Here is a 57,671-nt window from a genome sequence, read left to right as displayed (position 1 = left end):
GACGGCGGGCATCAGACCGCGCGCCGCCGAGGCGAACGCGGCCACCGTCAGCCGCCCCGCCGGCATCCCCCGGCGCTCTTCCAGCTCGGTCTCCGCCCGCTCCACGATCGCCAGCAACTCCTGTGCCGTGATGGCGAGTTGTTCGGCCTGCTCGGTGAGCCGGACACCGCGTCCGCGCCGTTCCAGCAGGACGGTCCTGGTCTCCCGCTCCAGTTTCGCGATCTGCTGGGACACGGCGGACGGGGTGTAGCCGAGCGCGGCCGCGGCGGCGCCGACCGTGCCGTGCACCGAGACGGCGTGCAGGGCGCGCAGGCGCTGGAGATCGAGCATGGGGCCTCCCTGGTCGCGGCATCGCTCACCTCCCAGCTTACGTAAGCGTTGCTTCATCCATCCATGCAGATTTTCGCGCTGGTGCTACATGGTGGGGGCGTCGGATGCTCGACGCATGCGACCCGCCCACATCAGCCTCGCCGTCCTCGTCGCCGCCGTCTGGGGCGTGAACTTCACCGTCATCGAGGTCGGACTCGACCACTTCCCGCCCCTGCTCTTCTCGGCCCTGCGCTTCCTGGTGGCGGCCCTGCCCGCCGTGTTCTTCGTCGGCCGCCCCAAGGTCGCGTGGAAGTGGATCGTGGCGGTCGGACTCGCCCTCGGCGTCGCGAAGTTCGGGCTGCTGTTCATCGGCATGGACGCGGGGATGCCCGCCGGACTGTCGTCCCTCGTGCTCCAGATCCAGGCCGTCTTCACCGCGATCGTCGCCTTCGCCTTCCTCGGCGAACGCCCCACCCGCGTCAAGCTGTGCGGCATGGCGGTGGCCCTGTGCGGAGTGGGCCTGGCCGCCGTCGACGAGGGCACGGCCGGCCCCCTCGGCGCCTTCGCCCTGGTCATCGCGGCGGCGGCCTGCTGGGGCCTGTCCAACGTCCTCACCCGCAAGGCGTCCCCGCCCGACCCGCTGAACTTCATGGTGTGGGTGAGCACCGTCCCCGTCCTCCCGCTGCTCGGCCTGTCCCTGCTCACCGAGGGCCCCTCCCGCGGCCTCGACGCCCTGCGCGCCCTGGACTGGCAGGGCGCCGGAGTCGTCGTCTACGTCGCCTGGATCACCACCGTCTTCGGATTCGGCGCCTGGGGCTGGCTGCTGCACCGGCACCCCGCGTCCACGGTCGCGCCCTTCTCGCTCCTCGTCCCGGTCTTCGGGATGTCGGCGGCGGCGCTGTTCCTGGGCGAGCCGATCGGCCCGCTGCGGTGGGGAGCGGCGGCCCTGCTGGTGGGCGGGGTGGCACTCACCTCGCGGGCGCCACGGAAGGTCCAGTCGGCGGACGCTCCAGCGCGGGAGCGGGTCGGGACGTCAGCATGACCGCATGGCCGTTGTCGACATTCCCGGTTCCAAGTCCATCACCGCCCGCGCGCTCTTCCTGGCGGCGGCGGCCGACGGGGTCACCCGCCTCGTCCGCCCGCTCCGCTCGGACGACACCGAGGGCTTCGCGGAGGGCCTGACCCGGCTCGGCTACCGCGTCGGCCGGACCCCGGACACCTGGCACATCGACGGCCGCCCGCAGGGTCCGGCGGTGGCCCGGGCGGACGTGTACTGCCGGGACGGCGCGACCACGGCCCGCTTCCTGCCGACGCTCGCCGCCGCCGGCCACGGCACCTACCGCTTCGACGCCTCCGCACAGATGCGCCGCCGCCCGCTGGGACCCCTGTCGCAGGCGCTGCGCGACCTCGGCGTGGAGCTGCGGCACGAGGAGGCGGAGGGCCACCACCCGCTGAGCATCGCGGCGTCCGGGGTGGAGGGCGGCACGGTCACCCTCGACGCCGGTCAGTCGTCCCAGTACCTCACCGCCCTCCTCCTGCTCGGCCCGCTGACCCGCAAGGGCCTGCGCATCGAGGTCACCGACCTGGTCTCCGCGCCGTACGTCGGCATCACCCTCGCGATGATGCGGGCGTTCGGGGCGGACGTACGGGTGGAGGGCGACGTCTTCGAGGTGGCACCCGGCGGCTACCGGGCCACCACCTACCCCGTCGAGCCCGACGCCTCCACCGCGAGCTACTTCTTCGCGGCGGCCGCCCTGACCGGCCGCGAGGTCACCGTCCACGGCCTCGGCGCGCGGGCGCTCCAGGGCGACCTCGGCTTCGTGGACGTCCTGCGCCGGATGGGCGCGCACGTGGAGAGCGGGCCCGACCGCACGACGGTGCGCGGCACCGGTGAACTGCGCGGTCTCACTGTCAACATGCGGGACATCTCCGACACCATGCCGACGCTCGCCGCCATCGCGCCCTTCGCCTCGGGCCCGGTCCGGATCGAGGACGTCGCCAACACGCGGGTCAAGGAGTGCGACCGGCTGGAGGCCTGCGCGCAGAACCTCCGGCGGCTCGGCGTCCGCGTGGAGACCGGTCCCGACTGGATCGAGATCCACCCGGGCACCCCGGCCGCCGCCGAGATCACGACGCACGGCGACCACCGCGTCGTCATGGCCTTCGCGGTGACGTCGCTGCGCACCCCGGGCATCGGCTTCGACGACCCCGGATGCGTACGCAAGACGTTCCCGGCCTTCCACGAGGTGTTCGGGGCGTGGGCGGCCGCCGGAGAGGACGGCTGAGCCGTACCGGTGGGCGCCGCGGGCGTCTTGTCGCGGAGATCCCGGGCGGCTAGCTTCGCGACGGACGGCGCCAACCGCGCCTGCGACCCGACTGGGAAAGCGGTCCACAGATGTCCTCCGTCGCCTCCGTTGTCACACTCGCCGTCGTCGGTGCCGGAGACCGGGGCACCGGCCACGCGCGCTGGGCCCTGGACAGCCCGGAGCGGGCCAAGGTGGTGGCCGTGGCCGAACCGCGGGAGACCCGGCGGAACCGGTTCGCGGCCGCCCACGCCCTGGAACCGGACGCCGCGGTGGACGACTGGCGGGTGCTGGCCGCCCGCGGCCGGATCGCGGACGCCGTGCTGATCTGCACCCTCGACCGTGAACACCTCGAACCCGTACTGGAGTTCGCATCCCTCGGCTATCACATCCTGCTGGAGAAGCCGATGGCCCTGACCGAGGACGAGTGCCGGCGGATCGTCGACGCGGTGGAGAAGGCCGGGGTGATCCTCGCGGTCGGGCACGTCCTGCGCTACACCCGGTACACCCGCGCCGTGAAGGAGGTCGTCGACTCCGGCCGCCTCGGTGACGTCGTCAACGTCCAGCACCTGGAACCCGTCGGCTTCTGGCACCAGGCGCACTCGTTCGTCCGCGGCAACTGGGGCCGTACGGACCGGGCGACGTCCATGCTGATGGCCAAGTCGTGTCACGACCTGGACTGGTTGCAGTACATCCTCGGGCAACCCCCCGTCCGCGTCTCCAGTTTCGGACGGCTCTCGCACTTCCGGCCCGAGAACAGGCCCGAGGGCGCCGCCGACCGCTGCCTGGACTGCGCGGTGGAGAGCGCCTGCCCCTACTCCGCCCGGCGCGAGTACGGAGAACGGCTCGCCCGCGGCGAACACCACTGGCCGCTCAGCGTGCTGGTCGACGACTTCACCCCCGAGGCCCTGGAGACCGCCCTGCGCGAGGGCCCCTACGGGCGGTGCGTGTACGCCTGCGACAACGACGTGGTCGACCATCAGGTGGTGTCGATGGAGTTCGCCTCCGGGGCCACCGCCACCTTCACCATGACCGCCTTCACCGAACAGGCCGACCGCCGGACCCGGATCTTCGGGACGCGGGGCGAACTGCGCGGCGACGGCGGCAGCGTGAGCGTCTACGACTTCCTGACCCGGACCGAGGAGGCCGTCGACCTCGCGGGCATGGGCGGCATGGACGCGGCGGGCGGCCACGGGGGCGGCGACGCCGGGCTGATGGACTCCTTCGTCGCCGCCGTCGCCACCGGGAACCCCGACCTGGTGAAGTCCGGCCCGCGCGAGTCCCTGACCAGCCACCTCACCGTCCTGGCCGCCGAGCGAGCCCGGCACGCCGGCACCGTCGAGCACGTATAACCGCTGGACACACGCCGCCCCCACCGCATAGGAATCGCAGCGGACACATACCGGTCGGCGAAGGGGTGCGGGGCGTTGGGTTTCCAGATGAAGGGGCCGGTTCTCGAAGGCGCGCTGGTACGGCTGGAGCCGCTCGGCCACCGGCACGCGGCCGGCCTCGCCGAGGCCGCGGAGGAGCACCGGGACTCGTACGCGTTCACCTGGGTGCCCCGGGCCCACGAGATCGGGGACTACGTCGACGCGCAGCTCGCCCGCGCCGCGACGGGCATGCTCGCGCCCTACGCGCAGGTGTCCCTCGTCTCCGGACGGGTGGTCGGCGCCACGGCGTACTGGGAGCCGCGGTGCTGGCGTTCGGACGACCGGCTCGACGCCGTCGAGGTCGGCTTCACCTGGCTCGCGTCCTCCGCGCAGGGCACGGGCGTGAACGCCGAGTCGAAGCTCCTGCTCTTCCGGCACGCCTTCGAGGAGTGGGGCGTCTCCCGTGTGGACCTGAAGACCGACGCCCGCAACTCCCGCTCCCGCGCCGCGATCGAGCGCACCGGCGCCCGCCCGGAGGGTGTCCTGCGCAACTGGTCGCGCTCCTGGGCGCCGGGCGAGGACGGTCTGCTGCGGGACTCCGCGATCTATTCGGTGACGGCGGCGGAGTGGCCCGCGTGCCGGGACCGGCTGTCCGAGCGGGTGCGCAGAGCGGCCCGCGCGGCCGGGGCGACGGTGCGGTAGGGCGGCACCCCCGGCGAGGCATTCACCCGAACAAGTCGGCCGCTGTGGACCGCAGTTGATCGAGTACGGCGGTCAGCACCGGGTCCGACTCGGCGCCCGCGCGGACGGCGGCGAAGACGTTCCGGGACGGTGGCGTCCCCCGCATGGCCGGCAGGGCGAGCCGGCGGTGGGCGTACAGCGGGCGGACGAGCCGGGGGATCAGCGCCACCCCCCGGCCCGCCTCGACGAGGGCGGCCAGGGCACCCCAGTCGTCCACGGCGTGCCGGATGTCCGGCGTGAAACCGGCGGCGGCGCAGACCGAGCGGGTCACCGCACCGCAGCAACTGCGCGCGTCGCCCACGATCCAGGGTTCGGTGGCGAGCTCCCGCAGCGCCACCCGCTCGCGGTCCGCGAGGCGGTGGCCGGCCGGTACGGCGAGATCCAGGACGTCCCGGAGCACGTCGACGCGGTGGTAGCGCCGGTCCGTGTGCGGGGGCGCGGCCGCGAAGTCGACGGCCACGGCGAGGTCGAGCTGCCCGGCGTCCAGCGCCGTGAACAGGTCCGGCGGCTGCGCCTCGACGACGTCGATCCGGACGTGCGGGAGCCGCTCGGCCAGCGCGGTCAGCGCGTCCGGGAGGAGGCCGAGGATGCCACTGGAGAAGCAGCCGATCGTCACCGACCCGCGGCCGCCCCCGTCGTAGGCCGCCAGATCGGCGCGCGCCCGCTCCAGTTGGGCGGCGATCAGATCGGCGTGTGCCAGCAGGAGCTGCGCCTGCCCGGTCAGCCGGACACCGCGGCCGGCCCGCTCGGTCATCGGTGCGCCCAGCTCGCGGGCCAGCGCGGCGATCTGCTGCGAGACCGCCGAGGGGGTCAGATGCAAGGCCTGCGCGGTGCGGGCCAGGCTGCCGCGGCGCCGCAGTTCGCGCAGCACGGCGAGGCGACGCAGGTCGACGGTGAAGGTCTCGCTTACCTGTTCCACCAGGAAAGATTAACTGGACCGAAAGACCGGGCATCGTGAACCATCGGCCCATGAGCACGCCCACGAACACGCCCGTGAACACGCGCGACACCGATGACCTCGCGGAACGCCCGCGCGCCTTCCTGATCCTGCACGGCTGGCAGAACCACCGTCCGGAGGGCCACTGGCAGCACTGGCTCGCCGGCCGGCTCCGAGAACTGGGCCAGCACGTCGTCTACCCGCAGTTGCCCGACCCCGACGACCCGGACCTGGAGGTGTGGCTGACGGAAGTGGCCCGTCATCTGGACGCGTTGGCCGGTGCCGAGCGGGTGGTCGTCGCCCACAGCGCCTCGGCCGTGCTGTGGCTGCACGCCGCCGCCCGTGGGCTGCCGGGTCCCGCCGGCGTCGACCGGGTGCTGCTCGTCGCCCCGCCGTCCGCCTCGGTCCTCGCGGGGCTGCCGGAGATCGCCGCGTTCGCCCTGGCCGAGCTGGACTTCACGCTTCCCGGCCCCACCCGGCTGGTCGCGGGCGACGACGACCCGTACTGCCCCGAGGGCGCCGACACCGTCTACGGCGACCCCCTGGGCGTACCGACGCGGATGCTTGCCGGGGCGGCGCATCTCGACCTGGACGCCGGGTACGGACCGTGGCCCGCCGTGCTCGACTGGTGCCTCGACGGGACGGCGGAACTCACCGCCCGCGCGGGCTAGTGTGCCGGCCCGTCGGCCGGTCCCGCGGATCGAACAGGGAGTCGGACTGCCGGGGGCGCGCCGCGGGGTTCTCGGGCGTGGTGGCCGCGAGGGCGCGCCGACGAGGGGCCGCCCGGCTCCAGTCCCCGTCGCCGAGGACGAGCTGGGGATCGAACATCACCACCACTCCGGCCAGGATCAGGAAGACGACCGGGCCGATGAGCAGAGGGAGCAAGGCAGAGGCCGGCGAGTCACCGCCGTACGACCCGTTGACGTACGACGCGCCGGCCGCGCCGTGCAGGTGCACGCCGACGGCCGCCATGCCGGTGTAGTGCATGCCGGTCAGGGCGACGCCCATGAGGAGACTGGCGCCGAGGGCGGCCAGGAAGCCCCGGTACGACGCGGCGGCCCACAGCGCGGCGGTCGCGGCGACGACCGCGATGAGTACGGAGAGCGCGACCGTGAACCAGTCGTACCGGAGGTACCCGTTCAGCTGGAGCGCCGCCATGCCGAGGTAGTGCATGGCGGCCACGCCGAGTCCGGTGAAGATCCCGGCGGCGGTCAGGGTGGTGTTGGTGGCGCCGCGGTATCCCACGGTGAAGACGCCGATGCCGACCACCGCGATCGCCACGGCGAGGCTGAGCGCCGCGAGGCGGACGTCGTAGTCGATCCCGATCCCCTGGACCCGGAAGCCGGTCATCGCGATGAAGTGCATGGTCCAGATGCCGCAGCCGATCGTCGCCGTCCCGAGCACCGGCCAACCGGGCTTCCAGGACTGCCGGTTGTTCAGGGAACGGACGACGCAGCGCAGCCCCAGAGCGCTGCCCAGACAGGCGATGAGGTAGGAGGCCACCGGGGTCACCGCCCCGTATCCGAAGCCTTCCACTGTGCCTTGCATATGTGCCAACTCCAGCTGAGAACAAGTCACTTGAAGGAGGATGGTCTCGTGCCGAGGTTGCTTGAGCAGCTTCGCGCCATGGGTTTTGGGTTAACTCTGTGATGCGGCTTCGCTCAGCAGGCCGGTGAGGTGCTCACGTCCCGGGCCCAGCAGTGTGTCCAGCGGCGCCGCCCCCTCGTACCACCGCTTCTCGTACTCCCAGCACAGCCACCCGTCCCACCCGCCGCGCACCAGTGCGTCCACGCACGCGCCGAGCGGCAGAACCCCCTCGCCGAGCGGCACCGGGGTCGTGTCCTCGGCCGACGCGATGTCCTTGACCTGCACATACCCCAGGAACGGGGACAGCGCGGGGAAGGTCTGCGCAGGACTCTCGCCGCCCAGCCAGGTGTGCATCACGTCCCACAGCGAGCCCGCGTGATGATGGCCGACCAGGCCGAGGACACGGATCGCGTCCGCCCCGGTGCGGTGCGAGTCATGGGTCTCCAGCAGGATGCGCACCCCGAGATCGGCGGCGTACTCGGCTGCGGTGCCGAGTCGTCGCGCGGCCGTCGCGTCCGCCTCCCCGGCGCCGCTCCCGGGGTCGCCGCCCGGGAAGACCCGGACGAAGGGGGCGTTCAAGTCCCGGGCGAGTTCGAGGAGTTCACGCATCTCGGCGAGGACGGGGGCGTCGTCCCCCGGTGCCGCCACCCGCGCGTATCCGGCGATCCCGAGCACCTCGATCCCGCCCGACGCGAACTCCGCTGCCACGGCGGCCCGTTCGTCCGTTCCGATCCCCGGATGCACGGGCTCCTCCGGATGCGCCCGCAGCTCCACCCCCTGGTAGCCGTTGACGACGGCCAGCCGCACGACGTCGGCGACGGGGAGCCCGGGGACACCGAGAGTGGAGAACGCCAGCTTCATGGGCCGGACCCTACGGGGTGGGCCCACACGGCCACAGGGGTCGCCCGTGTCGCGCGGGGGGCGCGCCGACCCCCCGCACCCGCCCCCACGTCGGACACGCGGGCCGCGTCACTCCGGGCCGGCGCGCAGGTCCAGCCGCCAGTCCTGGCCCACCAGGTCCACGCCGAAGGACCGGTGCGGCTTCTCGGCGACCAGGACGAAGCCGTGGCGCTGGTACAGGCGGCGGGCGGCGGCTAGGACGTCGTTGGTCCACAGGACGAGCTCGTGGTAGCCGACGCCGCGCGCGAAGCCGGTGACGGCCCCGACCAGACGGTCGCCGATGCCGAGACCCCGCGTCTCCGGCTCGACGAGCAGCAGACGCAGGCGGGCCGTGCCGGGCGCGTCGTCCCGTACGCACATCACGCACCCGACGGGCCGCCCGTCGAGTTCGGCGATCCACACCCGCTCCAGGTGGGGGTCGTGATCCTCGGCGAAGTCGGCGACGATCCTCGCGACCAGGCCCTCGTAGTCGGTGTTCCAGCCGTACTCGGCCGCGTACAGCGCCGCGTTGCGCTGCACGATCCAGCCGAGGTCGCCGGGGCCCGGTTCGCGCAGGACGACGTCCTCGCGGCCGGGCGTGGCCCGCCCGTCGCCCAGGAGTGTCCGCACCGTGCGCAGCGCCTCCGCGAGCCGCGGCCGGTCGGCGGAGGGCACGGTCGCCAGCAGTGAGCCCACCGTCTGGCGCGCCCGCTCGTCGAGCAGCGCGGCGGCTTCCCGGCCGCGCGTGGTGAGCGTGATCCGCCGGCGTCGCGTGTCCTTCTCGGACGCGGTGCGCTCGAGGAGCCCGTCCTGCTCGAACCGGTTCAGGATCCGGCTCAAATAGCCCGAGTCCAGCGAGAGTTCGGCCCGGATGTCGGCGGCGTCCGTCCGGGGCGTGTGCGCCAGTTCGTAGAGGACGCGGGACTCCGTCAGCGTGTACGGCGCGTAGAGATGGAGGCCGTAGTCGAGCGCGCCGATGACGTTCGTGTAGAAGCGGTTGAAGGAGCGGATGTCCTGGACGGTCATGATCGGCCCCGGAGGTCTGCTCTGGATGAGCACGGTGGCCCGTTCGGCCCGGATGGCTGACTCAGTCAGAGGTACTGCCCGCCTCGAGCATAGAACCCCCGACCGCGCACCGCCTACCCCCGACCACACCCCGATCCGCCCAGCAGGCGCCGGCGCCGGGCTGCCGTCCGTCCGCTCCATCCATTGGGCTGCCGTCCGTCCGCTCCATCCCGGGGACCGGCGAGCGGCTCGTAAAGCGGTTCAGGCGGTCCGCAGCCCGGCCCCCGCGGCAGCTCGCCCCACCCCACAGCCCGCCCGGCGCCGCCCGCCCCGCGTTCCGGCCCGCCCGCGCTCCGGTTCACCCCGCGTTCCGGCCTGTGCCGTGCCCTGGTCCGCCTCGCGTTCCGGCCTGTGCCGTGCCCTGGTCCGCCTCGCGTTCCGGCCTGTGCCGTGCCCTGGTCCGCCTCGCGTTCCGGCCTGTGCCGTGCCCTGGTCCGCCTCGCGTTCCGGCCTGTGCCGTGCCCTGGTCCGCCTCGCGTTCCGGCCTGTGCCGCGTTCCGGTCCGCCTCGCGTTCCGGCCTGTGCCGCGCTCCGGTCCGCCTCGCGGCCCGGCTCGTTCGGCTCCGCCCGCCGGGCCCGGCCCGGCGCCCTGGACTCCCAGCGCGCCGTAGATCAACGTGGGCCCACCCGAGGGACGGGCAGGTAGGCCCGGGGGCGCTCGGAAACCTGTGTGCCCTGGAACCCCCGGAACCCACCCCCTTGGGAACCCCGAGCCCGGAAACTCGACCCCTCGGAACCCCGGAACCCTCGGGAACCCCGAGCCCCCGGAAACTCGACCCCTTCGGGAACCCCCGGGCCCCGGAACCCCCGGGCCCCGGAACCCCCAGGCCCCCGGGGCAGCGGACGTCAGTCCCGGGGAACCCCGGTGGACCCCCGCACCATCAACTCCCCACGCACCGTAGCGATCCCGCCCGGCGGCGGCTCCTCGCGGCCCATGGCGATGCGCCCGGCGCGGGCGCCCGCCTCGGAGAGCGGGAGCCGTACGGTCGTGAGGGCGGGCACGGCGTCGATGCTGAACGGCAGATCGTCGAAGCCCGCGACGGACACGTCGGCCGGGATGCGCAGACCCGAGTCGCGCAGGGCCGCGCACGCGCCCAGCGCCACGGTGTCGTTCGCGGCCACGACGGCCGTCAACGACGGGTCGCGGCGCAGGAGTTCGAGCGTCGCCTCGTAACCGGAGCGGCGGTCGTAGCGGCCGTGCACGGTGCGCCGCGGGTCGTCCTCGATGCCGTGGGCGCCGAGCGCGGCGCGATGGCCCTCCAGACGGTGCCGGGTCGTCGTGCGTTCCTCGGGGCCCGCGATGTAGCCGAGCCGCCGGTGGCCGAGGCCGATCAGATGCTCGGTGAGCTGCTTGCCGCCGCCGCGGTTGTCGAAGGTGAGCGCGATCGCCTCCGGCGCCTCGGGCGCGGGCGGCCGCCCGCACAGCACGACCCGGGTCCCCGCCTCCGTCAGCCTGCGCAGCTTCGCGGCGACGGCGGAGGCGTGGGCTGCGTCCTCGATGGCTCCGCCGGTCAGCACGACCGCGGCGGCGCGCTGGCGCTGCAGGAGCGTGAGGTAGGTGAGTTCGCGCTCCGGGGAGCCGCCGGTGTTGCACACGACGCCGAGCCGTTCCCCGCCCGCGCGCCCCCCGGGGCCGCCGATCTCCGACTGGATCGCGGCCGCCATGATCCCGAAGAAGGGGTCGGCGATGTCGTTGACCAGGATGCCGACGAGGTCGGAGGTCGCCGCGGCCAGCGAGCTCGCGGGCCCGTTCAGCACATAGTCCAGCTCGTCCACCGCGCGCAGCACCCGCTCGCGCGTGGAGGAGGCCACGGGATAGTTCCCGTTCAGTACGCGCGACACCGTCGCGGGAGAGACCTGCGCGCGGGCCGCCACGTCCGCCAGGGTCACCGTCATCTCGTCGTCCTCCGGTCGCGCATCTCGTCGTACCTCTTCGTACGTCTCGTACGTCGTCGTGCCTGGTCATGCCTCGTCGTACGGCGTCGAACACGGAGTCGAAGGCCGAGTGCGCCGCTTCCCGTGGCCAGGGTCCGTGCAGACCATACGGCCATCGGCCCCCGTTGTTCGCCCCCTCGAACAACTCGTCTTTGCGGTGGTCTTGTCCAGACCGCTGCACAGAGGCTAGCTTCTCAGCAATAGAAAGCGCTTGCTGTCACGCTCACCTGTAAGCGTGCGCGGCGCCTGACGCGTACGAAGGGAATGACGTGACACGCAAGACGGTGCGTATCGCCATGAACGGCGTGACGGGACGCATGGGCTACCGCCAGCACCTCGTCCGCTCGATTCTCGCCCTGCGGGACGAGGGCGGCCTCGACCTCGGCGACGGCACCGTGCTGTGGCCCGAGCCCGTCCTCGTCGGCCGCCGCGAGCGCGCCCTGAAGGAGCTCGCCGAGCGGCACGGCCTCGAGCACTGGTCGACGGACCTGGACGCGGTCCTCGCCGATCCGGCCGTCGACCTCTACTTCGACGCCCAGGTGACGTCCGCCCGCGAGGAGGCCATCAGGAAGGCCGTCGCCGCAGGCAAGCACGTCTACACCGAGAAGCCGACCGCCACGGGCCTCGACGGAGCGCTCGAACTGGCCCGCCTCGCGCACGCCGCCGGCATCAAGCACGGTGTCGTCCAGGACAAGCTGTTCCTCCCCGGCCTGCTCAAGCTGAAGCGGCTCATCGACGGCGGCTTCTTCGGGCGGATCCTGTCCGTCCGCGGGGAGTTCGGCTACTGGGTCTTCGAGGGCGACTGGCAGCAGGCCCAGCGTCCCTCCTGGAACTACCGCGCCGAGGACGGCGGCGGGATCGTCGTCGACATGTTCCCGCACTGGGAGTACGTCCTGCACGAGCTCTTCGGCCGCGTCACCTCCGTGCAGGCGCTCACCGCCACCCACATCCCGCAGCGCTGGGACGAGGGGGACAAGCCGTACGACGCCACCGCCGACGACGCGGCCTACGGCATCTTCGAGCTGGAGGGCGGCGCGGTCGCCCAGATCAACTCCTCCTGGGCCGTGCGCGTCAACCGCGACGAGCTCGTCGAGTTCCAGGTCGACGGCACGGAAGGATCGGCTGTCGCCGGGCTGCGCAACTGCCGCGTCCAGCACCGCAGTTCGACGCCCAAGCCGGTCTGGAACCCGGACATCCCGGCGACCTACTCCTTCCGCGACCAGTGGCAGGAGGTTCCCGACAACGCCGAGTTCGACAACGGCTTCAAGGCCCAGTGGGAGCTGTTCCTGCGGCACGTCTACGCCGACGCCCCCTACCGCTGGGACCTCCTCGCCGGCGCCCGCGGTGTGCAGCTCGCCGAGCTGGGCCTGAAGTCCTCGGCCGAGGGCCGCCGTCTCGACGTACCGGAGATCGCCCTGTGACCATCCGACTCCCGTGCACCGACGGCCGGTTGCGGACCTACGAGCCGCGCACCGACCCCCTCGCCGTCCTTCCCGACGGCGCGCCCCTCGCCTCCCGTACGGTCTTCTCGGCCGCGCACGTCGTCGCCGACCCGTACGCGGACGTCTCGCCCGACGCGCCCGCCGCCGTCGACTGGGACGCCACCCTCGCCTTCCGGCGCCATCTGTGGTCGCACGGCCTCGGTGTCGCCGAGGCGATGGACACCGCCCAGCGGGGGATGGGCCTGGACTGGGCCGGGGCGGCCGAACTCGTGAGAAGGTCCTCGGCCGAGGCCAGGGCCGTGGGCGGCCGGATCGCCTGCGGCGTCGGGACGGACCAGCTCACGGGCCCGGCCACGCTCCACGAGGTGCGGGCCGCTTACGAGGAACAGCTCGCCCTCGTCGAGGAGTCGGGCGCACAGGCGATCCTGATGGCCTCCCGCGCCCTCGCCACGGCCGCCGCCGGCCCCGAGGACTACCTCGACGTCTACGGCCACCTCCTGCGCCAGGCCGCCGACCCGGTGATCCTGCACTGGCTGGGTCCGATGTTCGACCCGGCGCTGGAGGGCTACTGGGGGTCGCCCGACCTGGACGCGGCGACGGAGGTGTTCCTGGAGGTGATCGCCGCCCACCCGGACAAGGTGGACGGCATCAAGGTCTCGCTGCTGGACGCCCGCCGGGAGGTCGAGCTGCGCCACCGCCTCCCGGACGGCGTCCGCTGCTACACCGGCGACGACTTCAACTACCCCGAGCTGATCGCCGGCGACGAGCGGGGCTTCAGCCACGCACTGCTCGGCATCTTCGACCCGCTCGGTCCGGCGGCCGCCCGGGCCGTACGGGTCCTGGACACGGGCGACGTCAAGGGCTTCCGTGAACTCCTCGACCCCACCGTCGAGTTGTCCCGGCACCTGTTCCAGCCCCCGACCCGCTTCTACAAGACGGGCGTCGTCTTCCTGGCCTGGCTCGCGGGTCACCAGGAGCACTTCGCGATGGTGGGCGGCCTGCAGTCGGCGCGTTCGCTGCCGCACTTCGCGCGCGCCTACGAACTGGCCGACGGACTGGGCCTGTTCCCGAGCCCGGAACGTGCCGAGGCACGTATGAAGACCCTGCTGGCCCTGTACGGAGTGACCCCATGAGCAGCCTCGCCCGATTCTCCGTCAACCAGATGACGGTCAAGCAGCTGTCGATGCCCGAGCTGGTCGAAGCCTGTGGGGAGACGGGCATCCCGGGCGTCGGTCTCTGGCGCGAGCCCGTGCGCTCGTACGGCCTCGACGCCACCGCGAAACTCGTCCACGACGCGGGCCTTTCCGTCACCACCCTCTGCCGGGGCGGCTTCCTCACGGCGATCGACCCGGGGGAGCGGCAGCGCGCCCTGGACGACAACCGGGCGGCCGTCGACGAGGCCGCGACCCTCGGCACCGACACCCTCGTGCTGGTCTCCGGCGGTCTGCCGTCCGGTTCGAAGGACCTGCACGGCGCCCGCGAGCGCATCGCCGACGCGCTCGCCGAGCTGGGCCCGTACGCGGCCTCCCGCGGCGTGCGCCTGGCCATCGAACCGCTGCACCCGATGTACGCGGCCGACCGCTGTGTGGTCTCCACCCTCGCCCAGGCCCTGGACCTCGCGGAGCGCTTCCCCGCCGATCAGGTGGGCGTCACCGTCGACACCTACCACCTCTGGTGGGACGACACGGCTCCCGCCCAGATCGCCCGCGCGGGAGCCGGGGGCCGCATCCACACCTTCCAGCTCGCCGACTGGACCACCCCGCTTCCCGAGGGTGTCCTCAACGGCCGCGGCCAGCTCGGCGACGGCTCGGTCGACTTCCGCGTGTGGCGCGGCCTGGTCGAGGCCGCGGGCTACACCGGACCCATCGAGGTCGAACTCTTCAACGAGGACCTGTGGGCCCGGGACGGGCGCGAGGTGCTGGCGGAGACGGCGGCACGGTTCGTGGAGCACGTGGTCCGGTGACAGCGGGACCTCGGATCAGGCCCGGGACCCCGGTCCCGGACCCGATCCGAGGAGGTGATGGGAGGGGCCGTCGCCCGCCCGTGGAGAGACGGGCGACGGGTATGCCGGTCACTTCTCGAAGTGGTCCATCAGCCAGGTGCACAGTTCCTCGGTCGGGAGGGTGTGCGCGGTCGTCGTGGAGGAACAGAGGAACGCGTCCAGGCCGCTCCTGCCCGGGTCCAGGCCGTCGACCTCGGCGTACAGGTCGGCCTGCTTCTCGAAGTCCAGGATGTCGACCGCGCTCACCGAGGGGACGAAGCACACCTCGGCGTGCCGCAGATCGGCCTCCCCGCCCGCCTCCTCGATCGACTGGGCGAGGATCCCGTACGTCGCGAGCGTGCCGCCCGGTGCGCCGTCCAGCTCGGGGAAGCCGTTGGTGGTGATGGTCTTCTCGGTCGCCGGGAACGTCCGCTTCAGGTAGGCGACCGTCACGTCGTCACCCTGGGCCTGGGTGTAGAAGGTGGTGCCGGGGTAGCGGACGTCGAGTCGCAGCGCGACCTCACCGGGCTCGATCTCGGGCAGCCCCACGCCGTCGCCGCGGCCGTTGGCGACGGCCACCTTGAGCGGGATCTGTGGCCACCGGCCGACCCGGTCGAGTTCGGTCAGCAGTGCCTCGCGCTCCGGGGCGACGCCGGTCTTCCCGGTCTTGTTGTCGTAGTGCTGCCAGAGCATCTGCCGCGCGGCCGGGCTGTCCATCTGCTGGGTGAAGGGGTGGGGCTTGAGGTCGAGGCCCCGGGGGAGCAGGTAGGAGAACGACTGGACCCCGATGGGGATCGAGGCGCCGCGGTGCGGGGTGTCGTAGGAGAAGTACACCCCCGTCTGGTGGTCCTCGCCCCGGCTCTCCATCCTGGCCAGGGCGTAGCGGGTGACGAGCCCGCCCATGCTGAAGCCGCCCACGACCAGCCGGTGGTTGCCGACACGGCGGGCGATGCTCTCCAGGACGGTTGCCCGTACGGCCTCGGCGTTGTCCAGGACGGACGCCGTGCGGTTCTTGAAGCCCAGCAGGATCACGTCCATGCCGCGCCGGCGGAGCTCGCCGATGAAGCCGTACTGCTCGCCCTCCAGGAACTGGTAGAGCTTCTTGAGGTCGCTCTCGCCGTGGTTGAAGCCGTCGGCGATGATCACCGGGCGGGTGAGCTCCCTGTTGCCGTCGCCGAGGAAGACCCAGGTGAAGCCCTTGGTGACGGGCCACTCGTCGTCGCGGTCCGGTACCTCGACCGGGTTGTCGGGTGAGGCAAGCGGATCGCCGATCGTGAACGGGCCGATCTCGGGCTCGGTGCTCTCGGACATGGTTGCGCTCCTTGTGGGAGGAGTGGGGGGACGTCCACATTATTGGCGGCGATCCTCCCCAATTACCCTTCTGACCTGCGGGTTTCACTACAAGTGATGCAATCCCCGTCGGAGGTGTTTAGTGCGCCTGGCATGTGCCACAGGCCTGTTCAACGCAGGTCGCGTCACGTGACGGTTCACGTCGAAAGGGCTGCCGGAAAAAATTCCGGAAGCCGTGCAACCCTTCCGCGACTTCGCGGGTCGTACGTGGCATCAGGACTTCTGGAGGGGGATCTGGGGGGATCGCGGGGGTTCTGATACGGAGGGGAAAGCCGAGGGGCCCGGTCGACGGACCGGGCCCCTCGAATGCTTTCGCGCGCCGACCGGGTGAGTTGTCCACAGCCCCGGAGCGCTGTCGGAGGCGGGCGGTACCGTCGGATCATGTCCAATCAGGCGGGGGCCGCCCAGACCGGCGAGCGGCGACTGGCCACGCTGGAAGGCGTGCTCGAACGGATCACGTACGCCAACGAGGAGAACGGATACACGGTCGCCCGGGTGGACACCGGCCGGGGCGCCGGCGATCTGCTCACCGTCGTCGGATCGCTTCTCGGCGCCCAGGTCGGCGAGTCGCTGCGCATGGAGGGCCGCTGGGGCTCCCACCCGCAGTACGGCAAGCAGTTCACGGTGGAGAACTACACGACGGTGCTCCCGGCCACCGTCCAGGGCATCCGCCGCTATCTCGGTTCCGGCCTGGTCAAGGGCATCGGCCCGGTCTTCGCCGACCGCATCACCCAGCACTTCGGACTGGACACCCTGCGGATCATCGAGGAGGAGCCGAAGCGGCTCATCGAGGTCCCGGGGCTCGGCCCCAAGCGCACCGGGAGGATCGCCGACGCCTGGGAGGAGCAGAAGGCGATCAAGGAGGTCATGCTCTTCCTCCAGACCGTCGAGGTGTCCACCTCCATCGCGGTCCGTATCTACAAGAAGTACGGCGACGCGTCGATCTCGGTCGTGAAGAACCAGCCCTACCGCCTGGCGTCCGACGTCTGGGGCATCGGCTTCCTCACCGCCGACAAGATCGCCCAGTCCGTCGGCATCCCGCACGACAGCCCGGAGCGCGTGAAGGCCGGCCTTCAGTACGCCCTGTCCCAGTCCACCGACCAGGGCCACTGCTACCTCCCCGAGGAGCGGCTGATCGCGGACGCGGTGAAGCTGCTCCAGGTCGACACGGGCCTGGTCATCGAGTGCCTGGCCGAGCTGGCCGCGCCGGCGGAAGAGGGCGAGGACCCCGGTGTCGTACGGGAGAAGGTCCCCGGCGCGGACGGCGGCGACCCGGTGACGGCCGTCTACCTGGTGCCCTTCCACCGCGCGGAACTCTCGCTCTCCGCGCAGCTGCTGCGCCTGCTGCGCAGCGACCGGGACCGGATGCCCGGCTTCCACGACGTGGCCTGGGACAAGGCCCTGGCCTGGCTGAAGGGGCGCACGGGCGCGGAGCTGGCCCCCGAGCAGGAGGCGGCGGTCCGGCTCGCGCTCACCGAGAAGGTCGCCGTGCTCACCGGAGGTCCGGGCTGCGGCAAGTCGTTCACGGTCCGCTCGATCGTGGAGCTGGCCCGCGCCAAGGGGGCCAAGGTGGTCCTCGCCGCGCCCACCGGCCGTGCCGCCAAGCGGCTCGCCGAGCTGACCGGAGCCGAGGCCTCCACCGTGCACCGGCTGCTGGAGCTCAAGCCGGGCGGTGACGCGGCCTATGACAAGGACCGGCCGCTGGACGCCGACCTGGTGGTGGTCGACGAGGCCTCCATGCTCGACCTCCTCCTCGCCAACAAGCTGGTCAAGGCGGTGCCCCCGGGTGCCCATCTGCTCTTCGTCGGCGACGTCGACCAACTGCCGAGCGTCGGCGCGGGCGAGGTGCTGCGCGATCTGCTCGCCGACCGCGGCCCGGTCCCGGCGGTCCGCCTCACCCGGGTCTTCCGCCAGGCCCAGCAGTCCGGGGTGGTGACCAACGCGCACCGGATCAACTCCGGGCAGCACCCGGTCACCGACGGCATGAAGGACTTCTTCCTGTTCGTCGAGGACGACACCGAGGAGGCGGGGCGGCTCACCGTGGACGTGGCGGCCCGGCGGATTCCGGCCAAGTTCGGGCTCGACCCGCGCCGGGACATCCAGGTCCTCGCTCCCATGCACCGGGGCCCGGCCGGCGCGGGCCACCTCAACGGCCTGCTCCAGCAGGCCATCACCCCCGGCCGCCCCGACCTCGCCGAGAAGCGGTTCGGCGGCCGGGTCTTCCGGGTCGGGGACAAGGTCACCCAGATCCGCAACAACTACGAGAAGGGCGAGAACGGCGTCTTCAACGGCACCGTGGGCGTCGTCACCTCGCTCGATGCGGTCGAGCAGCGTCTGACGGTGCGGACGGACGAGGACGAGGAGGTGCCGTACGAATTCGACGAACTCGACGAGCTCGCCCACGCCTACGCGGTGACCATCCACCGCTCCCAGGGCAGCGAGTACCCGGCGGTGGTGATCCCGGTGACCACGGGCGCGTGGATGATGCTCCAGCGCAATCTGCTCTACACGGCGGTCACCCGGGCCAAGAAGCTGGTCGTCCTCGTCGGTTCGCGCAAGGCCATAGGCCAGGCGGTGCGTACGGTGTCCGCGGGACGCCGGTGCACGGCCCTGGACTTCCGGCTGTCCGGCTCATGAACCACGGCCGCACGGCCGTCCGGTGGTGTGGACCGAGCCCGTTCGGCGGCCGAACGGGGCCTTTCGGGCGCGGGACACGCTCCGTCACAAAAAATGATCGATCAAATGAGTCACGAAGGTCACAGAGCACTTCCCGTTGCGGGATGGACGGGGCAGGATGAGCAGGTTGGCGGCACTGAGTGCCGCCAATAGGCCCAATGGTCGACCCCGAGTGCACTCTCCAGGGCCAAATGGGGGATGGTAGAGACAGTCAGGGCACCTCGAAGAAGAGGCACAACGTCGGTGAGGGATGACGTGAGCGACAACTCTGTAGTACTGCGGTACGGCGATGGCGAGTACACCTACCCGGTGATCGACAGCACCGTCGGCGACAAGGGCTTCGACATCGGCAAGCTCCGCGCCCAGACCGGTCTGGTGACGCTGGACAGCGGGTACGGCAATACCGCCGCCTATAAATCCGCGATCACCTATCTCGACGGTGAGCAGGGCATCCTCCGGTACCGCGGCTATCCGATCGAGCAGCTGGCCGAGCGTTCCACCTTCCTGGAGGTGGCGTACCTGCTGATCAACGGTGAGCTTCCGAACGTCGACGAGCTCTCCACCTTCAAGAACGAGATCACGCAGCACACCCTGCTGCACGAGGACGTCAAGAACTTCTACAGGGGCTTCCCGCGCGACGCCCACCCGATGGCGATGCTGTCCTCGGTCGTCTCGGCGCTGTCGACCTTCTACCAGGACAGCCACAACCCGTTCGACGAGAAGCAGCGCAACCTCTCCACGATCCGGCTGCTCGCCAAGCTTCCGACGATCGCGGCGTACGCCTACAAGAAGTCGATCGGCCACCCCTTCGTCTACCCGCGCAACGACCTCGGGTACGTCGAGAACTTCCTGCGCATGACCTTCTCGGTCCCCGCCCAGGAGTACGACCTCGACCCGGTCGTCGTCTCCGCGCTGGACAAGCTGCTCATCCTGCACGCGGACCACGAGCAGAACTGTTCGACGTCCACCGTGCGTCTGGTCGGCTCCTCGCAGGCGAACATGTTCGCCTCGATCTCCGCCGGCATCTCCGCCCTGTGGGGCCCGCTGCACGGCGGCGCCAACCAGTCGGTCCTGGAGATGCTGGAGGGCATCCAGGCCAACGGCGGCGACGTCGACTCCTTCATCCGCAAGGTGAAGAACAAGGAGGACGGCGTCCGCCTGATGGGCTTCGGCCACCGGGTGTACAAGTCCTTCGACCCGCGCGCCAAGATCATCAAGGCCGCGGCGCACGACGTCCTCTCCGCTCTCGGCAAGTCCGACGAGCTGCTGGACATCGCCCTCAAGCTGGAGGAGCACGCGCTCTCCGACGATTACTTCGTCTCGCGCAACCTCTACCCGAACGTCGACTTCTACACCGGCCTGATCTACCGCGCCATGGGCTTCCCGACCGAGATGTTCACGGTCCTGTTCGCCCTCGGCCGGCTGCCGGGCTGGATCGCCCAGTGGCACGAGATGATCAAGGAGCCCGGCTCCCGCATCGGCCGTCCGCGGCAGATCTACACGGGTGTCGTCGAGCGCGACTTCGTGCCGGTCGAGGCCCGCTGACGCCTGCACGACAGATCGCCGGGTCCCGTACGCGGGGCCCGGCGCTTTGGTACGCGGGGCCCGGCGGTCTCGTACGCGGGACCCGGCGGTCTCGTACCGAGGCAGAAAAACGGAAAGCGCCCTGCTACTGGTCCCCCCACGGGCCGGCAGTCAGGGCGCTTTCCTTGTCCCGGTGCGGATTCCCCCCACGGGATCCGGCCGGGCGTCTGTGGGACAGCGCCTGAATCGCTGTGTGCCGGCACGGGGCCGGCGGTGAGCCGAGCGAGCTGAACTCGCTGTACTGCGGTGGTGCGGTGCGATCTGCCGGGACGCGTACGGATCGGGAGGGCCGCTCAAAGCTCCCCGGTGTACGTGCCCCGGCGACGCAATTTCCGGGAACGTCCCCCAAGACATCCCCAGATGCCAGTCACGCCCCCCAAGACGCTTCTGACATCGCCAACTTAGACCGACGAACCCCTTCGATGGTTACGTTCACATCACTGTGATCTGTGTCTCTTGCATATGTCCTGAAGATAGGCAAGAGCCCCGATATGGGAATCGGGAACCAAGCGTAAGGAAGATGCGCGAGCCTTGTGAAGAGCTTATGTGAGGCTCCCGTTGGACTCTAGGGGGACTCATACATCGTCGTCACGAGAATGCTCTGAGTCGAAGGCTGTTCGTGACCACGAACACCGACGAGAAGGCCATCGCCGCCCCCGCGATCATGGGGTTCAGCAGGCCCGCAGCGGCCAGCGGCAGTGCCGCCACGTTGTAGCCGAAGGCCCAGACCAGGTTTCCCTTGATCGTCGACAGGGTGCTGCGCGCCAGCCGGATCGCGTCCGCGGCCACCCGCAGGTCCCCGCGCACCAGCGTCAGATCGCTCGCCTCGATCGCCGCGTCCGTCCCCGTGCCCATCGCGAGGCCCAGATCGGCGGTGGCGAGCGCGGCCGCGTCGTTCACCCCGTCGCCGACCATCGCGACGGTCCGGCCCTCGCCCTGGAGCCGGCGCACCACGGCGACCTTGTCCTCGGGCAGCACCTCGGCGATCACCTCGGCGGAGCCGATGCCGACCGCCCGCGCCACGGCCTCGGCGACCGCCCGGTTGTCCCCGGTCAGCAGCACCGGCGTGAGCCCGAGGGCACGCAGTTCGCGTACGGCCTCGGCGCTGGTCTCCTTGATCGTGTCGGCGACGGTCAGGAGGCCCACCGCCGCGCCGTCCCGGGCGACCACGACCGCCGTGCGGCCCTCCGCCTCGGCCGCGTTCTTCGCGCGTGCAAGCGCCGTCGGGAGCTCGTCCGGGAACCGGCCGACGGTGACGTCGTGGCCGTCCACCCGTCCGCGTACGCCGCGGCCGGGCACGTTCTCGAAGTGTTCCGGTACGGGAAGGCCGCCGACGCGCTCCTGAGCGCCTGCCGCGATCGCCCGGGCGATCGGGTGCTCGGAGGCGTGTTCCAGGGCTCCGGCGAGCCGCAGGACGTCCTTCTCGGCGGTGCCGTCGGCGACGTACACCTCGTGGAGGCTCATACGTCCCGTGGTGACCGTGCCGGTCTTGTCCAGGACGACCGTGTCGACGCGGCGCGTGGACTCCAGGACCTCGGGGCCCTTGATGAGGATGCCGAGCTGGGCGCCGCGGCCGGTGCCGACCATCAGGGCGGTCGGGGTGGCCAGGCCGAGCGCGCACGGGCAGGCGATGATCAGCACCGCGACGGCGGCGGTGAAGGCCGCGACGGTGTCGCCGGTGACCGCGATCCAGGCCCCGAAGGTGCCGAGCGCGATGAGCAGCACGACGGGCACGAAGACCCCGGAGATGCGGTCGGCGAGGCGTTGCACCCCGGCCTTGCCGTTCTGCGCGTCCTCCACGAGCCGGGCCATCCGCGCGAGCTGGGTGTCCGCTCCGATCCGGGTGGCCTCGACGACGAGCCGGCCCCCGGCGTTCACGGTCGCACCGGTGACGGTGTCCCCGACGGTCACGTCCACCGGCACCGACTCGCCGGTGAGCATGGAGGCGTCGACGGCCGACGTGCCCTCCACGACGGTCCCGTCGGTGGCGACCTTCTCGCCCGGCCGTACGACGAAGCGGTCGCCGACCGCCAGCCGCTCCACGGGGACGCGGACCTCACGGCCGTCCCGCAGGACGGCGACGTCCTTGGCGCCGAGCTCCATCAGGGCCCGCAGAGCCGCTCCCGCGCGCCGCTTGGAGCGGGCCTCCAGGAACCGGCCGAGCAGGATGAACGCGATGACGCCCGCGGCGACCTCGAGATAGAGCGTGGACGCGCCGTCCGTACGGGAGACGGTGAACTCGAAGGCGTGCCGCATGCCCGGCATCCCCGCGTCGCCGAAGAACAGCGCCCACAGGGACCAGCCGAACGCCGCGAGGGTGCCGACCGAGACCAGGGTGTCCATGGTGGCCGCGCCGTGCCGCGCGTTCATGAGCGCGGCCCGGTGGAAGGGCAGCCCGCCCCAGACGACGACGGGCGCGGCGAGCGTCAGCGAGAGCCACTGCCAGTTGTCGAACTGGAGGGCCGGGATCATCGACATCAGGACGACGGGCAGGGCGAGCAGCGCGGAGACGGTCAGACGCACGCGCAGCGCGGCCGTCTCGGGGTCGTCGTCGGCGGGAGGTGCCGTCTCCTCGGGCGCCGCGGGCGGCGGGGGTTCCTCGGCGGTGTAGCCCGTCTTCACCACGGTGGCGATCAGATCGGCGACCTGTACCCCCACGGGGTAGGAGACCTTGGCCTTCTCCGTCGCGAAGTTGACGGTGGCGGTGACGCCGTCCATCCGGTTGAGCTTCTTCTCGACCCGGGCCGCGCAGGAGGCGCAGGTCATCCCGCCGATGGAGAGCTCGACCTCCGAGGTCGTGCCTATGGGTGTCACGGGTGCTGCGGTGGTCATGGTCCGGCTCCAGGAATGAGCCGGGCCGCGCGGAGCCGGTATCAGCCGGTCGGCACGGCCCGGTACGGAGGAGAGGGGCTGCTGGGGTCCGCTCAGGCCGGGCCGACGAGCTCGAAGCCCGCCTCGTCCACCGCGGCGCGGACGGCGTTCTCGTCGAGCGCGGTCTCGGAGACGACGGTGACCTCGCCGGTCGAGGCGACGGCCTTCACGGAGGTGACGCCGGAGATCTGGGAGATCTCGCCGCTGACGGAGCCTTCACAGTGTCCGCAGCTCATCCCGCTCACCTGGTAGACGGCGGTGACGGAACCCGGGGTGTCGGTCTGCGCGGTCATGGCGTTACTCCTCGTCGAGGCGTCCGGTGCGTGCGTGTGGGGGAGAGGCCCCTGGGAACCCAGGGTTCTCCTCGATGGTCACCACACTATACCCCTAGGGGGTATTAATCCAAGCGAGCCCGGGTGTGCCCGGCGGCTGGTTCCGGGTCGAGGATCACTGGTTGATTTGTCCGAACCTTATGGCAAAGATCCCTGATGTCGCGGACGGGGAGGCCGGTGCCGCCGATGCCTGGCGCGTCCGGCACGGCCGGTCTGTCCGGCGTGTCCGGTGCGCCCGGCGCGACTCAGTGGCCGACGGGCTGCTCGTTCCCGAGGATCGGCTCCAGGTAGCGGTGCATGACCGTCTTCAGCTCCGCCACGTAGGCGTCCCGCTCGGCGCCCTCGTGGGACATGATCAGGGTGAGGCCGGCCTTGAAGAGGTGGAGCGTCATGTTCGCCGTGCGGGTGCGCTCGTCCGGCGGGAGGTCCGGCAGGCGGGTCGCGATCATCTCCTCGACGCGGGCGAGGAGGGTGCAGTGCACGCTGCCGATCTCCTCGACGATCGGCCCCGGGGTGTCGGGGCCGTGCATCAGGACGGCGAAGGCCGGGTTCTCGACGTTGAACGCGATCAGCGGGTCGAGGACCGCGTCGAGCATCCGGTCCAGCGGGAGGCCGATGTTCTCCGGCGTGAGCGCCTGTCCGTGCGACCGGGCCCAGTGCTCCAGCAGCTGGTCGCCGAGGCCGACCGCGATGGCTTCCTTGTTCGGGAAGAACTGGTAGAGCGTGCCGGGTGAGACACCGGCCTCGCGGGCGATGGCGTTCGTGCTCGCCGCCGTGTAGCCGGACTGGCAGAACACGGAGGCCGCCGCCTCCAGGAGCTGGGCGATACGGCGCTCCCCGCGGGCCTGCCGGCGGCGCGGCTTGTCCTCGGCGCGCTGCTGCCGCGTCGGTGACTCCTCGGTCTGCTGCTTATCGGGCACGGGTTATCCCCAGCTTCTCGGGACGCGATTGACAAACACGAGTGGTCGCTCGCATTCTTGAAAAACGCGAGCGATGGCTCGTGTTTGCCATTCTATGGCAATGGGCGATCCATGCTGCCTGCACGGGAGCGGGCCATCAGGGTCACGGTGAAGGGGACACCACATCATGTCCGAAGTCGACGACGCGGGTGACGGGCCCGGAGCGAGGCCCGGCCAGGGCTCGGAGGCGGGCTCGGGCGGGGGCGCGCGGCTCGGCGGATGGACCCGGTTCGTGACCGCGCGGCCGCGGCTCTCCCTGCTCGTGGCCCTCCTGCTCACCGCTCTCGCCGTGGTCGCGGGCAGCGGGGTCGCCGACCGGCTGGGCAGCGGGGGCTGGGAGGACCCGACCGCGCAGTCGACGTACGCGACCAAGGCGCTGGAGCGGGAGTTCCCCGCATCGCAGCCCAATCTGCTGCTCCTCGTCGACGCGGGCGCCGCCTCGGTCGACGACCCCTCCGTCGCCGCCGAGGCCAAGCGGCTCACGGCGCGCCTGGCCACCGAGCGGGGCGTCACGGGCGTCGGTGCCTACTGGCAGTCCGGTTCTCCCGCGCTGAAGGCGCGTGACGGCCACGAGGCGCTGATCGCCGCGCGCCTCACCGGCGACGAGAAGACCGCGTCCGACACCCTGGACCGGCTCGCACCCTCCTTCCGCGGAAGGAGCGGCCCCGTCGAGGTCGAGGTCGGCGGACCCGTCGCCGTGCGGCACGAGATGCAGACGACCATCCGCGAGGACCTGACCCGGGCCGAGATGATCGCCCTTCCGGTGACCCTCCTGCTGCTGGTCATGGTCTTCGGGAGCGCCGTCGCGGCCCTGCTGCCGCTCGGGGTCGGCATCATCGCGATCCTCGGCACCAACGCCGTGCTGCGCGGACTCACCGAGGTCACGGACGTCTCGGTCTTCGCGATGAACCTGACCACGGCCCTCGGTCTCGGTCTCGCCATCGACTACGCCCTGTTCATCGTCCGCAGGTTCCGTGAGGAGCTGGCCTCCGGGGCCCCGCCGCGCACCGCGGTCGGCACCACCCTGCGCACGGCGGGCCGCACCGTGCTCTTCTCCTCCCTCACCGTCGCGGTGTCGCTGGCCGCGATGCTGCTCTTCCCGCAGTACTTCCTGCGCTCCTTCGCCTACGCCGGCATCGCCGTCGTGCTGCTGGCCGCGGCCGCCGCCCTGATTCTGCTCCCCGCGGCGCTGGTGCTCCTCGGCGACCGGGTGAACTCCCTGGACCTGCGGCGCCTGTTCCGGCGCGGAAAGCCGAGTCCGGCCGACGAAGGGGCCGCCTGGGGACGCATGGCCTCCCTCGTGATGCGCAGGGCACCGCTCTTCGCGGTGGCCACCACGGCCGGCCTCATCGTCCTCGGACTGCCCTTCCTGGGCGTGAAGTTCGGCACGGCCGACGACCGCCAGCTGCCCTCGGGCGCGGAGTCGCACATCGTCCAGCAGCACATCCGCGACGGCTTCCCGGGCAGCCCCGGCGGCGGTCTGGAGATCCTGGCCGAGGGAGCGGCCACCCCGACCCAGTACGCCCGGTACAGGGACCGGATCGCCGCGCTGCCCGAGGTGCTGCGTGTGGACGGGCCGCTGGTGAAGGGCGACGCGGCGTACTTCACGGTGCTGCCGAAGGGCGAGGCCGTGGACGAGGGGGCCCAGCGGCTGGTGGGTGAACTCCGGGCGGCGGACGCTCCGTTCGACACCTCCGTGACCGGCACGGCGGCCGTCCTGGTCGACTCCAAGCACGCGATAGCCGACCGGTTGCCGTGGGCGGCCGCGTTCATCGCGATCGTCACCCTGTTCCTGGTGTTCCTGCTGACCGGCAGCGTGCTGATCCCGGTCCAGGCGGTGCTGCTCAACGCGCTCAGCCTGACCGCGATGTTCGGTGCGGTGGTCTGGGTCTTCCAGGACGGCCATCTCTCCGGCCTCCTCGACTTCACCAGCTCCGGTTCGATCGAGACGACCCTCCCGGTCCTGATGTTCTGCGTCGCCTTCGGTCTCTCCATGGACTACGGCGTGTTCCTCCTCTCCCGGATCAAGGAGGAGTACGACCACACCGGCGACCACCGGGAGGCGGTCCGCTTCGGGCTTCAGCGCACCGGCGGGCTCATCACCGCCGCCGCGGTCATCCTCGCGGTGGTGATGGTCGCCATCGGCACCTCCCGGGTCGCGAACACCAAGATGCTCGGACTGGGCATCGCGCTCGCCGTGCTGATGGACGCGATGGTCGTCCGCAGCCTGCTGGTCCCGGCGGTCATGCGCCTGACCGGCCGGGCCACCTGGTGGGCGCCCGGTCCCCTGCGGCGCTTCCACGACCGGTTCGGACTCAGCGAGGGGGAGGCGCCTGAGGCGGCCCCTGCGCCGGCGCCCGAGCCCGGCCGGGACAAGGCGGGCGCGCGCGGATAGCGTTCCCGGGGAAGGTGATCTCCGGGCGGAGGGCGGAAGCCGATGCGGGCAGTGGTGTTCGAGCGGTACGGGGAGCCGGCCGAGGTGCGGGAGGTGGCGGACCCGGCGCCCGCGGAACACGGGGTCGTGGTGCGCGTCGAGTCCACGGGGCTGTGCCGGAGCGACTGGCACGGCTGGATGGGCCACGACCCGGACATCACGCTGCCGCATGTTCCCGGGCACGAACTCGCCGGGGTGGTCGAGGCGGTGGGTGCCCGGGTGACCGGCTGGCATCCCGGCGACCGGGTCACCGTCCCGTTCGTCTGCGCCTGCGGAAGCTGTCCCGCGTGCGCGGCGGGCGACCAGCAGGTGTGCGAGCGGCAGACCCAGCCGGGGTTCACGCACTGGGGGTCCTTCGCCCGGTACGTGGCGCTCGACCACGCCGACGTGAACCTGATCGCGGTGCCGCCGGAGTTGTCCTTCGCGACGGCTGCCTCGCTGGGCTGCCGGTTCGCCACGGCGTTCCGGGCGGTGGCCGCCCAGGGAAGGGCGGCCGCGGGGGAGTGGGTCGCGGTGCACGGCTGTGGCGGTGTCGGCCTCTCGGCGGTGATGATCGCGGCGGCCTCGGGGGCCCGGGTCGTGGCCGTCGACGTGTCACCCGCGGCGCTCGACCTCGCGCGGAAGTTCGGGGCGGCCCAGTGCGTGGACGCCTCTGCCGTGGCCGACCCGGCGCAGGCGGTCCGTGAACTGACCGGCGGTGGCGCGCATGTGTCGCTGGACGCCCTCGGATCGCCCGCCACCTGCGTGGCCTCGGTGAACGGTCTGCGCCGACGCGGTCGGCACGTCCAGGTCGGCCTGCTGCCCTCCCCGACCGGTACGACCCCGGTTCCGATGGCCCGGGTGATCGGCCTCGAACTCGAACTCCTCGGCAGCCACGGCATGGCCGCCCACGCCTACCCGGCGATGATGGAACTGGTCCGTGCCGGGACGCTCCGGCCCGACCTCCTGGTGACGTCCACCATCACACTGGACGCGGCACCGGCCGCACTGGCGGCCGTGGGTTCGGCACCGGGCTCGGGGGTGACCGTCATCGAGCCGTGGAGCTGACGGTCCCCCGGGCCGGTGGTCAGTGAGCCGTGGGGCCGGCGGGGTGCCCCCGGTGGGCGGCCCACTCATGGGCGAGGACCGACATCCGTACGGCGTCGATCCACTCCCCGTCGTGCAGGAGCGTCTGGCGCTCGACCCCCTCGGCCACGAAGCCGGCCTTCTCATAGGTGCGGCGGGCCCGGGGGTTGAAGGCGAAGACGTACAGCGAGACGCGGTGCAGGGCCAGTTGCTCGAAGGCGTGGCCGACGAGCAGCCGGGTGGCCTCGGTGCCCAGACCCCGGTCCCGGCCCCGGGGGCCGATGAGGATGCGGAACGTGCAGTTGCGGTTGTGCCGGTCCCACTCGTTCAGGACGGCCTCGCCGACCAGTTCGCCGGTGGCGCGGTCCACCACCCCGAGGTCCAGCCTGTCCGGCTGTTCGCCGCGCGTCCCGTACCAGGAACGCAGCCGCTCCGGCCCGAACTCCTCGTCGGGGCTGCCGGTGAGCCGCAGGACCTCGGGGTCGGCCAGGATCTCCGCCATCACCGGGACGTCGTCCACGGTGAACGGTCGCAGCAGGGTCTTCTCGCCGGTGAGGACGGGTTTCACGGAGAAGGTCACCAGTGGATCATCGGCGTGCGAGCGGCACGGCGGCAACCGAATTGGGGCGGTGCCCCACCCGGAGGCGAGGCACCCGGACATGAAGGACCCGGACATGAGGACCCGGACATGAAGGACCCGGCGGAAGGGGTCACTCGTCTCTGCGGCCCCGGTTTCCCGGTCGCGAGGCGACCCAGGACCGGACGGTGTCCGCGTACCAGTAGGGCTTTCCGCCTTCGACATGGTCGGGCGGCGGCAGCAGCCCGTGCTTGCGGTAGGAGCGCACCGTGTCCGGCTGCACCTTGATGTGCGCCGCGATCTCCTTGTACGACCAGAGCCTACGGTCGGTCATGAGTGGCACCTCCCTGCGCGCGCCGCGGCGGCGGCCTGGGGCGGCCGTCGGGGGAGCCGGGCGCTGCGCTGGTGATCACAAAGCCTGTGCCCCGTGAACGACGCAGCGTGAGGACAGGGCAGTGGCTGTTGACCGGGTGTGACGCAAGACCCGCGTACACGCGACATGTGTGACACGAAGGTGTTTTTTGTGACACGAGTGACGCATTGGTCGCCAAGGGACGGGAGATCGTCGGTCTGGTGATGCCGGTGACGCCCGGGGGTGACCTGAGCGGGGACAGGACCGGAAGGGCCGGGCCCTTTCCCGAACGCTCATCGTCGTTCGGGCGGAGGGACGCCCCCGACGCCCCTGCCGGCGGGCCCGGCCCACCGGCTCCCCGCGCCCCGCATCCCCCGGGTCCGCGGCCGGAAAGCACAGCCTGCCGTCGGCGCTGGCCGGTGGTCTTGGAGAAAATCGCCCTTCGGTCGATCGCGTTCCGCTCCGGGGCTGGTGTGCTTCGGGCCGTTCGGGCTCAGTCCTGGAGCGGGCGTGCCCGGTCCGCCGCGCCGAACAGGGGAGGGAGCGGCGCGTTCCGCCCGGGGGAGAGCACCAGACTGGTCGCCTCGCCCGCCACCCGCTCGTCCCCCGGCGGAGCGGACGGCGCCGTCCGCGGAGCCGTCCGCGCGGCGGTGAAACCGCGCGGAGTGCACCCGGTCATCGCCCTGAACTCCCTGCTCAGGTGGGCCTGGTCGTAGTAGCCGCAGGTCGTGGCGGTCTCGGCCTGGGAGCGGCCCGACGCGAGCAGCCGCCGCGCCCGCTGGAGCCGCAGCACCCGGGCGGCGGCCTTCGGCCCGAGCCCTATCTGTTCCCGGAAGCGTTTCTCCAACTGCCGTACGCTCCAGCCGACCTCGTCGGCCAGACGCGGCACCGGGATGGCGCCCCCGGTCCCGCGCAGCCGGTCCCAGGCCCGCACCACCCGCGCCGAACTCGGCGTCCCCGCCCCGGCCCGGCGGGCGAGTGCGTCGTCGAGCAGCCCGAACCGTTCCGCCCAGCCGGGCAACGCGGCCAGCGCGGCGGAGAGTTCGGCGAAACTGCCCCAGCGGTCACCGCCCGCGGCTGCGCCCGGCGGGTGGGGCAGCTCGTCGGGGTCCACGGTCCGGTCGGTCAGTTCGTACTGGGGGGTGCCGAACAGGGTGAACGCCGCCCACGGCATGAGCAGTACCTCGATGCCGGACAGCCGTCCGCCGTGTTCACCCACGGCCGCGGTGGTGGCCGGCCCCGAGAAGACCGACACAAGGGTGGCCGGTGGCCGGCCCGAGCGGGTGATGCGCACCGGCTGGTCGAACCCCAGGAGCAGTGTCGCCGCACCGATCGGGGCCTCCAGCCGGCGCCGCGGGCCGTCGAGGGAGAGCCGGATGCCGCGGTAGCCGATCACGCCGGGCCGCAGGCGCGGGTGGGGCGGCGCGACCGCGGTCTCCCAGGAACCGCCCGGTCCGTCACCCGCCCGCAGGACGAGTTCCGCCGCCGCCCGGGTGACAGCCCCTTCCAGGGTCCGCGTGACGGCCTCCGCCGTCGCCGGACCGGCAGCCCCCTGCGTCACCCGTGCGGCGGCCCCCGCGCGGCGGGGGCGCCCGGGCGGCCCCGAGGACCCGCCGGGCCCCGAGCGCTCGTCGGGTCCTGCGGACGCGGAGGTCATGCCCCGCAGGACCTCAGGAACGCCCGGGTGCGCCGGGCGATCGGCAGTGGCTTGTCCGGCGGACACGGATACATGTCCTGCTCGACGATCGCGAAGAGCTCGACGCCGAGCTGCTGCGCGGCGGCGAGGACGGGCTCCAGCGCCGGCACGCCGGACGGCGGTTCGCACATCACGCCGCGCGCGACGGCCGGCCCGAACGGCACCTCCTCGGCGCGTACCCCGGCCAGCACCAGCGGGTCCACCTGCTTGAGGTGGAGGTAGCCGATGCGTTCGCAGTACGTCTCGATGAGCTTGACGCTGTCGCCGCCGCAGTAGGCGTAGTGGCCCGTGTCCAGACACAGCGACACCAGGGAGGAGTCGGTCGCGTCGAGGAAGCGCGTCACGTTCTCCTCGCTGTCGATGTGCGTGTCGGCGTGCGGGTGGACGACGATCCGCAGCCCGTAGCGCTCGCGCACCTCATGGGCGAGCCGCTCGGTCTGGGCCGTCAGATTGCGCCACTGGGTCGGCGTCAGCGTGCTGTCCTCCAGCACCGCGCCGGTCTTGTCGTCGCGCCAGAAGGCCGGGATGACGACGAGATGCTCGGCACCCATCGCCTGAGTGAGCGCCGCGATGTCCGAGACGTGCGCCCAGGTGGACTCCCAGACGTCGGGACCGCGGTGCAGCCCGGTGAAGACCGTGCCCGCCGAGACGGTGAGCCCGCGCCGCGCGGTCTCCTCCTTGAGGACGTCCGGATCGGTGGGCAGATAGCCGTACGGGCCGAGTTCGATCCACTCGTAGCCCGAGCCGGAGACCTCGTCGAGGAAGCGCTGCCAGGGGACCTGCCCCGGGTCGTCGGGGAACCAGACGCCCCAGGAGTCGGGAGCCGAACCGATCCGGATGCGCGACAGTGAGGACGGAGGTGACGACCGCGCTGACGACTCCGGAGAGGTCCCGTACCCGGGCCGCGGCGATGACTGAGGTGGCAACGACGTCATGGGCGTCAGCTTCCGGCGGCTCCGGAGAGGTGTCAAGGCCTCGTCCGAATGTCTGGACAAAACGTTGACAGGCTCCGCGTGCGGGACTAGACCTGGGGACAGCCGTAGGGAAGGGAACTCGATGGCGTACGAGCTGATCACCATGGGGCGGATCGGTGTGGACCTCTACCCGTTGCAGACGGGAGTCCCGCTGGCCCGGGTGACGTCCTTCGGCAAGTTCCTCGGCGGCTCGGCGACCAACGTCGCGGTGGCGGCCGCGCGGCTCGGACGGCGTACGGCGGTCATCACCCGGACGGGCGACGATCCCTTCGGGGCCTATCTGCGCGAGACGTTGCGCGACTTCGGCGTCGACGACCGCTGGGTCACCGCGGTCCCCGGTCTGCCGACCCCGGTCACCTTCTGCGAGATCTTCCCGCCGGACGACTTCCCGCTCTACTTCTACCGGCAGCCGAAGGCCCCCGACCTGGAGATCGGCGCCCACGAACTCGACCTGGGCGAAGTGCGCGCCGCCCGCGTCTTCTGGATGACGGGCACGGGACTGAGCGCGGAACCGAGCCGCACGGCCACGCTCGCCGCCCTGGCCCACCGGGCCCGGTCCGGTACGACGGTCTTCGACCTCGACTGGCGCCCCATGTTCTGGGGGGACCCGGCCGCGAACAGCCCGGCCGGGAAGAACGGAGCTCCGCACGGCATGGCGCGGAAGGACCTCGCCGCCTCGGCGCGCCCCTTCTACGCGGAGGCCCTGCGCCACGCCACCGTCGCCGTCGGCAATGTCGACGAGGTCGAGATCGCGACGGGCGAGCGCGAGCCGCACGCCGCCGCCGACGCCCTCCTCGAAGCCGGTGTCGAACTCGCCGTGGTGAAGCAGGGCCCCAAGGGTGTTCTCGCCGTCCATCGCGACGGCACCCGGGCCGAGGTCCCGCCCCTCCCGGTCGAGGTCCTCAACGGCCTCGGCGCGGGAGACGCGTTCGGCGGCTCCCTCTGTCACGGACTGCTCGCCGGCTGGGACCTGGAGCGGGTCATGCGCCACGCGAACGCGGCGGGCGCCATCGTCGCCTCCCGACTGGAGTGCTCCTCCGCGATGCCGACGCCGGACGAGATCGAAGGGGCCCTCGCGGCGGGAGCGGTGCGGTGAGGGCGGGCCACGTCGGGGGAGCCCGCCACGAGCAGGGCGGCGACGCGCCGCCGCCTCACGAGGCGGTCGAGCACGCCCGGGCGGGCGCGCCGGAGAGAACCGAGCCCGCCGGTGTCCCGCCCGACGGACCGCTCTCCGTCACCCCCGCCACCCCCACCACGTACGACCGACTGCGCCCGCCGTCCCCTCGCGTCGATGTCCTGGCTCTCGTCCAGGTCCGGGCCCGTCATCCCGAAGCGATCGCCGAGGCCGCGGCGCGGCGGGTGCGGCGGCCGCTGGTCGACGGGTCCGGGCGGCTGATGATCGTCGCCGCGGACCACCCGGCGCGCGGCGTGCTGGCCGTCGGCGACCGGAAGCTGGCCATGGCGGGGCGCGCCGATCTGCTGGAGCGGCTGTGTCTCGCGCTCTCCCGCCCCGGAGTGGACGGCGTGCTCGCCACCGCCGACATCCTCGACGACCTGCTGCTGCTCGGCGCGCTCGACGGCAAGGTGGCCATCGGGTCGATGAACCGGGGCGGACTCGCGGGTTCCGCCTTCGAGCTGGACGACCGGTTCACCGGGCACCGCCCGAAGGACCTCGAGCGGCTCGGGTTCGACGCGGGCAAGCTGCTGCTGCGCATCGACTACGACGATCCGGGCTCGTTGCGCACCCTGGAGTCCACGGCCCGGGTGATCGACGACATGGCCGAGCGTCAACTTCCGGTCTTCGTCGAACCGTTCCTCTGCCGTCGCCGGAAGGACGGTAGCCTGCGCAACGATCTGAGCGCCGAGGCCGTCACCAAGTCGATCGCCATCGCCGGCGGCCTGGGCGGCAGTTCGGCGTACACCTGGCTGAAGGTCCCCGTCACCGAGAACCCGGACGACATGGCCCGCGTCATGGAGACCTCCACGCTGCCCGCCGTCCTGCTCGGGGGCGATGTCGGCGAGGACCAGGAGGGTGCGTACGAGAAGTGGCGCGGGGCGCTCCGACTCCCCACCGTGCAGGGACTGGTGGTGGGCCGTTCGCTGCTGTACCCCGCGGACGGCGATGTCGCCGCGGCCGTGGACACCGCCGTCGGACTGCTGTGAGGGCCGCATGAGTCGTCCGAGCAACGAGCTGTACGTGCCCAGGGGCACCACGGCCGACGCGTACTACGCCCTCGACATCGATCCCGAACGGGCCGGCTGGACCCACAGCAGTCTGCGGGTCGTGGAACTGGCGCCCGGTGGCACCCACACCTTCACCACCGGGGACAGTGAGTGGATCGTGCTCCCGCTCGGCGGCGGCTGCACGGTGCGCGCCAAGGACGGCACGGAGCAGGAAGAGTTCCGACTCCTGGGCAGAAGGAGCGTGTTCGACGGAGTCTCCGACTTCGCGTACGTGCCCCGTGAGGCCCGGGTCCAGATCGCCTCCGGCGTGGGAGGCCGCTTCGCCCTGGCAGGAGCGAAGTGCGAGCGCCGACTCCCCGCCCGCTACGGCCCCGCGCCGGAGGTTCCCGTCGAAGACCGCGGCAGCGGCGACTGCGCCCGCCAGGTGCGCAATTTCGCCGCCGCCGACGTCTTCGAGTGCGACCGGCTGATCGCCGTCGAGGTGATCACCCCCGGCGGCAACTGGTCCTCGTATCCGCCCCACAAGCACGACGAACACCTGCCCGGTGTCGAGTCGCGGCTGGAGGAGATCTACTACTTCGAGATCGACGGCCCGAACGGTTTCGGCTATCAGCGCGTATTCCCTTCCCGTGAGGGCGGTTCCGACGTCCTCGCCGAGGTCCGCACCGGCGATGCCGTCCTCGTCCCCGACGGATGGCACGGTCCGTCCATCGCCCAGCCCGGCCACGCCATGTACTACCTGAACGTCATGGCGGGACCGGGCGGGGACAGGGAGTGGCGGATCCGCTTCCACCCGGGACACGTAGAGAGCACAGGGGGATACCGATGACCTCGACGACGAGGCTGACGGTCGCGCAGGCGCTGGTGCGGTTCCTGGCCGCGCAGTACACGGAACGGGACGGTGAGCGACGCCGCCTGATCGGCGCCACCTGGGGCATCTTCGGCCACGGGAACGTCGCCGGGATCGGCCAGGCGCTCGTCGAGTACGCCGACGAGATGCCGTACCACCAGGGGCGCAACGAACAGGCCATGGTGCACGCGGCGGTCGGCTACGCGCGCCAGTGCGGCCGGCTGTCGGCGCACGCCGTGACCACCTCCATCGGGCCCGGCGCCACCAACCTCGTCACCGGCGCCGCGCTCGCCACGATCAACCACCTCCCGGTGCTGCTCCTGCCCGGCGACGTGTTCGCGACCCGCCCCGCCGACCCGGTGCTCCAGCAGCTCGAAGTCCCCTACGCCGGGGACGTGTCGGTCAACGACTGTCTGCGCCCGGTGTCGAAGTACTTCGACCGGATCACCCGCCCCGAAGCCCTGATCCCGGCGGCCCTCCAGGCGATGCGCGTGCTCACCGACCCCGTCGACACCGGCGCCGTCACGCTCGCGCTGCCGCAGGACGTGCAGGCGGAGGCGTACGACTGGCCCGAGGAGTTCTTCGCCGAGCGGACCTGGGCCGTGCGGCGCCCGGCGGCCGACGCCGGTGAACTGGCCGGTGCCGTCGCGGCGGTCCGCGAGGCCCGGCGTCCGCTGATCGTGGCGGGCGGCGGCGTCCACCACAGCCGCGCGGAGGAGGCGCTCGCGGAGCTCGCCTCCGCCACCCGCATCCCCGTGGCCTCCACCCAGGCGGGCAAGGGCTCGCTGCGCTGGGACCACCCCCAGGACGTCGGCGGCATCGGCCACACCGGCACGGCGACCGCCGACGAGCTCGCCCGCACCGCCGACCTGGTGATCGGCGTCGGTACCCGCTACACCGACTTCACCACCGCCTCCGGCACCCTTTTCGGCGCCTCGGGTGTCCGCTTCCTCAACCTCAACATCGCTCCGTACGACGGCCACAAACTCGCCGGCACACCGCTGATCGCCGACGCGCGCGCCGGTCTCGAGGCCCTCACCGAGGCTCTCCTGATGCACGGGTACCGTGCCGAGCCCGCGTACGTCACCGAGTACACGGACGACAAGGAGCGCTGGGAGTACCGCGTCGACGCGGCCTACGAGGCCGAGGACGTCGACATCCGGCCCACCCAGCCGCAGGTGCTCGGCGTCCTCGACGAGCTGGTCACCGAGGACGACATCCTGATCAACGCGGCCGGCTCGCTCCCCGGCGACCTGCACAAGCTGTGGCGGGCGCGGTCGCGGGACCAGTACCACGTCGAGTACGGCTACTCGTGCATGGGCTACGAGATCCCGGCGGCGATCGGCGTACGGATGGCGGCCCCGGACCGGCCCGTGTGGGCGCTGGTCGGCGACGGCACCTATCTGATGATGCCGACCGAGATCGTCACCGCCGTCCAGGAGGGCGTCGCGATCAAGGTGATCATCCTCCAGAACCACGGGTACGCCTCGATCGGCGGTCTCTCCGAGGCCGTGGGCGGCGAGCGGTACGGCACGGCGTACCGCCACCGCGCCGAGGACCGTACGTACACGGGGGCGCCGCTGCCGGTGGATCTCGCGGCCAACGCGGCCAGCCTGGGCATGCGCGTCCTACGCGCGAAGACCGTGCGTGACCTGCGGGCCGCCCTGGCCGAGGCGCGCGACGCGGACACTCCCACTTGTGTCTACGTGGAGACCGAAACGGCAGACACAGTGTCGGGCGCGCCCCCGGCCCAAGCCTGGTGGGATGTACCTGTGGCCGAGACCGCGACCCGATCGTCGGCGGTCAAGGCACGTGAGGAGTACGACCGGCACGTCGCCGCCCGACGCCGCCATCTGTGAAGGAGTGCATGGCCATGACGAAGACCGTCGACCACTGGATCGGTGGCAAGACCGTCGAGGGTGCGTCGGGTACGTACGGGCCGGTCACCGACCCGGCGACCGGCGCCGTGACCACGAAGGTCGCGTTCGCGAGCGTCGAGGAGGTCGACGCGGCGGTCGCCGCCGCGAAGGACGCCTACGCGACCTGGGGACAGTCCTCGCTGGCCAAGCGGTCCACGATCCTGTTCAAGTTCCGCGCGCTGCTCGACGCCAACCGGGACGCGATCGCCGAGCTGATCACCGCCGAGCACGGCAAGGTGCACTCGGACGCGCTCGGCGAGGTCGCGCGCGGCCTGGAGATCGTCGACCTGGCCTGCGGGATCACCGTGCAGCTGAAGGGCGAGCTGTCGACCGAGGTGGCCTCCAAGGTCGACGTGGCGTCGATCCGGCAGCCGCTCGGTGTCGTCGCGGGCATCACGCCGTTCAACTTCCCGGCCATGGTGCCGATGTGGATGTTCCCGCTCGCCATCGCGTGCGGCAACACCTTCGTCCTCAAGCCGTCCGAGAAGGACCCGTCGGCCGCCATGAAGCTCGCCGAGCTGCTGGCCGAGGCCGGTCTGCCCGACGGTGTCTTCAACGTCGTGCACGGCGACAAGGTGGCCGTCGACCGTCTCCTCGAGCACCCGGACGTCAAGGCGGTGTCCTTCGTGGGCTCGACGCCGATCGCCCGCTACATCCACACCACCGCCGCCGCGAACCACAAGCGGGTCCAGGCCCTGGGCGGTGCCAAGAACCACATGCTGGTCCTGCCGGACGCCGACCTGGACGCGGCCGCGGACGCCGCCGTCTCCGCCGCGTACGGCTCGGCCGGCGAGCGCTGCATGGCGATCTCCGCGGTCGTGGCGGTCGGCTCCATCGGCGACGAGCTGGTGGACAAGATCCGTGAGCGCGCCGAGAAGATCAAGATCGGTCCCGGCAACGACCCGACCTCCGAGATGGGCCCGCTCATCACGGCCGTCCACCGCGACAAGGTGGCGTCGTACGTGAAGGGCGCCGCCGACCAGGGCTCCGAGGTCGTCCTCGACGGCACGGGCTACACGGTCGACGGGTACGAGGACGGCCACTGGATCGGCCTCTCGCTCCTGGACCGCGTGCCGGTGACGGCGGACGCGTACAAGGACGAGATCTTCGGCCCGGTGCTGTGCGTGCTGCGCGTGGACACCTACGAGGAGGGCGTGGCGCTGATCAACGCGTCCCCCTTCGGCAACGGCACCGCGATCTTCACCCGGGACGGCGGCGCCGCCCGTCGCTTCCAGCTGGAGATCGAGGCGGGCATGGTCGGCGTGAACGTGCCGATCCCGGTGCCCGTCGGCTACCACTCCTTCGGCGGCTGGAAGGACTCCCTCTTCGGGGACCACCACATCTACGGGAACGACGGCACGCACTTCTACACCCGCGGCAAGGTCGTCACCACCCGCTGGCCGGACCCGTCGGAGGCGCCGACGGGCGTCGACCTGGGCTTCCCGCGCAATCACTGAGGCGCCCCCGGTGCCCCGCCCCTCGTCCGGGGGGCGGGGCACCGTCGCGTTCCGGGCCCCTGCCGTCCGCAGGGCCTTCCCCTCGGTGGTGACGCCGGAGTTCTCGCCGTCCGCGGGCGTCCGGAGTGCGGACCAATCCTGGCGAATTTCGGGACCCCGACTGCGGTTCTCGTCATGGGGTGATGAAACGGGTAGCGCAGGCAGATTGGCGATGCTTCCTTGGAAAGCAAGGTCATGATCCGCCAGGTATTGATGATTGCAACATGATGGCGTTGAAGCCTGGGAAAGTTATGTGACGTGGGCCGCTCCGCTATTGCGGATTCCGTAGGTAAACGGCCATTGACGCAACGGTTTCCGTCAAGGTTCCATCAGCGCGGGAGCGGACGAGAAGAGGCACCACGCGAGCCGCCGGAGGCGATAGCGCTCCCGCCCGAACCACCTACGCACGAGTCGATCGGAACCACTTCATGACCGACACGCTCCGCCCTGTCGAGACCGCCGTCCCGGACGCCGCCCCCACGGCGACCGGGAACCCCCAAAAGCTCAAGCGATCCATCGGCATCGTCGGCGGCACCCTGCTGACGCTCTCGTGCGTGACACCCGCGTCGACGCTGTTCGTCGTGGTTCCCGACCTGTTCTCGTCGCTCGGCACGGCGACCGCGCTGACCATCGCGATCGGCTCCCTGCTCTGTATCGCCGTGGCGTTCTGCTACTCGGAGCTGGGCACCCTCATCCCCAGCGCGGGCGGCGAGTACGCCATGGTCTCCACGATGGCCGGACGTCTCGCGGGCTGGCTCGTCTTCGTGCTCTCCCTGCTGGTCGTCATGATCGTGCCGCCGGTGATCGCGATGGGCACGGCCGACTACCTGGCGCCCATCGTCCATCTGAACCCCTCGGTCGCCGGTGCGGCCGTGATGATCCTGGCCACCCTCGCCGGCCTCCTCGACCTGCGCGCCAACGCCTGGATCACCGGCATCTTCCTGGTCCTCGAGGTCATCGCCGCGGCGCTCGTTGCGGTTCTGGGCTTCGCCCACAGCGAGCGGGGCGTCGGCAGCCTCGTCTCGATGCAGGTCACGGACTCCGGCGGCCACACGGACACCGTGACGGCCATGCTCGTCGTCTCCGGGCTCGCCATCGCCCTCTTCATAACCCAGGGCTTCTCGACCGCGGTCTACCTCTCCGAGGAACTGGAGAACCCGCGCCGCAACGTCGCCCGTACCGTCCTCGCCACCCTCGCCATCTCCACGGTCATCATCCTGGTGCCGGTCGTCGCGATCACCATGGGCGCCTCCGACCTGTCGGCCCTGACCGGCGGTGACATCAGCGGCATGGTCACGGCCTGGTCCAACTCGGCCGTCGGCACCTTCGTCAGCCTCTGCGTCGCCCTCGCGATCATCAACGCGGGCATCGTGATGGTCATCCAGAACTCGCGCGTCCTGTTCGCCTCGGCCCGCGACAAGGCGTGGCCCGGCCCGGTCAACGAGGGTCTGTCCCGGCTCGGCCGGTTCGGCTCCCCCTGGGTCGCCACCCTGCTGGTGGGCGTTCCCGGCGCCGCCCTCTGCTTCGTCAACCTGGACACCCTGTACGGCGTGACGGGCGTGTCGGTGACGGCCATGTACCTGCTCGTCGCGGTCGCCGCGCTGCTCGCCCGGCGCGGTCACCACCGCCACACGCCCGCCTGGCGGATGCCGCTGTGGCCCGCGGTGCCGGTCCTGCTGATCGCGGTCCTCGCCTACATCCTCACCCAGCAGGAGACGGTCTACCTGCTGTGGACCGGCGGCATCACCGCGGTCGCCACCCTCTACTGGGCCTTCTACCTGCGGCCCCGCCGCGACACCCGCTGGCTGGTCTCGATCCCCGAGGACGCGGAGGCGTAACCGCGCGGCACGCCCCGCCGGACCCGGCCCTGCCCCGGCGGCCTCACCCGAAGTCCCACGTCACCACCGTGCACGTCCCGTCGTCCTTGCCACCCGCGCTGCGGTAGGTGGCGAGGGCGACGTCGTTCCCGGTGTCCACACCGACCCACATCCCGTAGCAGCCGCGTTCCCGGGCCAGGGCGGAGAGTTCGCGGATCAGCGCCCGCCCGGTGCCGCGCCGCCGGAACGCCTCGGCCACCGCCAGCTCGTACAGGAACATCTCGGTGCCCTTGTCGGGGTGGACCGTCTCCACGCCGCTGATGAAGCCGACGGGGACCTCGCCCTCGTAGGCCAGGTACAGGTGGTGGCCCCGGGTGTCCAGGAACCGCCGGGCCCACTCGGGACGCACGGGATGGTCGAAGAGGTACTCGGCGGCGGTCAGTTCCTCGACAGTGGTGGCGCGGCGCATCTCCATGGGGCGTTCGTACCACGGACGCGGTACGCGGGACCCGAGCCGTACTCCCGTGGGAGGGGTACGGGTTCAGCCCGGCGGCTGCCCCGGTCGCCGGCGGGCACCCGTACCGTTGAGGCATGGATCTTCGACTGCCCCGGCCGCGCGGGCCGCTCCGGGGGCGCCTCCCCGCCCGCACCAGGGCGCGAGCCCGCGGGCGATGGGCGGCCGCCACGGCGGCTGTCGCGCTGCTCGCCGGCGCGGGCACCTGGACCGCCGTCGCCGACGACGGCGCTCCCGCCGTGCACCGCGCCGACCACGTCATGGCCATGGACGGCGGGGTACGGCTCGACACGTCGTACTTCACCGCCGGCCCCTCCTCGCACCGCCGCCCCGCCGTCCTCCTCGCGCACGGCTTCGGCGGCAGCAAGGCCGACGTACGCGGCGAGGCGGAGAAGCTCGCCCGCGACGGGTACGCGGTGCTGACCTGGTCGGCGCGCGGCTTCGGCGAGTCCACCGGCAGGATCGGGCTGAACGACCCCGAGGGCGAAGTCGCCGACGTCTCCCGGCTCATCGACTGGCTCGCCCGGCGGCCCGAGGTCCGGCTGGACGGGAGCGGCGACCCGCGCGTCGGCGTCGCGGGCGCCTCGTACGGCGGGGCGGTCTCCCTGCTGGCCGCCGCGAACGACCGGCGCGTCGACGCGATCGCCCCGTCGATCACGTACTGGAACCTCGCGGACGCCCTGTTCCCCAACGGCGTGTTCAAGAAGACCTGGGCGGGCCTCTTCATCAACTCCGGCGGCGGCTGCCACCGGTTCCAGCCCGAGCTGTGCGCGATGTACAACCGGGTCGCGGAGGCCGGGAAGCCGGACGCGGCGGCGGTGAAGCTGCTCCAGGAGCGCAGCCCCTCCGCCGTCGGCGACCGCATCAAGGTGCCCACCCTCATCGTGCAGGGCCAGTCCGACTCCCTCTTCCCGCTCGGGCAGGCCGACGCCATGGCCGAGGCGATCAAGGCCAACGGCGCACCCGTGGACGTCGACTGGATCTCCGGCGGCCACGACGGCGGCGACCCGGAGACGGACCGCGTCACCTCCCGGGTCGGCTCCTGGTTCGACCGCTATCTGAAGGACGACAAGGGCGCCGACACCGGCCCCGCCTTCCGCGTCACCCGTACCGGAGGCATCGACTCCACCGACGGCGCCGCCCAGCTGCGCGGCGCGAGCGCCGACACCTACCCCGGACTGGCGAGCGTTCGGCACGCCATCACACTGACCGGCCGCGAGCAGAGCTTCGAGAACCCGGCGGGCGCCAGTCCGCCCGCCATCTCCGCCCTGCCCGGCCTCGGCGGCTCGGGCGGCCTCACCCAGCTCTCCTCCCTCGGCGTCGGGGTCTCCCTCGACTTCCCCGGCCAGTACGCCCGGTTCGAGTCCGCGCCCTTCCGCGACGACCTGCGGATCACCGGCTCGCCGACGGCGACGGTGCACGTCAGGTCGAGCACCGGCGACGCGGTCCTGTTCGGGAAGGTGTACGACGTCGGCCCGGGCGGCACCCAGCAGGTGCTGCCCTCCCAGCTGGTCACCCCGGTCCGCGTCGAGGGCGCGAAGACCGGCAAGGACGTGAGCCTCACCCTTCCCGCCGTCGACCACAAGGTCCAGCAGGGCCACCGGCTGCGCCTGGTCCTCGCCTCGACCGACCTCGGCTACGCCTCCCCGGCGGCCCCGGCCACCTACACCGTCTCCCTGAAGGGCGACCTCCGGGTGCCGACCGCCCCCGGTGTCACGAGCGCCGCCGCGCCGCGGCCCGCCTGGGTGTGGTGGCTGCCGCTCGCCGGCGCGCTGACCGCTCTGGCGCTGCTGGTGACCGGCCGCCGCCGCACGAGCGCCCCGGCACCCGATCCCGAGTCGGCCGAAGTCCCGCTCCGGATCACCGGCCTGAGCAAGCGCTACGCCAAGTCGGCGGACCGGTACGCGGTACGGGAACTGTCGTTCCGGGTGGAGAAGGGCCAGGTCCTCGGCCTGCTCGGGCCGAACGGCGCGGGCAAGACCACCACCCTGCGCATGCTCATGGGCCTCATCAAGCCCGACGACGGCGAGATCCGCGTCTTCGGGCACGCCATCCGTCCCGGCGCGCCGGTCCTCTCCCGGGTCGGGGCCTTCGTCGAGGGCGCGGGCTTCCTCCCGCACCTGTCCGGGCGCGAGAACCTGGAGCTGTACTGGCGGGCCACCGGCCGTCCCCCCGAGGACGCCCATCTGGAAGAGGCCCTGGAGATCGCCGGACTCGGCGACGCGCTGGCCCGCGCGGTGCGCACGTACTCCCAGGGAATGCGCCAGCGCCTCGCCATCGCCCAGGCCATGCTCGGCCTCCCGGACCTGCTGATCCTGGACGAACCGACCAACGGCCTCGACCCGCCGCAGATCCGCGAGATGCGCGAGGTGATGATCCGGTACGCCGCCGCGGGCCGCACCGTCATCGTCTCCAGCCATCTCCTCGCCGAGGTCGAGCAGACCTGCACCCACCTGGTGGTCATGGACCGCGGCCGGCTCGTCCAGGCCGGCCCGGTGTCCGAGATCATCGGCTCCGGCGACGCCCTGCTCGTCGGCACCGGCTCCCCCGTCGACGAGCCGGTCGTCGAGAAGGTGGGCGCCCTGCCGGGCGTGTCCTCGGCCGTCGCGACCGACGGCGGGCTGCTGGTCCGTCTCGACGCCGACGGCAGCGCACAGCGCCTGGTCGTGGAGCTCGTACGCCTCGAAGTACCGGTGGCGTCGGTGGGCCCCCACCACCGTCTGGAAGACGCGTTCCTGACCCTGATCGGAGGCTCCGCATGAGCACGCTCGTCGAGCGGACCGCGACCGCGGACGGGTACCGCGCGCGCCGCACCCTCCCCCTGCGCGTCGAGCTCCTGCGCCAGTTGAAGCGCCGCCGCACCCTGGTGATGGGGGCGGTCCTCGCGGTCCTGCCCTTCGTCCTGCTCGTCGCCTTCGCGATCGGCGGACAGCCGGGCGCACGGAACGGCCGGGTCACACTGCTGGACACGGCCACCGCGTCGGGCGCCAACTTCGCCGCGGTGAACCTGTTCGTCTCGGCGGGCTTCCTCCTGGTGATCCCGGTCGCGCTGTTCTGCGGCGACACCATCGCCTCCGAGGCGAGCTGGTCCTCGCTGCGCTATCTGCTGGCGGCCCCTGTGCCGAGAGCCCGGCTGCTGTGGTCCAAGCTCACCGTCGCACTCGGGCTCAGCCTCGCGGCGATGGTCCTGCTGCCGGTCGTCGCGCTGGCCGTGGGCACCGCCGCCTACGGCTGGGGGCCGCTGGAGATCCCCACCGGCGGCGCGCTCTCCGCGGGCACCGCCGCCCAGCGGCTGCTCGTGGTGATCGCGTACATCTTCGTGTCCCAACTGGTCACCGCGGGGCTCGCGTTCTGGCTGTCGACGAAGACGGACGCCCCGCTCGGCGCGGTCGGCGGCGCCGTCGGCCTGACCATCGTGGGGAACGTCCTCGACGCGGTCACCGCCCTCGGGCACTGGCGCGACTTCCTGCCCGCCCACTGGCAGTTCGCCTGGGCCGACGCCGTCCAGCCGACCCTGGAATGGGGAGGCATGATCCAGGGCGCGGCGATTTCGGTAACGTACGCACTCGTCCTGTTCGCCCTGGCCTTCCGCGGTTTCGCGCGCAAGGACATCGTGTCGTAGGTCTCCGGAAGATCACCGACCGGTCTCGAAGGCCCTCCGTCGTGGCCGCTTCGAAATCCTTCCGCAACGCATCCGAGCGCTCATCCCGGCCCCCTCGGCCGTCACAGTCACACATGTCGGCCCACACAAGGGCCGTACGCCGAGGGGGCACAGATGGGGATGAACCACACACAGACGGCGGCTGCCACAGGCCGCCCACGCGAGGGCGCGCGGAAGGCCGGCCTTCGACGGCTCAGTGCCTCGCTGCTCGCCCTGACGGCGGCGGGCGCGGTGCTGCTCACCGGATGCGGCGCGGGCGGCGGCAACAACTCGGACGGCGGGGGGAACAAGTCCGGCGACCGCCGCAACCTCCCGCTGCCGGCCCCCGTCCAGCCGTCGGGCGGCGCGGCCGAACGCGACCAGCAGGGCGAGCAGTCGGACGCCCCCGACGTCGCGCCGTCGCCCGACTACCTCTCCACCTTCGCCCTCGACGTCGACACCGCGTCGTACGGTTACGCCCGCCGCGCCCTCGCGGACGGGCAGGTCCCCGACCCCTCCACGATCCGGCCCGAGGAGTTCGTCAACAGCTTCCGTCAGGACTACGAACGACCCGACGGAAACGGCTTCTCGGTCACCGTCGACGGTGCCCGCACCGACGACGAACGCTGGTCCCTCGTCCGGGTCGGCCTCGCCACCCGTGCCGCCGAGAGCGAGCGCGAACGCCCGCCCGCCGCCCTGACCTTCGTCATCGACATCTCGGGTTCCATGTCCGAGCCCGGCCGTCTCGACCTGGCCCGGGAATCCCTGGACGTGATGACGGACCGGCTGCGCGACGACGACTCGGTCGCCCTCGTGACCTTCAGCGACGAGGCCGAGACCGTGCTGCCGATGACCCGCCTCGGCGACCACCGCGGCCGTGTCCACAAGGCGATCGACCGCCTGGAGCCGACCGACTCGACCAACCTCGGCGCGGGCGTGAGGACCGGGTACGCGACCGCCGTCGAGGGGCTGCGCGAGGGCGCCACCAACCGGGTCGTCCTGATCTCCGACGCCCTCGCCAACACCGGTGACACGGACGCGGACAGCATCCTCGAACGGATCTCCTCCGCCCGCCGCGAGCACGGCATCACCCTCTTCGGCGTCGGCGTCGGCAGCGAGTACGGCGACGCCCTCATGGAGCGCCTCGCCGACAAGGGCGACGGCCACACGACGTACGTCTCCAGCCGCGACGAGGCCCTCACCGTCTTTTGCGACCAGCTCCCGCAGAACATCGACCTCACGGCGCGCGACGCCAAGGCGCAGGTCGCCTTCGACCCCGAGACCGTCGAGCAGTTCCGGCTGATCGGCTACGACAACCGCAAGGTCGCCGACGAGGACTTCCGCGACGACCGGGTGGACGGCGGCGAGGTGGGACCGGGCCACACGGTCACCGCGCTCTACGCCGTCCGCACCCGCCCCGGCGCCTCCGGTCATCTCGCCACCGCGACCGTCCGCTGGCTCGACCCCGACTCCCGCGCCCCGCACGAGGAGTCCGGCCGCCTGGAGACGGGTTCCCTCCGTGACGGTGTCTGGACCGCTTCCCGCTCCTTCCAGGTCACCTCCGTGGCCGCCTACTTCGCCGACGCCCTGCGCTCGGGCGACGCCCGCTGGAGTTCGCTGCCCGGTGGCCCCTCGCTGGGCGAACTCGCCTCCCGCGCGCGCGATCTGGCGGACGACACCGGGGACAAGGACGTCGCGGCGCTCGCCACCGCGATCGGGCAGGCCGACGGACTGCACGTCTGCGACGCGGACTGCACGCGGTAGCCGCCCTGCCCGGCCGCCCGGCTGCCGTCCGTCGGGCGGCCGCCGGTCCGTCCGTCATCTGCCCGTGGGCCACCCCTCAGGCGCGGGAACGGCCCACGGGACGGCCCACGGGGACGGATCGTGCGCGATCCATTGAATTTCCGTTACGCGCGGGTAATTTGACTCCGGAGTAAGAACCCTGCGACCGGGAGCCGTGATGGGTGTACGCAAGGATCTGAAACGGGCGAAGCGGCACGCCGGCCTCGCCGGCCGCAGCCGGGTGGAGCTGGTCAGGGACGAGAGCGGTACGGTCCGCGAGGCGCGTACCGCCACCCTGGCACCCACCCCCACCACCGGCAGCACCGCCGACCTGCCGTTCACCAACGCGGCCGAGGCGCCCGACGCGATCGTGCTCCGCCGCCCGCGCAACGGCGGCTGGACCCCGGTGACCGCGGCGGCCTTCGCCCGCGAAGTCACCGACACGGCCAAGGGGTTGATCGCGGCGGGCCTCGAGCCGGGCGGCCGGGTCGCGGTGATGTCCCGTACGCGCTACGAGTGGACGGTCCTCGACTTCGCCGTCTGGGCGGCCGGCGGCCAGACCGTCCCCGTCTACGCGACCTCCTCCGCCGAGCAGGTGGAGTGGATCGTCCGGGACTCGGACGCGCGCTTCGTGATCGTCGAGACCCCCGGGAACGCGGACACCGTGGCCACCGGCACCGCCCGCCGGTCCGAACCCCCACGCGTCTGGCAGCTCGACGCGGGCGCCCTCGCCGAACTCGCCTCCCTGGGACGGGACATCAGCGACGAGGAGGTCGCCAAGCGGCGCGCCGCGCTGACCCCCGGGACCGTCGCGACGATCTGCTACACCTCCGGGACCACCGGCAGGCCCAAGGGCTGCGTCCTCACCCACGCCAACCTGTACGCCGAGGCCGCCAACACGGTGGAGCTGCTGCACCCCGTCTTCCAGGCGGTCACCGGCCGGACCGCCTCGACGATCCTCTTCCTCCCGCTCGCCCACATCATGGGCCGCACCCTCCAGATCGCCTGTCTGATGGCCCGGATCGAGCTGGGCCACTGCCCGAGCATCAAGCCGGACGAACTCCGGCCCGCGCTGCGGGAGTTCCGTCCCACGTTCCTGGTCGGCGTCCCGTATCTCTTCGAGAAGATCCACGCCACCGGTCGCGCCACCGCCGAGAAGCTGGGCCGCGCCGCCTCCTTCGACCGCGCCGACCGCGTCGCCGTGCGTTTCGGACAGGCGTATCTGGACAAGTTCCTCGGCACGGGCAAGGGCCCCGGACCCGGCCTGTACGCGGCCTGGGCGCTCTACGACCTGCTGGTCTACCGGCGTATCCGCAAGGAACTCGGCGGCCGCGCGCACTACGCCATCAGCGGCGGCTCCCCGCTCGACCGCGACCTCAACCTCTTCTTCTACGCCGCCGGAATCCTCGTCTACGAGGGCTACGGACTGACCGAGACGACCGCCGCCGCCACCGTCGTCCCGCCGCTCCGGCCCCGCCCCGGAACCGTCGGTCCGCCGGTCCCGGGCACCGCCGTCCGCATCGCCGCCGACGGCGAGGTGCTCATCAAGGGAGGTGTCGTCTTCGGCGCCTACTGGAACAACCCGGCGGCGACCGACGCCGTCCTGACCGACGACTGGTTCGCCACCGGCGATCTCGGCGCCCTGGACCAGGACGGCTATCTCACGATCACCGGCCGCAAGAAGGACATCCTCATCACCACGGGCGGCAAGAACGTCTCGCCCGCCGTCCTGGAGGACCGGCTGCGCAGCCGCGCGCCCGTCGGCCAGTGCCTCGTCGTCGGCGACAACCGCCCGTTCGTCGCGGCCCTGATCACCCTCGACACCGAGGCGGTGGCCCACTGGCTCGCCGTACGGGGACTCCCCGCGGACACCCCGTCGGCGGACCTCGTCCGCGACCCCCGGATGCGCGCCGACGTCCAGAAGGCCGTGGACCACGCCAACCAAGCCGTCTCCCGGGCCGAGTCCATTCGCGAGTTCGCCTTGGTGGAAGGCGAGTTCACCGAGGACAACGGCCTGCTCACGCCGTCCCTGAAGGTGCGCAGGCACGCGGTGACGGCGGCGTACGCGGCCGAGATCGAGGCCCTGTACGGGAGCTGAACAGTGCGCCGGGACACGGGAACAGCGGGCCGCTCCGAGGAGCGGCCCGCTGTCCGTGGTGCCGAGGTGATCAGCTGCCGACGGCGCCGTTGCCCGACAGGACCGGGATGTTGTCCAGGATGTGCGAGAGCGGCTCGTCGCCCTTGGCCTGGGTGGAGTTCTCGGTGCACTGCTGGTTCTGCGGGGCGGACAGGATCGGGACGTCCTGGACGCCGATCTGCGCCAGACCGGCGATGTTCTGGACGTTGAGCTTGGCCGGCAGGCCGACGCAGGGCTTGTTCAGCGAGCCCTGGACCAGCGAGAGCTGGGGGCTCATGTCGCCGAACGTGGCCTGGTTGCCGTACTTCTGGACGGCTCCGTTGCCGTTGACGGTGGTGACACCGTCGTCGTTGCCGATGGCGAGCGCCTGGGGCGCGGCGGCGGCGGAGACGCCGGCGATGGAAGCGGCAATGGCCGCGGTCGCCCAGAGCTTCTTCATGTTCGTTTGCCCTTTCGGAGAGCGACTCCGAAAGGAGCCGCGTCATGATCAACAGTGCTGCGGATGGAGTGGTTGCGGGGTGTCCCCCGGATGGCTCACGGGGGTCTCGGGCCGACGCGTCGCCACCGCTGTCGTCGTGGAGGTGACAGCGGCAGCGGGCCACCGGGAGTGCCGGCGGCCCGCTGTGCGCGGCGGTGGGTCAGCTGCCGACGGCGCCGTTGCCCGACAGGACCGGGATGTTGTCCAGGATGTGCGAGAGCGGCTCGTCGCCCTTGGCCTGGGTGGAGTTCTCGGTGCACTGCTGGTTCTGAGGGGCGGACAGGATCGGGACGTCCTGGAGGCCGATCTGCGCCGCGCCGAGCACGTTCTGGGCGTTGAGCTTGGCCGGCAGGCCGATGCAGGGCTTGTTCAGGGAACCCTGGATGAGCGCCATCTGCGGGCTCATGTTGCCGTACGTGGCCTGGTTGCCGTAGATCTGCGAGGCGGCGTTGCCGTTGACGGTGGTGACACCGTCGTCGTTGCCGATGGCCAGCGCCTGCGGCGCGGCGGCAGCCGAGGCTCCGACGACGGAAGCGGCGATCGCCGCAGCAGCCATAACCTTCTTGATCACTTGCTGATCCCTTCTGGAGAAACCCCGTCCACCGGAGCGATCTGGACAACTGACCCCGGGCCGCATAGTTGCTCCGATTCACCCCAATGGCCGATGTGAGGGGCGTGGCGGTCAAATCCTCGGGCCAGAGGTTCCGTGAATTCAGGAGGGCCTTGCAGTCCGATCGGGTGACCTGGCGCAACCAATCCCCTCGGCTCCGGTTGGGGTGGAGGCAGGAATATGGTCACAGGCAGAAAAGGAACCCGGAGAAATGTTCAAGAAGGCAATGGCCGTGGCAGCGGTCGCGGCTTCCGTCGTCGGCGTCTCGGCGGCGGCCGCCCCGCAGGCGCTGGCCATCGGCAACGACGACGGCGTCACCACGGTCAACGGGAACGGTGCCAAGCAGACGTACGGCAACGCGCTGACCAAGGGTGACCAGAGCCCCCAGCTCTCGGTGGTCCAGGGCTCGCTGAACAAGCCCTGCATCGGTCTGCCGGCCAAGGTCAACGTCCAGAACGTGCTCGGCGTGCTGGCGCAGGCCGGCCTCCAGGACGTCCCGGTCCTGTCCGCCCCGCAGAACCAGCAGTGCACCGAGAACTCCACCCAGGCCAAGGGCGACGAGCCGCTCTCGCACATCCTGGACAACATCCCGGTCCTGTCGGGCAACGGCGCCAGCCGCAGCTGACCCACCGGCCTCGGCCCGGGTCGCGCGTCGTGTTCCGGCGGGCGGCCCGGGCCTTGCTGTGCGTCCGTTCCCGTCGTTTGTGTGAAATCCATTTCTGCTGTGTTGACATCTTTCCCGGATGAAACGCTTCTTCTTCGAGAGGACCGTTTCGCCTGGTGTGGAGCTTCCGTGCTCATTCGGTGCGGGGCGATTCGAGTGAATTCCCAATTGGCCTACGTTCCGCAGTTTCTTGGGCCATCCATCCCTCGTTTACAGCCTGCAGGTCATGGTGCGAGCCGCTCAAGTTGTGCTCGCTCGGCTTCGGCCGACAAAGGGGCATGACCGCAGAGAAGGGAAAGCACGTGAAGCACAAGAAGAGCGCTGCTGTCATCGCCGGCGCGATCATGGCCATGGGCATGGCTGCCCCGGCCTTCGCGGACTCGGGCGCCCAGGGTGCCGCTGCCCACTCGCCCGGTGTCCTCTCGGGCAACGTGGTCCAGGTCCCCGTCCACATCCCCGTCAACGTGTGCGGCAACTCGATCAACGTGATCGCCCTGCTGAACCCGGCGATCGGCAACCGCTGCGCCAACGACTGACGTTTCGGCACTTCAGCCGCTCCGGCTGTGCCACGGCCGGCCTTGGGACCGCCTCACGGTCCCAAGGCCGGCCTCCTCACTTCTACCAGCAGGAAGAAAACAAGAGTGCGACAGAACCTGAGTAGGGGAGTGGTCGTGGCCGCCGCCGCGACGGGCTTCGTGTCCCTGTACGCCAGTCCGGCCCTCGCGGACTCGAACACGACCGCGACCGCCTCGGACTCGCCCGGCGTGGTGTCGGGGAACAACGTCCAGGTCCCGGTGAACGTGCCGCTGAACGTCTGCGGCAACACGGTCGACGTCGTCGCCGCGCTCAACCCGGCATTCGGCAACTCCTGTGCCAACGGCTCGGGTTCGCACGGCCGGCATGCCGCGCCGCAGCACCCCGCCCATCACGAAGCCGGCTCCGGACAGCACGCCGGACAGCACTCCGGGGAGCACGCCGGCCACGGCTGGGGACGCGGTCCGGGACAGGGTGCCCATCACGGTGGCCCCGGCCCATCGGGCGGCGGCCACGGCGGATACGGCGAACATGGCGGCTACGGCGGTGAACACGGCGGTTACGGCGGTCACGACGGCGGCTACGGCGGGCACAACGGCGGTTCCGGCTACGGCGACTCGGGATACGGGGACTCCGGCCACGGTCACTCCGGGTACGGGGGCTCCGGCCGCGGCCACTCCGGACACGGAGGTTCGGAGTACGGCAACTCCGGCGGCCACCACCGCGGTTGGAGCGGCTCCTCGTCGTCCGGCGGCGCGCACGGTTCGCCGGGTGTCCTGTCGGGTGACCACGCCGCGGCACCGGTGGACGTCCCGATCGAGTTCTGCGGCGACACCCTGGACGTGATCGGTCTGGGGAACCCCGTGTTCGGCAACGCGTGCGGCCACCAGCACCCCCACGGGACGCCCCCGCACGCCCCCTGCCCGCCGCACACGCCCCCGCCGACTGTTCACGAGCACCCGCCGACGGAGACTCCGTACACGCCCGTCTCGTACACCCCGCCCGTCAAGGTCCACGAGCAGCCCCCGGCCCCGCCTGTCACGGTGCACCGCCAGTACACCCCGCCCACGCTGGCGGAGACCGGCGGCGAGGGCCTGCTCGCCACCTCTGCGGCCAGTGCCGCCCTGCTGGCGGGCGGCGCCCTGCTGTACCGGCGAGCCCGGGTCGCGTCCCGTCCGTGACGCTCCGCTCCCGGGTGCCGTACGCGTCCCCGCGTCCGGCACCCGGGAGCGCTCCACCCGCCCGCCCGGTGATCGCCGGTGTCAGCGCCCGGAGCCGAGTCCCAGGTCCGACCCCTGCCGACGGCGTCCCCCGGGCGCCGGAATCCGCCCGCCGGTCGGCCCCGTGCGCAGCCGTCTCCGTACGCCACGCACGAGCGTGTCCGCCGTGAAGCCGACACCCTGCACGAAGCGCATGGCGGGGCCGAAGCCGGACGCGGTGATCAGGCCCGCCATGAAGAGGCCCGGCACCGACGACTCGAAGTCCCGGCCGATGTACGGGGAACCGTCGGGCACCGCCGCCAGATTCGCGCGCAGATCGTCCGTGAGCAGGCCGAGCCGGTCGCGCCGAGCCCTGAACCCCGTTGCCGCGATGACGTGATCGGTCTCCAGACACGTCGGCGTGCCGTCCCGGTCCACCGTCTCGAGCCGTACGCCGATGCCCGAGGTGTAGGCCGACGTGACCTCGTGCCCCAGCATCAGCTCGACCACCGGTTCGACGCGGTCGCGCACCCACCAGGCGCCCGCCGGGCCCAGCGCGGTCGCCGCGATCCGCGTCCGGGTGGGTTCCGGGAGCCGGCGGAAGAGGCCGGGGCGCTCGGCGTAGAACCAGTTGCGCCAGCCGCAGCCCAGACCGCTGTGCGGCGCGCGTGCGGACCGCCACCACGACCGCTCCAGGGCGGGCGGCACGTCGTTCCAGTTCAGCCGGTCGGCGCGGGCCAGGACCCTTGCCCGGGTGCCCTGTTCGGCGAGCAGGGCCGCCGTCTCCAGGGCGGCCTGCCCGCCGCCGATCACCGTGACGTCACGGCCCCGGAACCGGGAGAGCTCGCCGTGGTCGCTGCTGTGCGACGCCTGCTCCGGGCCGAGGCCGCTCAGCGCGGCCGGCATCTCGGCGAAGGGCAGCACGCCGATGGCCAGGGCGACCGTGCGGGCGCGCAGCACCTCGCCGTCGTCGACCAGGGCCTCGAAGCCGCCGGGGCACGTCCGCACCCGGACGACCATGCGTTCGTCGACGTCGGGCACGGCGTTGCGGGCGAACCACAGGCCGTAGGAGGCGAACATCTCGACCGGGATCGGCTCGCCGTGCCGGACCTCCACACCCCGGCCCGCGCAGTACGTCTCCAGGCGTCTGCGGCCGTCGGGGTCGGAGAGGCTGGACGCCCACGGCTCCGACTTCAGGAACATCCCGCGGGGCATGTGGTCCCGCCAGGACGCCATGGGCCGGCCGAGGACGCGCAGGCTCAGCCCGGTCGCCGCGGCGTGGGACGCGATGGACAGGCCGTAGGGGCCGGCTCCCACCACCAAGAGGTCGTACATCAGCAGTTGCTCGCTTTCTCGTCGTCGGCAGGGGAGTGGGCCAGCGACCCCGAGGACAGGGCGGTGAGGGCGGCGGACACCTGGGCGGAGCGGCGGCCCTGGCGCGGAACCCGCCCCCGCGGTCGTACGACGGTCGAGTCCGCGCGGCTCGCCCTCTCCCCCGCGGGCGCCGTCACCCGGACCGCCCGGACCGCCGTCCCGGCCGGCTCCCGCGGCGGCCCGACCACCGTCCCGGAGGCCTTCGCCGTCCCGTCCGTGTCCGCTGACCCGTCCGGGTCCGCTGCGGCCGGTCCGCGCACCGGACGGCCGGCGCGCTGGGTCAGGCGCAGCGACACATGGCGGGCCCACAGGCCCCACATCGCCCGCCCGGGGGCGCGGTCGTCCACCGCGTGCCAGGCCAGTTCGCGCCCCGCGGACCGGGGACGCAGCGCGCCGAACGGCGCGTAGTTCTCCACCACGAACGCGCGGCCCGGCAGGGGCACGGGAGTGGGCAGCGGACGGTGGGTCAGATCCAGGTGCAGGGCGCGTACGACGTCCAGGCCCGCCCCGTCCTCGAAGAGCCGGAACTGGGCGCCGGGGCGGGGGTTGAAGTCGAGCAGGTGGTAGCGGCCCGCGGCGGCGTCCCTGCGGAAGTCGAGGTCGAAGATGCCGCGGTAGCCGAGGACCTCGGTGAGCCGTTCGACGAGGGACTGGAGTTGCGGGTTGGGCGTCCAGCGGCCGACCGCCGTGAGGCCCGCGCCGCGGGGCCAGGCGCGGTGCTTGCGGCCCGGGCCGCCGCCGTGTGTCACCCCGCACCGGTCGACGTATCCGTGGAAGAACCAGTCACGGTCGGGCCCCGGCGGCAGGAAGGCCTGGAGCAGCAGCCGGCTGCCCGCCTCGTCGGTGCGCGAGTACAGGGCGCGCGCCTCCTGTGCCGAGCGGACCACCACCGTGCTGCGCAGGCCCGTTCCGGCCGGGATCAGCCACGGGCGGCTCCACTTGGCCACCAGGGGCAGCCCCAGCCGCCGGGCCGCCGCGGCCGCCTGCGCCGGACTGCCGGGAATCAGGGTCACCGGGTGCGGAACGCCCACGCTCGCGCAGACGGCCGCCAGTTCGGCCTTGTCGGCGACGCGTTCGGCGAGGGCGCCGGGCTGCTTCGGCAGCAGATACCCGGCGGCGAGCTCCTCGCCCAGACGGCTCACCGCGAGGGCGCTCTCGTCATCCATCGGCACCAGTACGGCGGGGCGGGAAACCCGGGCGGCCACTCGGCGCAACACGGCGGCGATGTCCGCCGTGGACGAACCGGGCGGTGGCGGGGGGTGCATTGCGCACACAAAGCGCGATCTGCGGACGGGACTTCCCTCGGAATCGGCGACGAGGTGCACCTCCACACCGGCTCTGCCGAGTGAGCGTACGGCCCCCAGCGTGCCGTGGTGAAAGGGATTCCGGTCGATGCGCAGCAGGACGGCGGGGACCCGGGTGTCGAGAATCGGCACGGGCTTTCCTTCGGATCGGCGACAAGGTCGGCGACGGGATCGGGAACGGATCGGGAACGGGATCGGGCGCACGGCCGGGAGGAATCGGGAAGGCCGTGGTGACCGTGCGGGTCACCCTTGCGAGTGATCATCAGAGGTGCGTGCCGAAGCCTCGGTTGGCTGAATGAGTCTTCATATGACTGAGTGTCAGTAATCGGAAATGGAAATCCGAGGATCAAGAGGGAGAGGAGCAGGCATGGCCCCACAGCAGCAGCGGCCCCGGAACCGAAGGCTGGCGTTCGTCGCGGCCGGCATCGTCACGTCGGTCGCCCTTGCGTCGGGTCCGGGATACGCCGTGGGCGCCGGGGCGGTGCGGGTCGGCGACCCGCCGGCTCCGACGCCCACGGTGCTGACACCGTCCGCGACTTCCTCGACCGGGGCCGGTGTCGTGACCGCGACCCCGCCGCCGCCCACACCCGCTCCCACCGGGCAGGTCAGGGCTTCCGCCGTGGCGGCGCGGCCCGTCGCGACCGGCGTGAAGCCCACGCCACCCGTCAGGCAGGCCCCCGCCGAGCCGCCCGCCTTCGGCGCCTACCTCGACTACGGGGCCAGGGGTATCGCCCGTATGGAACAGCTCAGCCAGTGGCTGGGCGGCGCCGAGATGCGGGTCGGGCACACGTATCTGCCCAGCGACCGGTGGAGCAACATCGAGGGCGCGCACGGATTCCTGGACGGCTGGGCGGACTGGCGCCGTGCGAAGGACGACCGGATGCTCGTCCTCAACGTCCCGATGATGGAGCGCAACGAGGAAGGGCTCTCCGACGGCCACGTCGGCCTCCTGCTGCGTGAGGCCGCCGCCGGGGAGTTCGACCACCATTTCCGCGCGCTCGCCGAGCGGCTCGTCCAGCTGAACGTGCCCGACACCGTCATCGTGCTCGGCTGGGAAATGAACGGCATCACGTACACCCATCGCTGCGGTCCCGACCCGGAGGCCTGGAAGAAGTACTGGAACAGAATCGTCACCGCCATGCGGTCGGTGCCGGGGCAGAAATTCCGGTTCGACTTCGCCCCGAGCCGCGGCCGGGACGCCATTCCCTGGACCGAGTGCTATCCGGGGGACGACACGGTCGACATCATCGGCATGGATTCGTACGACCAGCCGTCGGGACTCTCGTTCGACGAGCAGGTGAAGGAGCCGTACGGGCTTCAGGAGCAGGTCGACTTCGCGAAGGCCCACGGGAAGGCCATTTCCTATCCCGAATGGGGACTCTTCCACAACGGCGACAACGCGGAGTACGTGAAGCGCATGCTCGCGTGGATCGACGAGCACAAGCCGCTGTACAACACCATCACCGACTACTGCCCGCACGGTGTGTGGCAGTGCGAGGACAACCCGCAGGCCTCCCAGGTCTACCGTGCCGCGCTGTCCCACTTCACCGATCCGGTCACCGATCCGGCCACCGATCCGGTCACCGATCCGACGCCGACGCCTGAGCCAGCCTCGACGCCGGAACCGACTTCGACGCCGACGCCGGAACCGACTTCGACGCCGACGCCCGAACCGACTTCGACGCCGACGCCCGAACCGACTTCGACGCCGACTCCCAAGCCGACGCCGACGCCTGAACCGGCCTCGACGCCGACCCCGACCCCGACACCTGAGCCGGCTTCGACGCCGACACCTGAGCCGACGCCGACCACTCCGACGCCCGATCAGCCTTCGGCACCGACCTCGACTCCGATCCCGGCTTCGACGCCGACGCCGACGCCTGAGCCGGCTTCAACCCCGACCCCGACCCCGACCCCGACTCCGGCCAAGACGCCGACGCCCGAGCCGGCCTCGACGCCGACACCTGAGCCGGCTTCGACGCCGACACCTGAGCCGGCTTCGCCCCCGACGTCGACCCCCACACCCGAGCCGACCCCGAATCCGACCTGCTCCCCGCTGGATCTCGGTGACTGGGTGGAGTACTGGATCGGCGGGAAGGTGTGCCTGAACCTCGACTGGTGGTCGCGCGACTGGTGGTCGGGCGACTGGTGACACCCGGGTGGCGGCGGGTCGTTCAGGACCCGCCGCCATCGCGCTCCCTCCAGCTCCGCAGCAACTCCTTGCCCCGCCGGCGCGCGGCGACGTCGCAGACGACCGCCGACAACAGCGGCGCCGAACGCCGACGGGCGAGGAGCAGCCTCTGGTTGACGACGGGATCCGGACGCCAGTGGTGCTTGTACGGCTCGTCGCCGCGCAGCAGGCTCAGTGCCCCGCGGGCTCCCGTCTCGGTGTGCCGGGAGCAGGCGTCGAGCAGCATCACCGCCACGTCCGCCTTGCGCTCGCGCAGGTGCGGGTGGGCACCGTAGAGATAGCCGCCCGCCAGGCGCCGTGACAGCAGGGTGAGGTCCACGGCCAGCACGGCGCCGTCGAGCCGGAACTCGGTGACCACCGCGTCCCCCGAGCGCACCATCGGGCCGACCGAGCGGATCAGATGCTCCGAGAACCGCTCGTGGAGGTGCTCGGACGTCACTTTCCGGCCCTCCCACTGCAACCGGTGCAGTTCGAGCAGCCGGTGCAGCGCCGCGTCCACCTCGTCGGGGGCCACCACCCGCTGTTCGACCCCGAGCGCGGCGAGTTTGCGCAGCTTGGCCCGTACGCGCTGGGCCTTGGCCGAGGGGAGGCGGTCCACCAGCTCGCCCATCGAGGTGGCCGGCAGCTCCAGACACAGGGAGTCCAGGACCCGGCGGCGCGGACCGCGCCAGCGCTCGTAGATCCGCTCCACCGCGCCGCCGGGGCGGACCTCGCGGAAGTCGATCAGCGCGGTGCGGGCGGCGGCCGACAGGCCCTCCGCGAGCATCGCCGCCGCCCGGTCGGCGTGTTCGTCGTCGAGGAGCACGTCCGCGTAGTCGGAGATCGCCCCGCCGAGCGGAACGAGCGCGGGCAGGAGACGGCGGACCCGCATCAGGGGTGCGACCGCGAGCAGTTCATCCCCCTCGCGCACGACCACCAGACGCAGCCGCCCCGGCGTCCCGTACGACAGCCACCAGGAGTGCAGCCACGCGTGGCTCTGGAACGCGGTGGCGGCGGCGCACCGGCGGTACAGGCGCCCCCAGGCCGGCCCCAGCTCGGCGAACTCCCGCTCATCGGTGACGATTTCGGTGCGGGCTGCCCTCCGTACACCGGCGTGGAGCGTCCCGCTCACAGCTGTCCGTGCACATCGGCCGCGGTGGCCGGGCCCGGCACGGAGGCCGGGCGTGCGGTGTCGGTGGACCGCCGGGGGCGGACGAGCAGCACCAGGCCGCCGAGCAGGCCGCCCGCGCTCGCCCCGACCAGACCCGTGACCGTCGCCGACGCCGAGGACGCCGAGGTCGGCTTCACCGCGCGGGAGAACGACACGAGTTCGACGTGGGTGCTGTTCCGGCTGTCGTTGGCGTGCTGGGTCAGCGAGCGGGTGACGGCGTTGGCCATGTCGGCGGCGCGGTCGGGGCGCGAGGAGGTGGCCGAGACGGCGACCATCGGAGCGTCCGGGGAGGTCGCCGTCCGCACGCTCGTCTGCAGCGTCTTCACCGGCACACCCGCCCACACCTGCGCGTCCCCGAGCACCGCGAGCTGCGTGGCGACCCGGCCGTACGCCTGGGCGAAGCCGAGCG

Annotated in this window: 47 protein-coding genes (2 of these 47 cut by a window edge); 26 read left to right on the top strand and 21 right to left on the bottom strand. The window is 71.9% G+C overall.

Features of this window, described 5'->3' with window-relative positions; genetic code table 11:
- On the bottom strand, nt 1-330 hold the beginning of the coding sequence (locus OG788_RS18040) for a LysR family transcriptional regulator (RefSeq protein ID WP_406372018.1). 582 nt of this gene lie to the left of the window's left edge; the window shows 330 of its 912 coding nt (coding positions 1-330); its start codon is at nt 328-330; the stop codon falls past the left edge of the window.
- Nucleotides 331-445: 115 nt separating this feature from the next.
- Here OG788_RS18040 and OG788_RS18035 point away from each other — a divergent pair, with 115 nt between their 5' ends.
- The 4 genes from OG788_RS18035 (at nt 446) to OG788_RS18020 (ending at nt 4,684) form a co-directional block, all read left to right on the top strand.
- Nucleotides 446-1,351, top strand: a complete 906-nt coding sequence (locus tag OG788_RS18035; protein WP_406372016.1) for an EamA family transporter — start codon at nt 446-448, stop codon at nt 1,349-1,351.
- A 4-nt stretch (nt 1,352-1,355) separates the two neighbouring features.
- The gene (aroA, locus tag OG788_RS18030) at nt 1,356-2,594 is read left to right on the top strand and encodes a 3-phosphoshikimate 1-carboxyvinyltransferase (protein WP_406372014.1); all 1,239 of its coding nucleotides are present in this window, start codon (nt 1,356-1,358) and stop codon (nt 2,592-2,594) included.
- A gap of 110 nt (nt 2,595-2,704) precedes the next feature.
- Nucleotides 2,705-3,964 (top strand): Gfo/Idh/MocA family protein, encoded by a 1,260-nt coding sequence (locus OG788_RS18025; RefSeq protein WP_406372012.1) that lies wholly within the window; start codon nt 2,705-2,707, stop codon nt 3,962-3,964.
- An 87-nt stretch (nt 3,965-4,051) separates the two neighbouring features.
- Nucleotides 4,052-4,684, top strand: a complete 633-nt coding sequence (locus tag OG788_RS18020) for a GNAT family N-acetyltransferase (RefSeq protein ID WP_406372010.1) — start codon at nt 4,052-4,054, stop codon at nt 4,682-4,684.
- Between the two features lie 22 nt (nt 4,685-4,706).
- Here the strand turns inward: OG788_RS18020 and OG788_RS18015 are convergent, their stop codons facing one another.
- Nucleotides 4,707-5,642 (bottom strand): LysR family transcriptional regulator, encoded by a 936-nt coding sequence (locus OG788_RS18015; RefSeq protein ID WP_406372008.1) that lies wholly within the window; start codon nt 5,640-5,642, stop codon nt 4,707-4,709.
- Between the two features lie 50 nt (nt 5,643-5,692).
- Between OG788_RS18015 and OG788_RS18010 the strand changes: the two genes are divergently transcribed.
- The gene (locus OG788_RS18010; RefSeq protein WP_406372006.1) at nt 5,693-6,331 is read left to right on the top strand and encodes an RBBP9/YdeN family alpha/beta hydrolase; all 639 of its coding nucleotides are present in this window, start codon (nt 5,693-5,695) and stop codon (nt 6,329-6,331) included.
- On the opposite strand, the gene OG788_RS18005 is transcribed toward OG788_RS18010, so the two are convergent.
- The 4 genes from OG788_RS18005 to OG788_RS17990 form a co-directional block, all read right to left on the bottom strand.
- Nucleotides 6,312-7,208, bottom strand: coding sequence for an MHYT domain-containing protein (locus OG788_RS18005; protein WP_406372004.1), 897 nt, complete (start codon nt 7,206-7,208; stop codon nt 6,312-6,314). The genes OG788_RS18010 and OG788_RS18005 overlap by 20 nt on opposite strands.
- 90 nt (nt 7,209-7,298) lie before the next feature.
- Nucleotides 7,299-8,108, bottom strand: coding sequence for a sugar phosphate isomerase/epimerase family protein (locus tag OG788_RS18000; protein WP_406372002.1), 810 nt, complete (start codon nt 8,106-8,108; stop codon nt 7,299-7,301).
- 108 nt (nt 8,109-8,216) lie between these two features.
- On the bottom strand, nt 8,217-9,152 hold the full coding sequence (locus tag OG788_RS17995) for a GNAT family N-acetyltransferase (RefSeq protein WP_406372001.1): 936 nt from the start codon (nt 9,150-9,152) through the stop codon (nt 8,217-8,219).
- A gap of 885 nt (nt 9,153-10,037) precedes the next feature.
- Nucleotides 10,038-11,087 (bottom strand): LacI family DNA-binding transcriptional regulator, encoded by a 1,050-nt coding sequence (locus OG788_RS17990; RefSeq protein WP_351542111.1) that lies wholly within the window; start codon nt 11,085-11,087, stop codon nt 10,038-10,040.
- A 308-nt stretch (nt 11,088-11,395) separates the two neighbouring features.
- Between OG788_RS17990 and OG788_RS17985 the strand changes: the two genes are divergently transcribed.
- From OG788_RS17985 to OG788_RS17975, 3 genes are read left to right on the top strand one after another with little or no spacing between them, the layout of a single operon-like run.
- Nucleotides 11,396-12,547 carry a Gfo/Idh/MocA family oxidoreductase gene (locus OG788_RS17985; protein WP_351542112.1) on the top strand — a complete coding sequence of 384 codons (1,152 nt, stop codon included), beginning with the start codon at nt 11,396-11,398 and terminating at the stop codon, nt 12,545-12,547.
- Entirely contained in the window at nt 12,544-13,701 is a 1,158-nt protein-coding gene (locus OG788_RS17980; protein WP_406371998.1) for a dihydrodipicolinate synthase family protein, read from the top strand. The genes OG788_RS17985 and OG788_RS17980 overlap by 4 nt, the downstream gene beginning before the upstream one ends.
- Entirely contained in the window at nt 13,698-14,531 is an 834-nt protein-coding gene (locus tag OG788_RS17975; protein ID WP_406371996.1) for a sugar phosphate isomerase/epimerase family protein, read from the top strand. The genes OG788_RS17980 and OG788_RS17975 overlap by 4 nt, the downstream gene beginning before the upstream one ends.
- A gap of 108 nt (nt 14,532-14,639) precedes the next feature.
- Here the strand turns inward: OG788_RS17975 and OG788_RS17970 are convergent, their stop codons facing one another.
- Complete coding sequence (locus OG788_RS17970) at nt 14,640-15,860, bottom strand: esterase/lipase family protein (protein ID WP_406371994.1); 1,221 nt, start codon at nt 15,858-15,860, stop codon at nt 14,640-14,642.
- Nucleotides 15,861-16,280: 420 nt separating this feature from the next.
- Here OG788_RS17970 and OG788_RS17965 point away from each other — a divergent pair, with 420 nt between their 5' ends.
- Nucleotides 16,281-18,536 (top strand): ATP-dependent RecD-like DNA helicase, encoded by a 2,256-nt coding sequence (locus OG788_RS17965; protein ID WP_351553089.1) that lies wholly within the window; start codon nt 16,281-16,283, stop codon nt 18,534-18,536.
- Nucleotides 18,537-18,830: 294 nt separating this feature from the next.
- The gene (locus OG788_RS17960) at nt 18,831-20,120 is read left to right on the top strand and encodes a citrate synthase (protein WP_351553092.1); all 1,290 of its coding nucleotides are present in this window, start codon (nt 18,831-18,833) and stop codon (nt 20,118-20,120) included.
- 627 nt (nt 20,121-20,747) lie between these two features.
- Here OG788_RS17960 and OG788_RS17955 read toward each other — a convergent pair.
- The 3 genes from OG788_RS17955 to OG788_RS17945 all read right to left on the bottom strand — a co-directional run bounded on the left by OG788_RS17955 (nt 20,748) and on the right by OG788_RS17945 (nt 24,282).
- Nucleotides 20,748-22,991 carry a heavy metal translocating P-type ATPase gene (locus OG788_RS17955; RefSeq protein WP_406371991.1) on the bottom strand — a complete coding sequence of 748 codons (2,244 nt, stop codon included), beginning with the start codon at nt 22,989-22,991 and terminating at the stop codon, nt 20,748-20,750.
- A gap of 92 nt (nt 22,992-23,083) precedes the next feature.
- Nucleotides 23,084-23,323, bottom strand: a complete 240-nt coding sequence (locus tag OG788_RS17950) for a heavy-metal-associated domain-containing protein (RefSeq protein WP_406371989.1) — start codon at nt 23,321-23,323, stop codon at nt 23,084-23,086.
- Nucleotides 23,324-23,607: 284 nt separating this feature from the next.
- Nucleotides 23,608-24,282, bottom strand: a complete 675-nt coding sequence (locus OG788_RS17945) for a TetR family transcriptional regulator (RefSeq protein WP_351553102.1) — start codon at nt 24,280-24,282, stop codon at nt 23,608-23,610.
- Between the two features lie 166 nt (nt 24,283-24,448).
- Here OG788_RS17945 and OG788_RS17940 point away from each other — a divergent pair, with 166 nt between their 5' ends.
- Nucleotides 24,449-26,716, top strand: coding sequence for an MMPL family transporter (locus OG788_RS17940; protein ID WP_406371987.1), 2,268 nt, complete (start codon nt 24,449-24,451; stop codon nt 26,714-26,716).
- Nucleotides 26,717-26,758: 42 nt separating this feature from the next.
- Complete coding sequence (locus OG788_RS17935; RefSeq protein ID WP_406371985.1) at nt 26,759-27,802, top strand: zinc-dependent alcohol dehydrogenase family protein; 1,044 nt, start codon at nt 26,759-26,761, stop codon at nt 27,800-27,802.
- Nucleotides 27,803-27,821: 19 nt separating this feature from the next.
- On the opposite strand, the gene OG788_RS17930 is transcribed toward OG788_RS17935, so the two are convergent.
- From OG788_RS17930 to OG788_RS17915, 4 genes are all read right to left on the bottom strand, one after another.
- The gene (locus tag OG788_RS17930; protein WP_406371983.1) at nt 27,822-28,400 is read right to left on the bottom strand and encodes a GNAT family N-acetyltransferase; all 579 of its coding nucleotides are present in this window, start codon (nt 28,398-28,400) and stop codon (nt 27,822-27,824) included.
- Nucleotides 28,401-28,530: 130 nt separating this feature from the next.
- Nucleotides 28,531-28,731 (bottom strand): MerR family transcriptional regulator, encoded by a 201-nt coding sequence (locus OG788_RS17925; protein WP_351553114.1) that lies wholly within the window; start codon nt 28,729-28,731, stop codon nt 28,531-28,533.
- Between the two features lie 511 nt (nt 28,732-29,242).
- Nucleotides 29,243-30,145: a helix-turn-helix domain-containing protein gene (locus tag OG788_RS17920; RefSeq protein ID WP_406376783.1), complete on the bottom strand. Its 903-nt coding sequence runs from the start codon at nt 30,143-30,145 to the stop codon at nt 29,243-29,245.
- A 257-nt stretch (nt 30,146-30,402) separates the two neighbouring features.
- Nucleotides 30,403-31,380 carry a sugar phosphate isomerase/epimerase family protein gene (locus tag OG788_RS17915; protein ID WP_406371981.1) on the bottom strand — a complete coding sequence of 326 codons (978 nt, stop codon included), beginning with the start codon at nt 31,378-31,380 and terminating at the stop codon, nt 30,403-30,405.
- Between the two features lie 121 nt (nt 31,381-31,501).
- On the opposite strand from OG788_RS17915, the gene iolC reads away from it, so the two are divergent.
- From iolC to OG788_RS17885, 6 genes are all read left to right on the top strand, one after another.
- The gene (gene iolC / locus OG788_RS17910; protein WP_406371979.1) at nt 31,502-32,515 is read left to right on the top strand and encodes a 5-dehydro-2-deoxygluconokinase; all 1,014 of its coding nucleotides are present in this window, start codon (nt 31,502-31,504) and stop codon (nt 32,513-32,515) included.
- Between the two features lie 170 nt (nt 32,516-32,685).
- Nucleotides 32,686-33,582 carry a deoxyribose-phosphate aldolase gene (locus OG788_RS17905; RefSeq protein WP_406376782.1) on the top strand — a complete coding sequence of 299 codons (897 nt, stop codon included), beginning with the start codon at nt 32,686-32,688 and terminating at the stop codon, nt 33,580-33,582.
- Between the two features lie 7 nt (nt 33,583-33,589).
- Nucleotides 33,590-34,432 (top strand): 5-deoxy-glucuronate isomerase, encoded by an 843-nt coding sequence (iolB, locus tag OG788_RS17900; RefSeq protein ID WP_406371977.1) that lies wholly within the window; start codon nt 33,590-33,592, stop codon nt 34,430-34,432.
- Nucleotides 34,429-36,312, top strand: coding sequence for a 3D-(3,5/4)-trihydroxycyclohexane-1,2-dione acylhydrolase (decyclizing) (iolD, locus tag OG788_RS17895; RefSeq protein ID WP_406371975.1), 1,884 nt, complete (start codon nt 34,429-34,431; stop codon nt 36,310-36,312). Before iolB ends, iolD begins: the two co-directional genes overlap by 4 nt.
- Nucleotides 36,313-36,326: 14 nt before the next feature.
- On the top strand, nt 36,327-37,829 hold the full coding sequence (gene mmsA, locus OG788_RS17890; RefSeq protein WP_406371973.1) for a CoA-acylating methylmalonate-semialdehyde dehydrogenase: 1,503 nt from the start codon (nt 36,327-36,329) through the stop codon (nt 37,827-37,829).
- 467 nt (nt 37,830-38,296) lie between these two features.
- A complete protein-coding gene (locus tag OG788_RS17885) occupies nt 38,297-39,706 on the top strand; it encodes an APC family permease (RefSeq protein WP_351553132.1) in 1,410 nt (469 codons plus the stop codon).
- A 43-nt stretch (nt 39,707-39,749) separates the two neighbouring features.
- On the opposite strand, the gene OG788_RS17880 is transcribed toward OG788_RS17885, so the two are convergent.
- The gene (locus OG788_RS17880) at nt 39,750-40,160 is read right to left on the bottom strand and encodes a GNAT family N-acetyltransferase (protein WP_406371971.1); all 411 of its coding nucleotides are present in this window, start codon (nt 40,158-40,160) and stop codon (nt 39,750-39,752) included.
- A gap of 116 nt (nt 40,161-40,276) precedes the next feature.
- Here OG788_RS17880 and OG788_RS17875 point away from each other — a divergent pair, with 116 nt between their 5' ends.
- The 4 genes from OG788_RS17875 (at nt 40,277) to OG788_RS17860 (ending at nt 47,719) form a co-directional block, all read left to right on the top strand.
- Nucleotides 40,277-42,961, top strand: a complete 2,685-nt coding sequence (locus OG788_RS17875) for an alpha/beta fold hydrolase (protein WP_406371969.1) — start codon at nt 40,277-40,279, stop codon at nt 42,959-42,961.
- Nucleotides 42,958-43,821: an ABC transporter permease gene (locus tag OG788_RS17870; protein WP_351553141.1), complete on the top strand. Its 864-nt coding sequence runs from the start codon at nt 42,958-42,960 to the stop codon at nt 43,819-43,821. Before OG788_RS17875 ends, OG788_RS17870 begins: the two co-directional genes overlap by 4 nt.
- Before the next feature lie 153 nt (nt 43,822-43,974).
- Complete coding sequence (locus tag OG788_RS17865; RefSeq protein ID WP_406371967.1) at nt 43,975-45,603, top strand: von Willebrand factor type A domain-containing protein; 1,629 nt, start codon at nt 43,975-43,977, stop codon at nt 45,601-45,603.
- Nucleotides 45,604-45,799: 196 nt separating this feature from the next.
- On the top strand, nt 45,800-47,719 hold the full coding sequence (locus OG788_RS17860) for an AMP-dependent synthetase/ligase (protein WP_406371965.1): 1,920 nt from the start codon (nt 45,800-45,802) through the stop codon (nt 47,717-47,719).
- Between the two features lie 70 nt (nt 47,720-47,789).
- On the opposite strand, the gene OG788_RS17855 is transcribed toward OG788_RS17860, so the two are convergent.
- Nucleotides 47,790-48,197: a rodlin gene (locus tag OG788_RS17855; protein WP_406371963.1), complete on the bottom strand. Its 408-nt coding sequence runs from the start codon at nt 48,195-48,197 to the stop codon at nt 47,790-47,792.
- A 199-nt stretch (nt 48,198-48,396) separates the two neighbouring features.
- Entirely contained in the window at nt 48,397-48,807 is a 411-nt protein-coding gene (locus OG788_RS17850) for a rodlin (RefSeq protein ID WP_406371961.1), read from the bottom strand.
- 250 nt (nt 48,808-49,057) lie between these two features.
- Between OG788_RS17850 and OG788_RS17845 the strand changes: the two genes are divergently transcribed.
- From OG788_RS17845 to OG788_RS17835, 3 genes are all read left to right on the top strand, one after another.
- Nucleotides 49,058-49,471, top strand: a complete 414-nt coding sequence (locus tag OG788_RS17845) for a rodlin (RefSeq protein ID WP_406371959.1) — start codon at nt 49,058-49,060, stop codon at nt 49,469-49,471.
- 317 nt (nt 49,472-49,788) lie between these two features.
- Nucleotides 49,789-50,046 carry a chaplin gene (locus OG788_RS17840; protein WP_406371957.1) on the top strand — a complete coding sequence of 86 codons (258 nt, stop codon included), beginning with the start codon at nt 49,789-49,791 and terminating at the stop codon, nt 50,044-50,046.
- 105 nt (nt 50,047-50,151) lie between these two features.
- Nucleotides 50,152-51,225: a chaplin gene (locus OG788_RS17835; protein ID WP_406371955.1), complete on the top strand. Its 1,074-nt coding sequence runs from the start codon at nt 50,152-50,154 to the stop codon at nt 51,223-51,225.
- An 81-nt stretch (nt 51,226-51,306) separates the two neighbouring features.
- Here OG788_RS17835 and OG788_RS17830 read toward each other — a convergent pair whose 3' ends face one another.
- Nucleotides 51,307-52,578 (bottom strand): FAD-dependent oxidoreductase, encoded by a 1,272-nt coding sequence (locus tag OG788_RS17830; protein WP_406371953.1) that lies wholly within the window; start codon nt 52,576-52,578, stop codon nt 51,307-51,309.
- Nucleotides 52,578-54,053, bottom strand: coding sequence for an ATP-grasp domain-containing protein (locus OG788_RS17825; protein WP_406371951.1), 1,476 nt, complete (start codon nt 54,051-54,053; stop codon nt 52,578-52,580). The genes OG788_RS17830 and OG788_RS17825 overlap by 1 nt, the downstream gene beginning before the upstream one ends.
- A gap of 235 nt (nt 54,054-54,288) precedes the next feature.
- Between OG788_RS17825 and OG788_RS17820 the strand changes: the two genes are divergently transcribed.
- Nucleotides 54,289-56,073, top strand: coding sequence for a glycoside hydrolase family 26 protein (locus OG788_RS17820; RefSeq protein ID WP_406371950.1), 1,785 nt, complete (start codon nt 54,289-54,291; stop codon nt 56,071-56,073).
- Between the two features lie 22 nt (nt 56,074-56,095).
- Here OG788_RS17820 and OG788_RS17815 read toward each other — a convergent pair whose 3' ends face one another.
- Complete coding sequence (locus tag OG788_RS17815) at nt 56,096-57,223, bottom strand: GNAT family N-acetyltransferase (RefSeq protein WP_406371948.1); 1,128 nt, start codon at nt 57,221-57,223, stop codon at nt 56,096-56,098.
- Nucleotides 57,220-57,671, bottom strand: partial view of a lipopolysaccharide biosynthesis protein gene (locus tag OG788_RS17810; protein WP_406371946.1) — the 3' portion only. It continues 205 nt past the right edge of the window; only the last 452 of its 657 coding nucleotides appear in the window; its start codon lies beyond the right edge, outside the window; the stop codon is at nt 57,220-57,222. Before OG788_RS17810 ends, OG788_RS17815 begins: the two co-directional genes overlap by 4 nt.

Source organism: Streptomyces sp. NBC_00647, assembly GCF_045207245.1.
Lineage (GTDB): Bacteria > Actinomycetota > Actinomycetes > Streptomycetales > Streptomycetaceae > Streptomyces.
Note: the sequence above shows the minus strand (reverse complement) of the source record. Positions and strands in the feature narration are given on the sequence as shown.

Coding starts and splice junctions, on each gene's coding strand:
- OG788_RS18035 (WP_406372016.1), top strand. CDS start 446: ATGCGACCCGCCCACATCAGCCTCGCCGTCCTCGTCGCCGCCGTCTGG.
- aroA (WP_406372014.1), top strand. CDS start 1,356: ATGGCCGTTGTCGACATTCCCGGTTCCAAGTCCATCACCGCCCGCGCG.
- OG788_RS18025 (WP_406372012.1), top strand. CDS start 2,705: ATGTCCTCCGTCGCCTCCGTTGTCACACTCGCCGTCGTCGGTGCCGGA.
- OG788_RS18020 (WP_406372010.1), top strand. CDS start 4,052: ATGAAGGGGCCGGTTCTCGAAGGCGCGCTGGTACGGCTGGAGCCGCTC.
- OG788_RS18010 (WP_406372006.1), top strand. CDS start 5,693: ATGAGCACGCCCACGAACACGCCCGTGAACACGCGCGACACCGATGAC.
- OG788_RS18005 (WP_406372004.1), bottom strand. CDS start 7,208: ATGCAAGGCACAGTGGAAGGCTTCGGATACGGGGCGGTGACCCCGGTG.
- OG788_RS18000 (WP_406372002.1), bottom strand. CDS start 8,108: ATGAAGCTGGCGTTCTCCACTCTCGGTGTCCCCGGGCTCCCCGTCGCC.
- OG788_RS17995 (WP_406372001.1), bottom strand. CDS start 9,152: ATGACCGTCCAGGACATCCGCTCCTTCAACCGCTTCTACACGAACGTC.
- OG788_RS17990 (WP_351542111.1), bottom strand. CDS start 11,087: ATGACGGTGACCCTGGCGGACGTGGCGGCCCGCGCGCAGGTCTCTCCC.
- OG788_RS17975 (WP_406371996.1), top strand. CDS start 13,698: ATGAGCAGCCTCGCCCGATTCTCCGTCAACCAGATGACGGTCAAGCAG.
- OG788_RS17970 (WP_406371994.1), bottom strand. CDS start 15,860: ATGTCCGAGAGCACCGAGCCCGAGATCGGCCCGTTCACGATCGGCGAT.
- OG788_RS17965 (WP_351553089.1), top strand. CDS start 16,281: ATGTCCAATCAGGCGGGGGCCGCCCAGACCGGCGAGCGGCGACTGGCC.
- OG788_RS17955 (WP_406371991.1), bottom strand. CDS start 22,991: ATGACCACCGCAGCACCCGTGACACCCATAGGCACGACCTCGGAGGTC.
- OG788_RS17950 (WP_406371989.1), bottom strand. CDS start 23,323: ATGACCGCGCAGACCGACACCCCGGGTTCCGTCACCGCCGTCTACCAG.
- OG788_RS17940 (WP_406371987.1), top strand. CDS start 24,449: ATGTCCGAAGTCGACGACGCGGGTGACGGGCCCGGAGCGAGGCCCGGC.
- OG788_RS17935 (WP_406371985.1), top strand. CDS start 26,759: ATGCGGGCAGTGGTGTTCGAGCGGTACGGGGAGCCGGCCGAGGTGCGG.
- OG788_RS17925 (WP_351553114.1), bottom strand. CDS start 28,731: ATGACCGACCGTAGGCTCTGGTCGTACAAGGAGATCGCGGCGCACATC.
- OG788_RS17915 (WP_406371981.1), bottom strand. CDS start 31,380: ATGACGTCGTTGCCACCTCAGTCATCGCCGCGGCCCGGGTACGGGACC.
- iolC (WP_406371979.1), top strand. CDS start 31,502: ATGGCGTACGAGCTGATCACCATGGGGCGGATCGGTGTGGACCTCTAC.
- iolB (WP_406371977.1), top strand. CDS start 33,590: ATGAGTCGTCCGAGCAACGAGCTGTACGTGCCCAGGGGCACCACGGCC.
- iolD (WP_406371975.1), top strand. CDS start 34,429: ATGACCTCGACGACGAGGCTGACGGTCGCGCAGGCGCTGGTGCGGTTC.
- mmsA (WP_406371973.1), top strand. CDS start 36,327: ATGACGAAGACCGTCGACCACTGGATCGGTGGCAAGACCGTCGAGGGT.
- OG788_RS17885 (WP_351553132.1), top strand. CDS start 38,297: ATGACCGACACGCTCCGCCCTGTCGAGACCGCCGTCCCGGACGCCGCC.
- OG788_RS17880 (WP_406371971.1), bottom strand. CDS start 40,160: ATGGAGATGCGCCGCGCCACCACTGTCGAGGAACTGACCGCCGCCGAG.
- OG788_RS17875 (WP_406371969.1), top strand. CDS start 40,277: ATGGATCTTCGACTGCCCCGGCCGCGCGGGCCGCTCCGGGGGCGCCTC.
- OG788_RS17870 (WP_351553141.1), top strand. CDS start 42,958: ATGAGCACGCTCGTCGAGCGGACCGCGACCGCGGACGGGTACCGCGCG.
- OG788_RS17865 (WP_406371967.1), top strand. CDS start 43,975: ATGGGGATGAACCACACACAGACGGCGGCTGCCACAGGCCGCCCACGC.
- OG788_RS17860 (WP_406371965.1), top strand. CDS start 45,800: ATGGGTGTACGCAAGGATCTGAAACGGGCGAAGCGGCACGCCGGCCTC.
- OG788_RS17855 (WP_406371963.1), bottom strand. CDS start 48,197: ATGAAGAAGCTCTGGGCGACCGCGGCCATTGCCGCTTCCATCGCCGGC.
- OG788_RS17845 (WP_406371959.1), top strand. CDS start 49,058: ATGTTCAAGAAGGCAATGGCCGTGGCAGCGGTCGCGGCTTCCGTCGTC.
- OG788_RS17840 (WP_406371957.1), top strand. CDS start 49,789: ATGACCGCAGAGAAGGGAAAGCACGTGAAGCACAAGAAGAGCGCTGCT.
- OG788_RS17830 (WP_406371953.1), bottom strand. CDS start 52,578: ATGTACGACCTCTTGGTGGTGGGAGCCGGCCCCTACGGCCTGTCCATC.
- OG788_RS17820 (WP_406371950.1), top strand. CDS start 54,289: ATGGCCCCACAGCAGCAGCGGCCCCGGAACCGAAGGCTGGCGTTCGTC.